Source organism: Wolbachia endosymbiont of Nilaparvata lugens, from assembly GCF_007115045.1.
Taxonomy (GTDB): Bacteria; Pseudomonadota; Alphaproteobacteria; order Rickettsiales; family Anaplasmataceae; genus Wolbachia.
In genome coordinates this window covers 115,344-173,014 of sequence record NZ_MUIY01000002.1, presented here as the reverse complement: position 1 = coordinate 173,014, position 57,671 = coordinate 115,344, and the positions used below count along the sequence as shown (strand labels likewise).

56 protein-coding genes, 6 tRNA genes and 2 pseudogenes (1 of these 64 only partly in view) are annotated in these 57,671 nt (G+C 34.1%); 32 read left to right on the top strand and 32 right to left on the bottom strand.

From position 1 onward, the window contains the following. The first annotated feature begins 72 nt into the window (after positions 1-72). Positions 73-1,521 carry a hypothetical protein gene (locus tag BWZ41_RS06540; protein ID WP_143689841.1) on the top strand — a complete coding sequence of 483 codons (1,449 nt, stop codon included), beginning with the start codon at positions 73-75 and terminating at the stop codon, positions 1,519-1,521. Positions 1,522-1,525: 4 nt separating this feature from the next. Here the strand turns inward: BWZ41_RS06540 and BWZ41_RS08585 are convergent. Together BWZ41_RS08585 and ligA are read right to left on the bottom strand one after the other, a co-directional pair. Next, a pseudogene (locus BWZ41_RS08585) lies at positions 1,526-2,471 on the bottom strand (integrase core domain-containing protein). Between the two features lie 111 nt (positions 2,472-2,582). After that, positions 2,583-4,544 (bottom strand): NAD-dependent DNA ligase LigA, encoded by a 1,962-nt coding sequence (gene ligA / locus BWZ41_RS06530; RefSeq protein ID WP_143689840.1) that lies wholly within the window; start codon positions 4,542-4,544, stop codon positions 2,583-2,585. Between the two features lie 159 nt (positions 4,545-4,703). On the opposite strand from ligA, the gene BWZ41_RS08170 reads away from it, so the two are divergent. Then, a complete protein-coding gene (locus tag BWZ41_RS08170; protein WP_241653958.1) occupies positions 4,704-5,141 on the top strand; it encodes a hypothetical protein in 438 nt (145 codons plus the stop codon). Positions 5,142-5,194: 53 nt separating this feature from the next. After that, positions 5,195-5,569, top strand: a complete 375-nt coding sequence (locus BWZ41_RS08165) for a hypothetical protein (RefSeq protein ID WP_241653957.1) — start codon at positions 5,195-5,197, stop codon at positions 5,567-5,569. Between the two features lie 83 nt (positions 5,570-5,652). Here the strand turns inward: BWZ41_RS08165 and pyrE are convergent, their stop codons facing one another. The 4 genes from pyrE to hemC form a co-directional block, all read right to left on the bottom strand. Further along, on the bottom strand, positions 5,653-6,243 hold the full coding sequence (gene pyrE / locus BWZ41_RS06515; RefSeq protein ID WP_143689839.1) for an orotate phosphoribosyltransferase: 591 nt from the start codon (positions 6,241-6,243) through the stop codon (positions 5,653-5,655). Beyond that, positions 6,240-7,424 (bottom strand): dicarboxylate/amino acid:cation symporter, encoded by a 1,185-nt coding sequence (locus tag BWZ41_RS06510; protein ID WP_143689838.1) that lies wholly within the window; start codon positions 7,422-7,424, stop codon positions 6,240-6,242. The genes pyrE and BWZ41_RS06510 overlap by 4 nt, the downstream gene beginning before the upstream one ends. 68 nt (positions 7,425-7,492) lie before the next feature. Next, entirely contained in the window at positions 7,493-8,377 is an 885-nt protein-coding gene (gene murB / locus BWZ41_RS06505) for a UDP-N-acetylmuramate dehydrogenase (protein WP_143689837.1), read from the bottom strand. After that, positions 8,368-9,246: a hydroxymethylbilane synthase gene (gene hemC / locus BWZ41_RS06500; RefSeq protein WP_143689836.1), complete on the bottom strand. Its 879-nt coding sequence runs from the start codon at positions 9,244-9,246 to the stop codon at positions 8,368-8,370. The genes murB and hemC overlap by 10 nt, the downstream gene beginning before the upstream one ends. A gap of 119 nt (positions 9,247-9,365) precedes the next feature. Here hemC and BWZ41_RS06495 point away from each other — a divergent pair, with 119 nt between their 5' ends. The 5 genes from BWZ41_RS06495 to tnpA all read left to right on the top strand — a co-directional run bounded on the left by BWZ41_RS06495 (position 9,366) and on the right by tnpA (position 12,946). After that, a complete protein-coding gene (locus BWZ41_RS06495; protein ID WP_241653956.1) occupies positions 9,366-9,650 on the top strand; it encodes a hypothetical protein in 285 nt (94 codons plus the stop codon). A gap of 145 nt (positions 9,651-9,795) precedes the next feature. Beyond that, positions 9,796-9,981, top strand: coding sequence for a helix-turn-helix domain-containing protein (locus BWZ41_RS08160; RefSeq protein WP_241653858.1), 186 nt, complete (start codon positions 9,796-9,798; stop codon positions 9,979-9,981). A gap of 382 nt (positions 9,982-10,363) precedes the next feature. Further along, the gene (locus BWZ41_RS08155; protein WP_241653859.1) at positions 10,364-10,663 is read left to right on the top strand and encodes an integrase core domain-containing protein; all 300 of its coding nucleotides are present in this window, start codon (positions 10,364-10,366) and stop codon (positions 10,661-10,663) included. A gap of 275 nt (positions 10,664-10,938) precedes the next feature. Continuing rightward, a complete protein-coding gene (gene secD / locus BWZ41_RS06485; RefSeq protein ID WP_143689835.1) occupies positions 10,939-12,453 on the top strand; it encodes a protein translocase subunit SecD in 1,515 nt (504 codons plus the stop codon). A gap of 58 nt (positions 12,454-12,511) precedes the next feature. Continuing rightward, complete coding sequence (gene tnpA / locus BWZ41_RS06480; RefSeq protein WP_143689834.1) at positions 12,512-12,946, top strand: IS200/IS605 family transposase; 435 nt, start codon at positions 12,512-12,514, stop codon at positions 12,944-12,946. Between the two features lie 622 nt (positions 12,947-13,568). On the opposite strand, the gene BWZ41_RS08580 is transcribed toward tnpA, so the two are convergent. The 4 genes from BWZ41_RS08580 to BWZ41_RS08305 are packed head-to-tail and all read right to left on the bottom strand — an operon-like array spanning position 13,569 to position 14,403. Next, positions 13,569-13,787: a transposase gene (locus BWZ41_RS08580; RefSeq protein WP_143689833.1), complete on the bottom strand. Its 219-nt coding sequence runs from the start codon at positions 13,785-13,787 to the stop codon at positions 13,569-13,571. Next, entirely contained in the window at positions 13,780-14,007 is a 228-nt protein-coding gene (locus BWZ41_RS06470; protein WP_206663884.1) for a hypothetical protein, read from the bottom strand. Before BWZ41_RS06470 ends, BWZ41_RS08580 begins: the two co-directional genes overlap by 8 nt. Before the next feature lie 56 nt (positions 14,008-14,063). Beyond that, positions 14,064-14,309 carry an IS630 transposase-related protein gene (locus BWZ41_RS08575; protein WP_143689951.1) on the bottom strand — a complete coding sequence of 82 codons (246 nt, stop codon included), beginning with the start codon at positions 14,307-14,309 and terminating at the stop codon, positions 14,064-14,066. Then, positions 14,275-14,403, bottom strand: a complete 129-nt coding sequence (locus BWZ41_RS08305) for a hypothetical protein (RefSeq protein ID WP_277750560.1) — start codon at positions 14,401-14,403, stop codon at positions 14,275-14,277. Before BWZ41_RS08305 ends, BWZ41_RS08575 begins: the two co-directional genes overlap by 35 nt. 396 nt (positions 14,404-14,799) lie before the next feature. Between BWZ41_RS08305 and BWZ41_RS06460 the strand changes: the two genes are divergently transcribed. Then, a complete protein-coding gene (locus BWZ41_RS06460) occupies positions 14,800-15,084 on the top strand; it encodes a hypothetical protein (RefSeq protein ID WP_143689831.1) in 285 nt (94 codons plus the stop codon). 333 nt (positions 15,085-15,417) lie between these two features. Here BWZ41_RS06460 and BWZ41_RS06455 read toward each other — a convergent pair. The 4 genes from BWZ41_RS06455 to BWZ41_RS06435 all read right to left on the bottom strand — a co-directional run bounded on the left by BWZ41_RS06455 (position 15,418) and on the right by BWZ41_RS06435 (position 19,102). Then, positions 15,418-15,504 (bottom strand) — tRNA-Ser (locus BWZ41_RS06455). Positions 15,505-15,535: 31 nt separating this feature from the next. Further along, positions 15,536-16,324, bottom strand: a complete 789-nt coding sequence (locus tag BWZ41_RS06450; protein WP_143689830.1) for a DUF2163 domain-containing protein — start codon at positions 16,322-16,324, stop codon at positions 15,536-15,538. 376 nt (positions 16,325-16,700) lie between these two features. Next, entirely contained in the window at positions 16,701-16,919 is a 219-nt protein-coding gene (locus tag BWZ41_RS06440) for a TA system antitoxin ParD family protein (RefSeq protein WP_143689829.1), read from the bottom strand. A gap of 119 nt (positions 16,920-17,038) precedes the next feature. Continuing rightward, the gene (locus BWZ41_RS06435; protein ID WP_143689828.1) at positions 17,039-19,102 is read right to left on the bottom strand and encodes a WD0745 family porin; all 2,064 of its coding nucleotides are present in this window, start codon (positions 19,100-19,102) and stop codon (positions 17,039-17,041) included. A gap of 331 nt (positions 19,103-19,433) precedes the next feature. Here BWZ41_RS06435 and BWZ41_RS06430 point away from each other — a divergent pair, with 331 nt between their 5' ends. Continuing rightward, positions 19,434-20,747 carry a lipase family protein gene (locus tag BWZ41_RS06430; protein WP_143689827.1) on the top strand — a complete coding sequence of 438 codons (1,314 nt, stop codon included), beginning with the start codon at positions 19,434-19,436 and terminating at the stop codon, positions 20,745-20,747. A gap of 42 nt (positions 20,748-20,789) precedes the next feature. Here the strand turns inward: BWZ41_RS06430 and BWZ41_RS06425 are convergent, their stop codons facing one another. The 4 genes from BWZ41_RS06425 to BWZ41_RS06410 all read right to left on the bottom strand — a co-directional run bounded on the left by BWZ41_RS06425 (position 20,790) and on the right by BWZ41_RS06410 (position 23,189). Further along, entirely contained in the window at positions 20,790-21,617 is an 828-nt protein-coding gene (locus BWZ41_RS06425; RefSeq protein WP_063630733.1) for a 3'-5' exonuclease, read from the bottom strand. Beyond that, positions 21,610-22,494 (bottom strand): GTPase Era, encoded by an 885-nt coding sequence (gene era / locus BWZ41_RS06420; RefSeq protein WP_143689826.1) that lies wholly within the window; start codon positions 22,492-22,494, stop codon positions 21,610-21,612. Before era ends, BWZ41_RS06425 begins: the two co-directional genes overlap by 8 nt. Positions 22,495-22,538: 44 nt before the next feature. Then, positions 22,539-23,015, bottom strand: coding sequence for a hypothetical protein (locus BWZ41_RS06415; protein ID WP_143689825.1), 477 nt, complete (start codon positions 23,013-23,015; stop codon positions 22,539-22,541). Positions 23,016-23,116: 101 nt separating this feature from the next. Then, positions 23,117-23,189, bottom strand: a tRNA-Gly gene (locus tag BWZ41_RS06410). A 152-nt stretch (positions 23,190-23,341) separates the two neighbouring features. On the opposite strand from BWZ41_RS06410, the gene BWZ41_RS06405 reads away from it, so the two are divergent. From BWZ41_RS06405 to BWZ41_RS06355, 9 genes are all read left to right on the top strand, one after another. After that, positions 23,342-23,977: a ribonuclease D gene (locus tag BWZ41_RS06405; protein WP_143689824.1), complete on the top strand. Its 636-nt coding sequence runs from the start codon at positions 23,342-23,344 to the stop codon at positions 23,975-23,977. Positions 23,978-24,044: 67 nt separating this feature from the next. Continuing rightward, positions 24,045-24,371 carry a thioredoxin gene (gene trxA / locus BWZ41_RS06400; RefSeq protein WP_017532188.1) on the top strand — a complete coding sequence of 109 codons (327 nt, stop codon included), beginning with the start codon at positions 24,045-24,047 and terminating at the stop codon, positions 24,369-24,371. A gap of 39 nt (positions 24,372-24,410) precedes the next feature. Continuing rightward, positions 24,411-24,487, top strand: a tRNA-Ile gene (locus tag BWZ41_RS06395). 819 nt (positions 24,488-25,306) lie between these two features. After that, entirely contained in the window at positions 25,307-26,005 is a 699-nt protein-coding gene (locus tag BWZ41_RS06380) for a hypothetical protein (protein WP_143689823.1), read from the top strand. Positions 26,006-26,252: 247 nt separating this feature from the next. Then, positions 26,253-26,723 (top strand): hypothetical protein, encoded by a 471-nt coding sequence (locus BWZ41_RS06375; RefSeq protein ID WP_143689822.1) that lies wholly within the window; start codon positions 26,253-26,255, stop codon positions 26,721-26,723. Between the two features lie 215 nt (positions 26,724-26,938). Further along, the gene (locus BWZ41_RS06370) at positions 26,939-27,598 is read left to right on the top strand and encodes a CADD family putative folate metabolism protein (protein ID WP_143689821.1); all 660 of its coding nucleotides are present in this window, start codon (positions 26,939-26,941) and stop codon (positions 27,596-27,598) included. Between the two features lie 22 nt (positions 27,599-27,620). Further along, the gene (locus BWZ41_RS06365) at positions 27,621-28,007 is read left to right on the top strand and encodes a dihydroneopterin aldolase (RefSeq protein WP_143689820.1); all 387 of its coding nucleotides are present in this window, start codon (positions 27,621-27,623) and stop codon (positions 28,005-28,007) included. Beyond that, positions 28,004-29,257, top strand: coding sequence for a dihydropteroate synthase (gene folP / locus BWZ41_RS06360; protein ID WP_143689819.1), 1,254 nt, complete (start codon positions 28,004-28,006; stop codon positions 29,255-29,257). The genes BWZ41_RS06365 and folP overlap by 4 nt, the downstream gene beginning before the upstream one ends. Further along, positions 29,254-29,733: a dihydrofolate reductase gene (locus BWZ41_RS06355; RefSeq protein ID WP_143689818.1), complete on the top strand. Its 480-nt coding sequence runs from the start codon at positions 29,254-29,256 to the stop codon at positions 29,731-29,733. The genes folP and BWZ41_RS06355 overlap by 4 nt, the downstream gene beginning before the upstream one ends. A 278-nt stretch (positions 29,734-30,011) precedes the next feature. Here the strand turns inward: BWZ41_RS06355 and BWZ41_RS08735 are convergent. Both BWZ41_RS08735 and BWZ41_RS06345 read right to left on the bottom strand, forming a co-directional pair. Beyond that, positions 30,012-30,901 (bottom strand): annotated as a pseudogene (locus BWZ41_RS08735) (PGAP1-like alpha/beta domain-containing protein). Positions 30,902-31,000: 99 nt separating this feature from the next. After that, positions 31,001-31,798, bottom strand: coding sequence for an ankyrin repeat domain-containing protein (locus BWZ41_RS06345; protein ID WP_143689817.1), 798 nt, complete (start codon positions 31,796-31,798; stop codon positions 31,001-31,003). Positions 31,799-32,016: 218 nt separating this feature from the next. Here BWZ41_RS06345 and cutA point away from each other — a divergent pair, with 218 nt between their 5' ends. The 3 genes from cutA to BWZ41_RS06330 all read left to right on the top strand — a co-directional run bounded on the left by cutA (position 32,017) and on the right by BWZ41_RS06330 (position 32,981). After that, positions 32,017-32,352: a divalent-cation tolerance protein CutA gene (gene cutA, locus BWZ41_RS06340; protein WP_063630722.1), complete on the top strand. Its 336-nt coding sequence runs from the start codon at positions 32,017-32,019 to the stop codon at positions 32,350-32,352. Beyond that, a tRNA-Gln gene (locus BWZ41_RS06335) sits at positions 32,343-32,414 on the top strand. The genes cutA and BWZ41_RS06335 overlap by 10 nt, the downstream gene beginning before the upstream one ends. 204 nt (positions 32,415-32,618) lie before the next feature. After that, positions 32,619-32,981, top strand: a complete 363-nt coding sequence (locus BWZ41_RS06330; RefSeq protein WP_241653951.1) for a hypothetical protein — start codon at positions 32,619-32,621, stop codon at positions 32,979-32,981. Here the strand turns inward: BWZ41_RS06330 and BWZ41_RS06325 are convergent. Next, positions 32,978-33,268, bottom strand: a complete 291-nt coding sequence (locus BWZ41_RS06325) for a hypothetical protein (RefSeq protein ID WP_007301973.1) — start codon at positions 33,266-33,268, stop codon at positions 32,978-32,980. The genes BWZ41_RS06330 and BWZ41_RS06325 overlap by 4 nt on opposite strands. A gap of 438 nt (positions 33,269-33,706) precedes the next feature. After that, positions 33,707-34,903, bottom strand: a complete 1,197-nt coding sequence (gene dapE, locus BWZ41_RS06320; protein WP_143689816.1) for a succinyl-diaminopimelate desuccinylase — start codon at positions 34,901-34,903, stop codon at positions 33,707-33,709. 42 nt (positions 34,904-34,945) lie between these two features. Between dapE and BWZ41_RS06315 the strand changes: the two genes are divergently transcribed. Then, positions 34,946-36,211, top strand: a complete 1,266-nt coding sequence (locus tag BWZ41_RS06315; protein ID WP_143689815.1) for an iron-containing alcohol dehydrogenase — start codon at positions 34,946-34,948, stop codon at positions 36,209-36,211. 555 nt (positions 36,212-36,766) lie between these two features. Here the strand turns inward: BWZ41_RS06315 and BWZ41_RS06305 are convergent. From BWZ41_RS06305 to dnaE, 6 genes are all read right to left on the bottom strand, one after another. Then, positions 36,767-36,838: transfer RNA gene (locus BWZ41_RS06305), tRNA-Met, on the bottom strand. Then, a complete protein-coding gene (gene purB, locus BWZ41_RS06300; protein WP_143689814.1) occupies positions 36,838-38,130 on the bottom strand; it encodes an adenylosuccinate lyase in 1,293 nt (430 codons plus the stop codon). Before purB ends, BWZ41_RS06305 begins: the two co-directional genes overlap by 1 nt. A gap of 112 nt (positions 38,131-38,242) precedes the next feature. Continuing rightward, positions 38,243-38,767: a 50S ribosomal protein L9 gene (rplI, locus tag BWZ41_RS06295; RefSeq protein WP_063630713.1), complete on the bottom strand. Its 525-nt coding sequence runs from the start codon at positions 38,765-38,767 to the stop codon at positions 38,243-38,245. 3 nt (positions 38,768-38,770) lie between these two features. Further along, positions 38,771-39,049 (bottom strand): 30S ribosomal protein S18, encoded by a 279-nt coding sequence (gene rpsR / locus BWZ41_RS06290; RefSeq protein ID WP_143689813.1) that lies wholly within the window; start codon positions 39,047-39,049, stop codon positions 38,771-38,773. Further along, positions 39,049-39,822, bottom strand: coding sequence for a 30S ribosomal protein S6 (gene rpsF / locus BWZ41_RS06285; protein WP_143689812.1), 774 nt, complete (start codon positions 39,820-39,822; stop codon positions 39,049-39,051). The genes rpsR and rpsF overlap by 1 nt, the downstream gene beginning before the upstream one ends. Before the next feature lie 48 nt (positions 39,823-39,870). Continuing rightward, positions 39,871-43,182 (bottom strand): DNA polymerase III subunit alpha, encoded by a 3,312-nt coding sequence (dnaE, locus tag BWZ41_RS06280; RefSeq protein WP_143689811.1) that lies wholly within the window; start codon positions 43,180-43,182, stop codon positions 39,871-39,873. A 767-nt stretch (positions 43,183-43,949) separates the two neighbouring features. Here dnaE and BWZ41_RS06270 point away from each other — a divergent pair. Next, positions 43,950-45,086 carry an ankyrin repeat domain-containing protein gene (locus BWZ41_RS06270; RefSeq protein WP_143689810.1) on the top strand — a complete coding sequence of 379 codons (1,137 nt, stop codon included), beginning with the start codon at positions 43,950-43,952 and terminating at the stop codon, positions 45,084-45,086. A gap of 414 nt (positions 45,087-45,500) precedes the next feature. On the opposite strand, the gene BWZ41_RS06265 is transcribed toward BWZ41_RS06270, so the two are convergent. Together BWZ41_RS06265 and lipB are read right to left on the bottom strand one after the other, a co-directional pair. Beyond that, positions 45,501-46,460: an LD-carboxypeptidase gene (locus tag BWZ41_RS06265; protein WP_143689809.1), complete on the bottom strand. Its 960-nt coding sequence runs from the start codon at positions 46,458-46,460 to the stop codon at positions 45,501-45,503. Next, positions 46,460-47,077: a lipoyl(octanoyl) transferase LipB gene (gene lipB / locus BWZ41_RS06260; protein WP_143689808.1), complete on the bottom strand. Its 618-nt coding sequence runs from the start codon at positions 47,075-47,077 to the stop codon at positions 46,460-46,462. Before lipB ends, BWZ41_RS06265 begins: the two co-directional genes overlap by 1 nt. Before the next feature lie 252 nt (positions 47,078-47,329). On the opposite strand from lipB, the gene BWZ41_RS06255 reads away from it, so the two are divergent. The 5 genes from BWZ41_RS06255 (at position 47,330) to BWZ41_RS06235 (ending at position 52,121) form a co-directional block, all read left to right on the top strand. Further along, on the top strand, positions 47,330-47,533 hold the full coding sequence (locus BWZ41_RS06255; protein ID WP_143689807.1) for a hypothetical protein: 204 nt from the start codon (positions 47,330-47,332) through the stop codon (positions 47,531-47,533). A 93-nt stretch (positions 47,534-47,626) separates the two neighbouring features. Further along, a complete protein-coding gene (locus tag BWZ41_RS08135) occupies positions 47,627-48,928 on the top strand; it encodes a hypothetical protein (RefSeq protein ID WP_241653950.1) in 1,302 nt (433 codons plus the stop codon). A 500-nt stretch (positions 48,929-49,428) separates the two neighbouring features. Beyond that, positions 49,429-50,604, top strand: coding sequence for a phage portal protein (locus BWZ41_RS06245; protein ID WP_143689806.1), 1,176 nt, complete (start codon positions 49,429-49,431; stop codon positions 50,602-50,604). Positions 50,605-50,656: 52 nt separating this feature from the next. Next, the gene (locus BWZ41_RS06240; RefSeq protein ID WP_143689805.1) at positions 50,657-51,544 is read left to right on the top strand and encodes an ankyrin repeat domain-containing protein; all 888 of its coding nucleotides are present in this window, start codon (positions 50,657-50,659) and stop codon (positions 51,542-51,544) included. 127 nt (positions 51,545-51,671) lie between these two features. Then, positions 51,672-52,121, top strand: coding sequence for an ankyrin repeat domain-containing protein (locus BWZ41_RS06235; RefSeq protein ID WP_143689804.1), 450 nt, complete (start codon positions 51,672-51,674; stop codon positions 52,119-52,121). 69 nt (positions 52,122-52,190) lie between these two features. On the opposite strand, the gene BWZ41_RS06230 is transcribed toward BWZ41_RS06235, so the two are convergent. Together BWZ41_RS06230 and murJ are read right to left on the bottom strand one after the other, a co-directional pair. After that, positions 52,191-54,671, bottom strand: coding sequence for an AsmA family protein (locus BWZ41_RS06230; RefSeq protein ID WP_143689803.1), 2,481 nt, complete (start codon positions 54,669-54,671; stop codon positions 52,191-52,193). Between the two features lie 375 nt (positions 54,672-55,046). Beyond that, positions 55,047-56,543: a murein biosynthesis integral membrane protein MurJ gene (murJ, locus tag BWZ41_RS06220; protein WP_143689801.1), complete on the bottom strand. Its 1,497-nt coding sequence runs from the start codon at positions 56,541-56,543 to the stop codon at positions 55,047-55,049. Between the two features lie 130 nt (positions 56,544-56,673). On the opposite strand from murJ, the gene BWZ41_RS06215 reads away from it, so the two are divergent. The 3 genes from BWZ41_RS06215 to mnmG form a co-directional block, all read left to right on the top strand. After that, positions 56,674-56,749: transfer RNA gene (locus tag BWZ41_RS06215), tRNA-His, on the top strand. Positions 56,750-56,893: 144 nt separating this feature from the next. Further along, positions 56,894-57,424, top strand: a complete 531-nt coding sequence (locus BWZ41_RS06210) for a hypothetical protein (protein WP_143689800.1) — start codon at positions 56,894-56,896, stop codon at positions 57,422-57,424. Between the two features lie 89 nt (positions 57,425-57,513). Then, positions 57,514-57,671, top strand: partial view of a tRNA uridine-5-carboxymethylaminomethyl(34) synthesis enzyme MnmG gene (gene mnmG, locus BWZ41_RS06205; protein WP_143689799.1) — the 5' end (the start) only. It continues 1,891 nt past the right edge of the window; only the first 158 of its 2,049 coding nucleotides appear in the window; it begins with the start codon at positions 57,514-57,516; its stop codon lies off the right edge, out of view.

Below are 57,671 nucleotides of genomic sequence, written 5' to 3'. Positions count from 1 at the left end.
GTTTCTGATACAAAAATAAGTCCATCATCTAGGGAGTTACACTGTTGTGAAAATGTTTTAATAAAGAATGTAATGTTTACAGGTAAATTTCAGGGCTCTTTTTCTCAAGAGCCAAATAATGAAGATTCATGGAGCTCTTCATATCTTCCAGATGGAAATGGTGATGTAGGTGATTGGGGTTTAATGGATCTGATATCTTCAGATGATAATTCCCTTATCAAAAAGGGTGATTTTTCTGAATATCTTCCAGATGGAAATGATGATGTAGGTGATTGGGGTTTAATGGATCTGACATGTTCGGATGATGACTCTCTTATCGAAAATGATGATTTTTCTGACGATGAAGAAGATGATGATTTCTTTGATGATGAAAAAACTGTACATGATCCAATTTCAGCAAATGGCGATGAAAGAACTGCGCATAATTCAATTTTAGCAAATTTAGACATGTTGTTAATTGAAAGTAATGATGATAGAAAGCTGATGGATGAGTTTTATGAGAAAGTAAAAAACGTTAAAGAGAAATATAGGCAAACAGAGAGTGCTTTAAACCGCATTCAATATATAACAGATAAATACTTAGAAAAAGGGATAAGGCTAAACTTATGTTATAGTAACTGTGGCAAGACTGTGACAAATCTTATATTTGAAGAAATAACAGGTATTCTTGATAATATTGTGCGTGTAAGATCCAGTACCACAACATCTAAGGGGGGGTATAGCTATAGCGATGCAGATGGATTATCAATTAACAATTTAGATACAATACAAAAAATTGTTGAGAGTTTGTTATTAAAAGGTGGAAAGGTAAGACGAGATCTCTTTTATCATGATGAAATGCAGTATGCAACTGAAGCATTTATGAATAATGAAAATTTCCAATTTGATGATCATATTTATATACAATGTCAAGAAGTTAAAGATGAGCTAAAAATTTTAGCATATGGAAGTGTTATAAACAAAAGCAACCAGATCAAATCTGTATTAAGAATATGCAGAGATAATAAATATTTTTTTATAGAGTATTCACACGATAGTGCTGTTGAACCTGCAAAAATTACAAGTAATCCAGAATTAAAATTTTATGTGTTACAGATTGGAAAAAGTATAGTAACAGTCAAGAGTGTAGAGGGAAAAAGGAACTATACAGACATCTTAGAAAGCAGTATCAAGATGACTTTTACCACTGAAGTAGGAGAAGTCAATATTCAATTAAGTCCTAGCGACAAAAATAGCAACAAAATAAGAGTGGAGATAAGTGACGAGGACAGAAAGAACTTTGATCAATTAAAGAATAAGAAAGAAATAGGAGAAGATTGTTTACTTGGTGGATACTCAGTTTATGACGCTATTAAGCAGGGGTATTTTGAAAAGCATAAGAAGCTATGTCAATTTTCTGAAAATGCTGAAAAAATTGTGAAGGAAGATTCTCAAAATAGCGGTAATTATTGGGTGAATAAAATACAGCTCTCAAGAGAAAATAGCATGAAGTGTGTAATTCATAGAGGTTATTGCAACTAATTTGTCAGATTGAGTCTGAACTAGTTGGCTTGTTAAGAGATTTGGATTTTTGAAGTGATTGTAGTTTCTGATTGTGTTTATAATTTTGCATGACAAACGACTCTTTTGATAAGATATAGTTTTTCACTTAAGCAAGGAATCGTATTTTCCAGTTCCTTATATTTTTCCCAAGGAGTTTTTCCTTGAAGAGCGCTATGAGGGCGGTGTTTATTATAATACTCTTCCCAATCCCTAAGTTTAATTTGCAATTCAGAGCTCTTGATGGTAACACTGCTGTAAAACTCATCTAAGTCTGTACGCTGTGCTCTTTCCACTTTACCATTTAAGTGTGGGGAAAACGGCTTAATAGGACGAAATTTAATTTTCCATTCCTTCAAACATTCTTGCACCTCATAAGCAAAAAATTCTTGCCCTCTATCAGTTTGAATCCTTTGGCAATGGAAAGGTATTCTTTCTCTTAGTTGTTTTAGGAAATCTAAAGTGTTTTTTGAAGTACGTCTTGAATATAATGCAACAATTTTATAACGTATCTATAGCAGTATATTGATAAAGCCCTGACGATATTTTGCACACATCCATCTGCACACGCTCTCCAGGTACTTTACAGTTATAACGCTTGACCTGTTTGCGATAATGACGTTTAACATGCAGAAGACTTACACTATGTTTTTTGAAAATTTTGTGTATAGTAGCCAATGACAATGATAAATCATATAGACGTCTTAACTCGGTTTCTTGCCCCTAGCTTTCTAGTTTGTCTTAGATGAAGAATAAGCTTGATTCATTGATCTTTTGCAAAGGTGAAGTTTTAGGCTTACTACTGAGATCTACTAATCCTTTTTCACCTAACTCTTCATAACGTTTGTACCATTTACGTAAGGTAAAACGTGAAATACCATAATGCTCTTTCCTGCATGACCCAACTTTTTGTATAGTTTTATCCAACTCAGACGTAGTTTAACCCTAGATTAACTAATTTATCCTTTGCAATTGTAATAAGGTCTATACACTACTGCAAATCCAAATTTCTATTTGACCTTACATTCTTATTGTAATAACCTCTATGAATCACACAATTTGTTCCACTGTTCTTCATCTAAAATTTCCACACCCAATTCCATTGCTTTTTTATATTTTGAACCTGGATCTTCTCCTGCAATTAAATAGTCAGTTTTAGTAGAAAGGCTTGAACTGATCTTTGCCCCTAAAACTTTAGCTCTTACTTTTGCCTCCCCTCTACTCATAGCACGTAGCTTACCAGTAAACACTATAATTTTGTTATTCAAAAAAGAATCGCTAGAGTTGGAGCTCACGGGAAGAATTTGCAGATATGCAGTAAGATCATTTAACATTTTAATGTTACGTTCCTGAGAAAAAAACGATTTTAAAGATTCAGCTACTTTTTCTCCTATACCATCTATACCTACCAACTCAACATCATTTGATAACGTCGAATTATACCAGTTATCATAAGATACATAATAATTTGCGAGCAATTCTGCTGCAACTTGGCCGATAAATCTGATACCCAAAGAAAATATGAACCTATCTAGAGTGATTACTCTTCTGTTTTGTATAGCACTTAATAGATTAGCTATTGACTTCTCGCCCCAACCATGATGCTCTTTTAAGGAAAACTCTTTTAATCTTTCCTCTAAAATAAAAATGTCTGGAATTTGTCTTATTAGGCTAAGATCATAAAAAAACTTTATTTGTTTTTCACCAAGGCCAACAATGTCAAATGCATCTTTTGACACAAAATGTTTTAGTTTTTCTACTATTTGAGCCTTGCAATTAAATTCTTCAGAACATCTTACTGCCACTCCTTCAATCTGCACTTTACTACCACATTCAGGACATATGTCAGGAAAAACAAATTCAGGCATATTTGTATGACGAGAACCTTCATCTACTTTGACAATTTGAGGAATTACATCCCCAGCCCTTTTAATTGTTACAACATCTCCCTCTCTTATATCTTTACGTTTTATCTCATCTTGGTTATGTAGACTTGCTCTGCTAACTAATACTCCACCAATATTGACTGGTACTAAATCTGCAACTGGAGTTAAAACCCCCGTTCTACCCACCTGTATAAATATTTTATTTAACTTTGTCTTTGCATAAACCGCAGAAAATTTATATGCAAGCGCTGAGCGTGGCGCTTTGTGTGTACTTCCCAGACGACTTTGTAGCACCAAATCATTCACTTTATAGACTATCCCATCGGTATCATAATCCAAGTTATAACGACAATCATAGATCTCGTTATAGAATTTCAGCATTCCATTCAAACTACTTGTTAAGGAACGATACTCATTTACACAAAAGCCAAGTATTTCAAGCTTTTCTAGTACTTCACTTTGACTTTTCTCTATTCCACCAATTAAAGAATAAGCAAAATATCTAAGAGGCCTTTTTGCTGTAATGTTCGCATTCAATTGCTTTAAAGAACCAGCAGCTGCATTTCGAGGATTAGCGAATTCATTATTTTCATTTAACTTTAGAAAGTCACTGTTACTGATATATATTTCACCTCTTACTTCTAGTCTTCCTTGCACATCTTGTAAAAACTTAGGAAAGCCTTTTATTGTTGCAACATTGTGAGTTACATCCTCTCCTACAAAACCGTCACCTCGAGTTGCAGCTTTAACAAATCTTCCATCCTCATAAATTGCAGAAAATGACAATCCATCAATTTTTGGCTCACATAGTATCTCTATTTCGTCTTCAATTAAAAACCTCTTTATTTTAGACAAAAATTTTTCTACACCTTGTTCATCATAAGCATTCTCAAGAGAAAGCATAGGTTCTTGATGTTCCACCTTAGAAAATCTCTCATCAGGCGGAGCACCAACACTATCTTGTGTTGCATAAGCTTCTGGCTCTATTGCAGCTAACTTTTTTTTCAGTTCATCATATTCAGCATCACTTATCTCTGGCTTACTTTTTTGATAATATAAGATATTATGATAATTAATTTGATTTTGCAGTTTTTCTCTCATCTTTTCCAAGTCAGTCATGATACCAATATAACGCTCTTTGTCGTCAAGTCATGAATTTTTTCAAAAGGTACTATAAATTTATACTACTACCCTGAAAAATTATTATACTAATATTAATATAATTTTTGTACTTGTATATTAATATTAGTATAGTTTTTAAATTAAGGAGTATATTATATGGCAAAATATAGTAATAATTCGAACGATCAACCAAGCTATTATAATCTAAGATCACATTTTGACCTGTTCAATTCACTACCAAAAAATTCGGAAAGTCAATCGAGTTACGACACACAGAATACAGTATGGAAAGTACACAGGAACCAGCCACAAAATTCAGAAAGTCAATTGAGTTCTGAAACTTTAGCATATGGTGTAAGTGATACATTAGGAGGCTGGTTTGGCATAGATAAAGCAGCAAAAAAAGCAGCAGAACAAGTAATATCTAAAATGGGTAACGATTTAAAACTAGAAGCTAGAAAAGCAGCTCAAGATGAAGTAAAAAAAATTGAAGGAAAAATGCTGACGTTAGCTGAAGAGAAAGCTAACAAAATAGCTAACCAAAAAGCTAATGAAATAGAAAAAAAATATCGAATTCGATTGATAAGACAGTAAAGTCAGTAGAAGCAAATGCTGAAAAAGCAGCAAAAAATGCAGCTGAAAAAGCAGTGAAAAAAGTAGGACCAGAAGTTGCAGATTTGCTAAAGCCAGAAATCAAAACTCAGGTAGAAGAAGAAGTAAAAAAATATACTGAAGAAAAGATTGAAAGCCTTATCAAACCTGAGATCACAAGCAAAATAGGTGATTTTCTCACTGAACAAAGTGAAGAATCAAGCAAATTTCTAGAATATGAAATGAATAAGTTAATCGAAAATGCACATAGGGATTTGGATACAAGAATAGACAAGATTGAATGTGAACTCATAGAAGCAAAATCTGAGGTTTTAAAAACTGCTGCAAATAGTTTCAATGAGAGTGCAGAATTATTGTCTATTATGGCAAAAAATGAAACATGTGAAAACCAAGATTTAGTGTATTTTTAATCATGAAAGGGGTTTTATGGGCAAAATTTAAAAAATCCATAAAACCCTTAGCTAAATCAAGGGAAAATATATACTATATAGAATTACTTTGTTAAATATTCTCTACTCCCAGGTTTCATTATGGGTAATTGTTTTAAGTCACTTGGCAGTTCTTTCTCGCTATAGTTTTCGATATTAAGTTCAATTAAAGATATGATAGGAAAAGGTAGTTTTGTTTCACTATTTCTCTTGATCAAAGAAGCTTCAGCAACAACTTTACCTCCTTTCTCTTCTGCACATTTTACTGCTTCAAGTGAAGATTTACCTGTGGTAATCACATCTTCAATTAGTAATATCTTCTCACCTTGTTTAATCTCAAATCCACGGCGTAATTCAAATTTACCATTAATACGTTCGCAAAATATTGTTCGGATTCCAAGCTGTCTACCAATCTCATAACCCACGATTATTCCACCAATTGCAGGAGATATTATTAAATCTATGGGTTCAATAAGATCTTTTCTTATTTTATTCGCCAATAGCTCACAAACGTTCATTGCTCTGCTTGGATTTTCAAAAATTTTAGCGCATTGTATGTAAGTGTTGCTGTGCAGCCCTGACGAGAGTACAAAATGTCCGTGCAAAATCGCACCAGCCTCTTCAAATTCTTTTATTATTGTATTATCTAATATCATTCTTGAGTTTTAAATTCTTTATTAATTATCTGTGTTATACAGATATCAGACCACACATTTATTGCAGTTTCAAACATATCAATGATTGTATAAATAGGCAAAATCAATCCCATAATGTACAAAGGAACATTCATTGATACCAAATAACTAGTTGCCATAAAATAGCACCCCATCGGCACTCCAGCGTTACCAATTGCAGCTCCTGTAGCTAAAAAAATCCATATGAACATCTCACTTAAGGAAAATGTGTGCCCATTCATCTCTGCAACAAACATCACTGTGATTAAAATAAATGCAGCACACGCATTCATATTGATTGTTGTACATATTGGCAGAATAAAAGACGATAATTTCTTTGGTACCTTTAGCTGATTTTGCACACATTCTATAGTTGTAGGTAGCGTTGCACTAGATGATTTAGAAAAAAATGCAAGTGTAAGTGCTGGCATAACACCTTTCATCGTTTGAATTGGTGATATGCCTTTATACCATATTAGTAGTGGCAAAATCACAAATGCTTGCACGAAATTTGCGGACATTATGCAAGCAAAATACCAAAAAAGACTATGGAATTCGCTGCCACCTTTTAACTCGTATAAAAAACATGTGATAAAAGACCATACAGCAAGAGGAATAAACTTTAATAACCCTTGAGCAATTCTAAGAAGTGTATCAAATAGTGCAGAAAATATTTGGTGTAATATATCTTGTTTTTCTTTTGAGAGCGAAATAATAGCTCCACCCATCAAAAAAGCAATCAATATGCTGCCAATAACGTTATTTTCAAGAAAAACTTGCACAAAATTTGATGGAATGAGTGATTTTAAGTATGAAAAGTAATTGTGGTTGCTGTCACTCACACTTTCTATTGTGTTACTTATGAAATTTTTTCTTACTGGATCTATGAATAAATAGAAAGATAGCGCAACAAATGCAGCTATAATGGTTGTAAGCAGCGTATAAAATAGTGTTTTCTTAAGTAAGACTTTAATTTCAATTGAGTCTTTAAGCCCTGAAATTGTGGACACGATAGATAGAAAAACCAAAGGTAAACTGATTAATTTCAACAAACTGATGAATATATCACTAAATAGCTTTGCTACTTCAAATATCACTTCATTGTTTAAATAGTAAGCGACAACTGCAAATAGTATAGAAAAGAATATTGCAAGTTTGCGCATTGAAAATAAAACCTCAAAATGATATTATACAACAATTTTTGGAATTAGTTTAAGATAATCAGCAGCAGCTATCTACCTAACACTCTTATCTCCCACTCAAGTTCAATGTTAAATTTATCTTTTACTGCATCTTTTACTCTGTTGCCAAGGTTTTCTAAGTCAAGTGCAGTTGCATTATTGTAATTGAGTAGAAAATTACAATGTTTCTTAGAAATTTTAGCTACACCATTATCTAATCCTCGGCAGCCAGATTCATCAATCAGTTTCCATGCCTTGCAGCCTATTGGATTTTTGAATATACAACCAGCAGTTTTTCCTCTTACTGGTTGGCTTTTATTTTTTTTATCAATAACTTCTTTCAATCTTTGCAATATAAGCTCATACTCTGAACTTACTCCTTTAAATTCAGCTTCAATAAAAATCCACCTGCCTTTTAGACTGTGTCCACGATAAAAATATCCCATTTCTTCGCTGGAAAATTCATATAAATTTCCATCTTCTAGATTTACTGCTCTTATCGACTGTACAACACTTGCAATATCACTACCATATGCACCTGCATTCATTTCTATTCCACCACCAACTGTTCCTGGAATTCCAGCAAGAAACTCAAGTCCACTAATTTGCTGCTCCCCTGCAAAGTATGCAAGGTTACTGAGCAGCGCGGCACCACCCGCAATTATGGAGTTATTATCTTTACATTTAATATACGCAAATTCCTTACCTAATTTCACCGTTATTCCTCGAATGCCACTATCTTGCACTATTATGTTAGATGTTGCACCGATAACGCTAATTGGTAACTCAGTATCTTTTATCAAGCACATTAGATCTTCAACGTCACGTGGTTTAAATAGTACATCAGCTTGGCCACCAACATTTAACCAAGTCATTTTAGACATTGAAACATTATAACGGTAGATTCCACATACTTTAGGTAAGCTTATAAGCATTTTGATTTTAACTCTAATCCTGCATCCATACCTATTTTTTCTGCATCTTCTATAAATGAAGTACGCTCAGTGAAGTATATACCTCTCTCGCCCGCTAACATACAACGAAGACGTAGCATGTTTTCAATCACATATTCCGCCAAAGCTGCAAGCGGCGTAAAGCATGAACCATTTACCGTCTTCATGAAACTGCGCTCTGATTTTGCCCTTATAAAAGACATATTATTATTAATTTTCTCTAAAAGATCGATAACTTTTATATCATTCTTTCGGCATTGAATGCAAATTGCCCCCTGCCCTACTGCGTTTAACATGACTTTTGGTGATAATACTTCTGTAATTAAATGGTGTTTTTTTAATCTTATCAGTCCTGCTTTGGCTAAAATCATTCCATCAAAATTCTGATTTTGCAGTCTAGTTGTCACATTTCCACGCAGTGGCACTATATTCAGATCTGGCCTAAAATTTAGTAATTGAACTTTTCTTCTTATTGAAGAAGTTGCAATTGTAGCCTGCTGTGGCAAAGTTTTTAGACTTTTATATTTATGAGAAACAAATACATCACATGGACTTAGTCTCTCTAAAACACAAGGAATTGTTAAATCCTTCGAGAAAAACGCAGGTACATCTTTTAGCGAATGAACTGCCATATCTATATTATTCTCGAGCAATTCAGCCTCAATTTCTCTTAGGAACAGTCCTTTACCTCCTATTTCAGCAAGGGTTACATTAGCATATTTATCACCAGAAGTTTTGATTTTAATGATTTCAACGGATAGATTAGGAAAAGACTCTAATAATCTTTGTTTTGCTTCCAAAGCTTGGATGATCGCAAGGTCGCTTCCTCTCGTACCTATTTTAACTAGCATATATCCTTCATATTATATGTCTATATTCTATGTCCATTTTTTATTATCTCCAGTTTAGTTATTGAATACTTTATAATTAGTGCATAGTATCACGAACATTTAGTAATCGAGGAGTATGTATGTTTGATATTTTAAAAGATTCTAATGGCAGATTTAATAAAAAGAATATTTTACCTCTTGTAGGTGCCACTGTCGCTATTATTCTAACAGCATTAAGTGCAGTAGTAGCAATTTCCAGATTTTTCTCTCACCCCTCTCTATCTAGTCCTCTCGTTTGGAAAGATTTAAGTTATAGTAAATTTCTTGCTAATCACATACCACTTAGCATAGTTATTTTCTTAACACTTGGTTTATGCACTTACCTTGCAATTGACAAAATTAGACAAAACAAACAGAGAATCTGAGAGCCAACTCTGACATGTGTGATTCATAGAGGTTATTACAATAAGAATGTAAGGTCAAATAGAAATTTGGATTTGCAGTAGTGTATAGACCTTATTACAATTGCAAAGGATAAATTAGTTAATCTAGGGTTAAACTACGTCTGAGTTGGATAAAACTATACAAAAAGTTGGGTCATGCAGGAAAGAGCATTATGGTATTTCACGTTTTACCTTACGTAAATGGTACAAACGTTATGAAGAGTTAGGTGAAAAAGGATTAGTAGATCTCAGTAGTAAGCCTAAAACTTCACCTTTGCAAAAGATCAATGAATCAAGCTTATTCTTCATCTAAGACAAACTAGAAAGCTAGGGGCAAGAAACCGAGTTAAGACGTCTATATGATTTATCATTGTCATTGGCTACTATACACAAAATTTTCAAAAAACATAGTGTAAGTCTTCTGCATGTTAAACGTCATTATCGCAAACAGGTCAAGCGTTATAACTGTAAAGTACCTGGAGAGCGTGTGCAGATGGATGTGTGCAAAATATCGTCAGGGCTTTATCAATATACTGCTATAGATACGTTATAAAATTGTTGCATTATATTCAAGACGTACTTCAAAAAACACTTTAGATTTCCTAAAACAACTAAGAGAAAGAATACCTTTCCATTGCCAAAGGATTCAAACTGATAGAGGGCAAGAATTTTTTGCTTATGAGGTGCAAGAATGTTTGAAGGAATGGAAAATTAAATTTCGTCCTATTAAGCCGTTTTCCCCACACTTAAATGGTAAAGTGGAAAGAGCACAGCGTACAGACTTAGATGAGTTTTACAGCAGTGTTACCATCAAGAGCTCTGAATTGCAAATTAAACTTAGGGATTGGGAAGAGTATTATAATAAACACCGCCCTCATAGCGCTCTTCAAGGAAAAACTCCTTGGGAAAAATATAAGGAACTGGAAAATACGATTCCTTGCTTAAGTGAAAAACTATATCTTATCAAAAGAGTCGTTTGTCATGCAAAATTATAAACACAATCAGAAACTACAATCACTTCAAAAATCCAAATCTCTTAACAAGCCAACTAGTTCAGACTCAATCTGACAAGTCAATTGTAATAACCTCTATGAATTACACATAATACATGTGTTTATACTGCTTCAATAAATGATGTTCTAAAAGAACAAAATCAATTATAGAGATATTGGTTCTAGGCTTGTTTTTTATCTTTCACGGACCTTTTCATTTAGGTGCTTGTGATTAGCAACCATTCAGTTTACACTGTACCTAAGTATAGTTTAAATTTATGCTAAACAAGCTCACAGTTAAATCTCTTTCAGTATTGCTAATTTTTTTGCTATCTTTATATATAATACTGCCAAACTTCTTTGATAATAAGTTTCTCACCTCAAAAAAGAGGATAAATCTAGGGCTCGACCTGAAAGGTGGATCATCTATACTTCTAAACGTAGACTTAGACTTTTACTTTAAAGAGAAACTGGGCATGCTAGCCGATGAGGTAAAAGAAGGTCTGTTAACACAAAAGATTGAATTTAGCGCAAAAAACGATAAACAAGTGGCTGTAACTTTAAATAATATTGATGATTACAAAAAAGTTTCAACGTTAATACATAAAATAAACCCAAATTTAGAATTGAGTAGAAAAAATACTGCAATTTTCATTTCATATAAACCGCATTATAAGAATTCATTAATCAATGAAGTAGTTTCAGAGTCAATAGTTAATGTTCAAAGACGCTTAGATAAGCTTGGTACTAAGGAGGTAAGTGTGCAAAAACAAGGACAAAATAAGATATTAGTCCAAGTTCCTGGAGTAGAAGACACTCAGCAGATAAAATCTCTGCTTGGCAAAACAGCCAAGCTGGCCTTCCATTTGGCAAACACCAATGTAGCTAAAATGCAAGATATCGATCATGACACTACGATTATGCTCAAGGATTCTTTGGGTAATTCCTACCCGATATTCCGCAAAACTGAAATAGGCGGTGATTCATTAGTTAACGCATCAGTTAGATTTGGCAATTTAGGTAAACCAACAGTACATTTCAAATTCGACAGCATAGCAAGCAAAAAATTTGCAAAAATTACTAAAGAAAATGTAGGAAAGCCTTTTGCAATTGTTTTAGATAACACAGTCTTAACTGTACCAACAATACGTGAACCTATTCTAAATGGAGAGGGAGAAATTAGCGGTAATTTCACTGAAAAACAAGCGAGTGAACTTGCAATACTTTTAAAATCAGGTGCACTACCTGCACCACTTAAAATAATTGAAGAAAAAAACATTGGTCCAAGCCTTGGAGAAGAGTCAATAAAAGCAGGAGAAATTGCAGCAATAATCTCTATCATAGCCGTTGGTTTATCTATAATCATTACTTACGGCAAATTAGGCTTGTTAGCGTCTGTTGCACTCGTTTTTAATGTAATCTCTATACTACTCATTCTTACCTTACTTGAAGCAACTCTTACTCTCCCTGGAATTGCTGGCATTGCTCTAACTGTTGGCATGTCGGTAGATGCAAATGTTTTAATATTTGAACGCATTCGCGAAGAAATAAGAGCAGGAAAAAGAACGGTTCGTGCAATTGAAGAAGGATTTAAAAACGCAATAAAAACAATCCTTGATTCAAACCTCACTACACTAATTGCTTCAGGAATAATGTTCATTATTGGTAGCGGAGCAATTAGAGGATTTTCTATCACTTTATCGATAGGAGTTTTATGCTCGATGTTTTCTGCAATCACAGTCACAAAACTCCTGATAGGACTGTGTGTGAACCCAAAGAAACTAGTACTTTAGTGTCCCCCTTCGGGGATTGTCTCGCCTTGAGGCGAAGGACAAGTTATAATAGTCGCGTATGCGAAGTTATGGGTATAATGCACACTCTAAGTACGATATGAAAGTACACTTGGTATGGATTCCCAAATATCGCAAAAGGGTTCCAATAGGCCAAATTGCTGTTAGACTTAGGGAACTGCTAAGGCAGGTTGCCATGGAAAATGAAATCCAAATTATCTCAGGTAAAGTTGCAGTAGATCATATTCATATGTTCATATCATATAAACCACAGCAAAGTGTTAGTAAAATTGTACAACTTTTGAAAGGAACAAGTTCAAGGTTGCTGATGCAAGATTTTGCAAGTCTAAGGAAGCAATTTTGGGGCAGGCACCTTTGGGCACGTGGATATTTAGCCGTAAGTTCTGGTACAATTACAGATGAGGTGATACAGGAGTACATATCTATCCAGGAAGGCGAGCCACTTCATGACAATGATCAATTTCACATTGATTAAAATTTAACCCTTCACCTTGTAGGTGATGGTTGTTGAGTATCTGTTCAGCATAGTGACAAAATAAGATAGACGAGAAAAGACAAATAAATGGTTGTCATGAAAGTAGCTATCCAGTCTTTTCGTCGTCAAAAACGTTGTAACATGCTTACCAACTTAGTTGGATTCCAGTGTGTCACCCCAGCGCCCAAACACTGAAATGGCTTTGTTGCATCACTAACTATGAAAGGCCAACTATACAAGCAACGTATTGAAAATCTTATTTTTTGCAATCAATCTGATCAAATTTAAGAATAGTAATTTATTGTTTGTATTAGTAAATTTAATTTTACTTAAAATAGCTAAAGCATTGAAATTCGTGAATTTTATCTGGGTTCTGTGAACAAAATATGCTGTGAGAAAATAAAGTAAAGAAAAAGTAGGAGAAATAAGGAAAAAGAGACCGTGAATAATATAGAGAAACTACCAATGGAATATTACATAGAAAAAAGAAAATGGGAACAAACTTTTGAGTTCTTAAAGGGAGTCAAAAAAGGACAGAGAAAATTTTGAAATGAACGTTAAAACTGCCACGATTTAAGAAAAATGTCAAGACGATGGGCATTTTCCAATAGTATAGTATTTTCTAAAATGGATGATAAAGTTCCATTATGGCATTACCAAACAAAAGTTGTAAGTCTGTATATTTATACATTAGAGGTCTGAGGCGGCTTTTGATGTTATGCCAACAGTGTTCTATGGGATTCAAATCTGGTGAATATGTTGGAAGATAGAGCAAATGACAGCCAAAAGATTCTATTAATGACCTTGTTGTAGGAGTCTTATGAAATGTAGCATTATCCATAACTATGGTTGTACCAGGTTGTAACTGTGGAATGCTCTAACCATGCATTAAATACTTCTTTGTTACACCCTCCAGTAAAAGTTATTGGTGCAACAAATCTCTTTCCAATCCACCCGGCTACTATACTGATTCTCTCTCGCTGGAATATCTTCATAAATTTTCTTTCCTCTTGGAGCGTGCCCATACTCTCGGTATAATCTATTGTCAACTCCTGCTTCATCTATATATAAGGTGCTAGAATGGTCTATTTTTGAGATTTTATCGGTAAATTGCTGTCTATCTTCTTGATTGCGCTCTTGATATAGTGTGACTTTTTTTTAAAGTAATTCTTAGCTGTTTTAGTCTATACCAAATTGAATGTATTCCAAATCCAAGATTTCGTTTCATCTCTGCCAGAGTATGATCTGGATTCTTTGTAACATATTCTTTGAGTATTTTTGGGTCTATTTTTCGAATAAAGCTGCCGTTTTTAGATGGCTTTAGGCTTTCACCAGCAGCTTTCTTTTTTAACCAGCGGTACAGAGTCTATCTCCATAAGCTCTGCTACCTCAATCTTCGTCTTCCCTTTTTCTATCATCAATACTGCCTTTTCCCTTAAATCCACACTATATGCCATTATAACTTAAATACCTTATTATATCTTTATCATTTACTTTAGGAAATACTTCTCTTGATGAAGAGAGGGGGTAAATTACAGGAAATTTTATAAAAAAACCTCTGATCAAGAAATAGATAAATATAAGTGTAGAGTAGTGGTAAATCATCTGATTAGGAATAATGTAAAATCGTCTGATATAGAGGTAACAAGTGTGAGTAATGGAATAGTGATTAGAAGCAAGAGCAAAACAGGTGTTTAAAAAATATATTTAGTGTTTCTGTAGGTGGAGAGGAAGGAGGGCTGTATAATTTGTTTTGACTTTCGTAAAAAATGTATTAAAAAGTAGTTATGCCATTATTAGAATTAATATTAATGTTTTAATATTATGTTAGTTTTTTAATTAGGGAGAATATTATGTCAAAAAATACACAAAACTACCATACTTATCCTTTTACGAGTAAAAGTAAGGTGCAAGAATCTACACAAAAATTATTTTCTTGGATAGACGAGCAAAAAGCACGTGACCATAATCTTTGCCACAGAAAATGTAAAGAGATACATGATTGGTATAATCCTGCCGGGCGATCTATATGCAAGGCAAGATGTAATAATATATATGATCTAAGTTCTGAACCATTTGATCCACAAAAGACAATAATGGAATCATCTTTGGATGAATACGATTACATGTCTATTTAATAAAAAAGTGTGAGGCTTTTTTGTCTTCCGAAATTTTCAATAAAGAATTATATCGACAGATTATGGTAGGTTGAGTATATACGAGTTTGCTGATGCTCGGAAGAAATGACACAGACTAAGTATAGTATTGCAAGACATTATTAGTAATAGGGATCAGCAGCTGGCTACTGGATTGTATTTCTATTACTCTTCGTCATCAAAAATCAAGAAGGCTCTGCAACTTGATAACTCTATTCTTTTATTGACGTAGATGACTCTGAAAAATTGCGAAGCTGAAGTGCTAATGCTATATCCCTTAAAGAACAAAACCTATGTTATACTAGAAATAATGTGCGGAAAAGGGGGGATTCGAACCCCCGACATATTTTCATATGTGCACGCTTTCCAAGCGTGTGCTTTAGACCGCTCAGCCACCTTTCCATACTTATTCATAATATTAAAAATTATGCTGCTAAACAACTGGTATATATGGTTCGCCACGGAAATTCACAGTATTGTTAAACTTGTTTTTGCACGTTAAAAACGCTTTATCACAACCTGCAAGTATCGAGTATTTATCTCCGGTAGAAATTTGATATGGAGGAGAAGCAAATAATGTAACTACTTTATTTTTGTATTCTTTAACTACAACTTCAAATGTTGCTGAACTAAACACTCCGTGCTTATAATATCCATCGCTTTCGATTAAATTAGTGTCTTCAAATCTTCTTTCATCTATCACTTTAGTAATTGTGCTCATTCTACTAAACTTTTTAGCATCAGCTTTACATCTATCATCGCAAAATTGTGCCCTGCATACAGGAGAATATAGCTCTGTTATGCTTCTCTCAAGCTTTGTCGCAAGACCTCTAATTTCAGCGATAAACCTCCCACTATTTAATGTTACTTTACCAAAAGTTCCTGCATGCAAATTCATAATTCCCTGACTCAAATCTTTATAATTCACAAGAAATATTTCAATATTTGCAAAGTCATACCTTCCTGATAAAACATCTTTTTCTTTAATATCAGCACTATTTAATATTCCTTCAATTTCTAGATTATCAGTTCTCAAATCGCTATTTAATATTATGCTACTAGCTGTAAACCCACTTGAAGATTTATAGAGTATATTATTGACATTTAAATCTTCGTCATAGTCGGTAAATCCCATTACTTTCCCACCTACAAGTGTTAATTTCCAGCAAGTAGCGATGGTAAGTAATTCTCCAGCTAAATGGTTTTTTAATTTGGTTTGCATAGTTGTCTCCCGCTTAATTGATTGAATTTGAAAACGTTCGATAGGTAAGGGATTACGATAATTTATCCATTATCTGAGTAACCATAGGGTGTCATTCCAGTGCTTGACATACAGCTTTACAAACATTTGTTTGTAAAGCTATATGTTAAGTGTTATAGCCGGTTTTGCCTCAAAGACAAAGGTGTCATCCCAGTGTCCAGACACTGGGATCAAGAAAAATTGATTGTGCATTATACAACATTTTCGATCAAAAGCTGGATTCCAGTGTCAAGCACTGGAATGACAAGAAAGGGGTGCTGGGATAACAAGGAGAGAAATACTGATATGACAAAAATTGGCACTGAGACGATAGAAAAGGAGCACTTATGGAATATGGCTACAAAGGCTTATACTCTTCAATATTGCCTAATTTAGCATCCTCAATACCTGAAAGGATTTCTTTGATGATATTATAGCTTAGCTCAGGGTTATCTTCAGCAATCTGACCAATCTTAGCCCAATGTTCGATTTGTTGCGGTACAGAACTATTTTGCAATATGGAATGAGACTGCACTATTTTCTCGAACTCCCCATCAAGATTTACTGTTATACTCATTAGATTATTACTTCCTAGTTTTAGCTATTATATCATATATTGGAAATTTTTTCAACATTTTGAAAGTGCATAGTGAAAACACACACCACATTCAAGCTGTGGTGTGTATTGTTAAATAACTAGAAAGAAAACTTCACACCAGTGAGGAGAAGAACTCCTTTGTTAGAAGGTACCTCAGCACCTTTTTGATCTTTCAGCGCACCTTTTTCATCAGTCATAAAATAATGTAAGGCTGCATAAGGAACAAATTTGCTCTTATTGCAAGAAGATAGATCATACTGAACACCAAGTGCAATATCATGAAGCATATCTTTATCATTCATTCTGCTACCAAAGTATGTCAAGCTTGTGTAGATATTATCATATTGATAACCAGCACCTGCAGTCCAATACATAGTGTCTTTACCGCTCCCATCAAACTGAGCTTTCAGCCCTATTACTCTTTTATCAGTATCAGGAAGAGATTTATATTCATCAGGGTTATTACCAGTACCTTTTATCAGCGTTTTAATACTCTTAGGTTGCCCCGACTTGCCCAAGTATGCAAAAGAGGCAGCAAATTTTACACTTTGATCTTCATCAATCTTATAATCAGCGCTTGCACCTAAATTAACACCCATCAAGTTATTGTACTCTATGAATTCCTTATAAAGATGCTTATCTTTACTTGGCTCTTTTGCCAAGCCAAACTCACCAACTACGGAAGTTTTAACTTTTATATTATGTTTACTAAAGTCATATTCATATGATGCACCAGCACTTATTATATGCTGGTAATCTGGTCCAACATGTCTTAACGTTTCCTCATTCTTTACCTCATCTTGCTTTTGAGCATTTTTAGAAAGAACTGAATCTATTTCTTTTACAACGGATAAACCACTATCATAGCGAGGTGAGTAGCTAAGACCAAATCTTGCACCCATATAATTTGGTGAGTAGTAAGCAGCTCTAAACGGCAATGTGGTCATAACGTCTTTGTTGTATTTTCCTGCCATACGGAAGGAGAGTTTTTCGCTCTCGCTCGAGAAGCTTTCAGTGTAAAGACGTGGTGTTACGTAAAATGGGAAGTTTGCAGCACTTCCTTCTAAGTTTACTTTTCTGAACCAGTCACTATCTGCAGCTCCATCAACAGTTGCAATTCTTGTTGCATCAAGTCTCATCAAAGACTCAGGACCAAACTGATAGCCAAGTTTCAGATCACCATATTTTGAGTTCAAAAACACATGTGCACTTCTACCTCTTGCAGCATTCACGCCTTGTGAAGCTCCTTTACCTTCAGTAACTGGAACATGGAATTGTACATCGGCACCATAACGAAGACCAATATCCTCATTTTTATTTTCAGCTCTTAAGTGCAATATTGCATCTGAAACCATGCCCATGTTTTCACTGTAATCACCAATATTCCCTATCCCTTTAGGAAATATTGGATTTGCTCCTTTTATACTATCTGGAGTATTGTTAAAATAATCTGTAGATTTACCTGGCATAACATTATAATGGTTATAGCCACTTAGCCCATGGTTACCATAACCTTGAGAATCAACAACGCCACCGAAAGTTATTCTTAAACCATCCCCTTGATTGGTATTGATAATATCAACCCCACCAACTGAAACAACAGGACTTGCCTTACCTTTTTCCTCTGTATTGCTGTTAACAACTTTTACATCCTTTTTTATATCTTTAGCTTCAATTTTAGCATTCTTAGTTTTAGAATCCTTAATTTTTGACTTTTCTACATTAGAATTTTTAGTGCTTAGAGCTTTCGCCTTTGAATCCTCTATAAGCTTTGCTTTTTTCTCTTTTGCTAGCCTAATTTCATCTTTTTTCTTTTGTTTTGCTACTAATTTTAACTCTTCTTTTTTCTTCTTTTGTTCAGCGGCTAATTTTAACTCCTCTTTTTTCTTCTGCTCAGCTGCTAATCTTAGTTCTTCTTTTTTCTTAAGCTCCTCAGCTTTTTTTCTTGGATCAGCATTACATATCCTGTCCATTTTTTCTTTTAGTTTCTTATTTGACGTCTTCATCACTTCCATCTTTCCAGAAGTTTTGGTTGACTCGTTACTCTCTTGCTTTTTTATTTCCTTCATACTCTCGTCAGAAAAGTCAGCAGCAAAGCCACTGAAAGAACATAAAGTCAATAGAGAAGCTAGAGCAGTTCTAGTATAAATAGATTTTTTCATGAAGTGCCCCCAAAAAATTTTAAAATCATAACACAAATAGTATAAAGGTGTTGAAAATCCAACTTAAAGCAACCTTATAGCGAAAATAAAAGTAAAATGCAATACTTTAAAAGCAACTTTCTTAATACGCTCAACGTGTATATTAACCAAAATTTAGTACAGAGGTTTGCTTGTTAGTGTATTATAACTCTATACTTATTCTATGGAAGTAAAATTTACTCAAAGTAAAAGCATAAAAAGATTAAATTATTAATATAAATTATTGATAATAATATTAATTTGTATTACAGTTGGTAGATTATTGTTTTATTTTTGACAGATTGGGGTACTTATGGATTTTAGTTTTTTACGCAATTGGTTTAGCACTACAGGTGCTGCTACAGGCTCAGAGCCAGGTAATACTGAACAGCCAGACTCTATCTCAGTAGATGATGGCAAATACGAGATGAAAGAATATGACGATGAATTTGAGATCATTGAAGATTATGAATTTATAAATCGTGCTGATCCAAATGAGCCATGTTCTTTACCTTCTGACTATAAAATAGATGAAAGTATTGTAAAAATTGCAGGATTTGATAGAGAGAAATTATTAGAAATGGGTAATTTCTGCAAGATAAGCTATGGCGATGATGATGGTAAATTAAGTAAAAAAAGATGTAACAACCTAGCTCAAAGAGCGTACAAAACTGAATTTGAAATTGTAGAAGATTTTGAAATTGTTCCATCTACTGAAAAAATGTATAAAACTAGAGCTGAACTCATCAGCGAAGGTTATGAAATTATTCCATTTGGTAATAGCTTTGAAAAAGATGCTGGTCACGTTTTTATAAAAGGTAAAGAAATAACAATAGCTTACCATGGCACTCGTCTGAGCCAGAGTTTTAATGATGGAATTACTGATATAAATGTACTTTTTGCTACTTCGGAATTTTTACCTGAAGGTGGAAGAATTCATTGTGGTTTCTATAATTCATTTATGGATTCATGGCCTAATCTGTATGGCATTTTGAAATCTCATGCTGAAAAACAGGGATCAGAAATCAAGGATTTTAAAATTAATCTCACAGGTCACAGTATGGGAGGAGCTATTGCTAAGATAGCTGCTTTATGCCTCAATAAAACAGAAGGAGCTGAAGATGTTCATGTTGCAACTTTTGGTGATCCACGAGTTTTTGATCTTACTGCTAGTGAATTTTATAATGATGTTCTTCAAGAAAAAACCATTAGAGTAACTCAACATAGACAAGACCCAGTACCAGCGGTATCACCTGGTATTTGTGGTTATGCTCATGTAGGTGCACAATTGAGAATATCAGTACCTGAAGGATATTTTGTTCATCAAATAGATGGTTATCATGAAGCCATTAAAATAATGGATGAAAAGGATTTCCGATCGAACAATAACGTTTCTCTCTTTTATTACCCTTCGAGAATATTAAGCCGAATTAACTGTGCAGTTTTAGGTAATGCTCAATATTATGCTGCTAATTTAGGTGATTATATTCTTGGTGGGCAAAATTTTTTCGAGAAAGTAAAAAAGGAATACCAAGATAAAAACTTAGAAAATTTTTCTAAGCTTGAACAAGCAGAAGTTAAGCAAAGGGCACATCAAAATGTCTTTTCTACTACAAGGAGTTTATAACTACTATACAGAGCAATCATTAGATTGCTCTGTAGCATCTATTCATTTAAATTCAATATAAAAATTTTCACCAGAAGTTATTTTCCATTCTTCTTTAAATTTCTTTAGGTGTTCTTTTTTTTCGCATTCTAAAAGCAGTTCTTCTATGCTCTTATTATAGCTTTCTGTAGTAATTCTTCCTTGATGATGCATAAACCTCAAATAAATCAAATAAGTGTTAATCACATCTGTTTCACAATAATCGCGAATCTCTTGTATTTTGCCACTATCATATAAGTCCATAACTTGTGACCCATCGACTCCAATCTTACCAGGAAGATTAAATGCTGCGCAAACTTCGTTCATCTTCATTCTTGCAGAAGCTCCAAAATCAGAGAGAGATTCAAGCAAATCACAATGCCAATCACTACTGTACCTCTGATTGTAACTATTCCACTTATCGCCAGCTTTGTGAAAATATTCTGCTTGAATGCCATGAACCATAGCACGGTACTTCAGTACCGGTATATCAAAAGTGCGTCCATTGAACGAAACTAGTCTTGGCTTTTTCTCTGATATGTAGTTAAAAAATCCCTTTACTAGCTCTTTTTCATTGGAGTTTAATGTGCCTCCAGATCTTATTTCTTGTAGTGTGAACATTTCATAACCGCTCTGGCGTGTTATATTACAAAGTAAAAAACTAATAACTACAACAAGGTGGAGGGGCTGACGCAGAAAAGAGTTTTGCCCGTTTGTTATTTCAAGATGATATTTTGTTAATGCATCCCTCTTTTCTTCTACACTGCTATCATCACTAATATTGAGTAAATTCTTACAGGAATTTACATCTGGTATAGTTTCAATATCAAATACCAACAAAGAATTAAGCATTACTTATATATTCCTCAGGGCGATCAGTCCAAGGTCGCACTTTTACGAACAAAAAGAGATGAACTTTACACTCAAATAACTTTTCCAATTCTGTACGCGCCTCGATATTAATTTTTTTTATGCTACTGCCGTCTTTTCCTAGCACTATTTTCTTATGATTATCTTTCAATACAAATATGATCTGTTTTATGACTAAACTCTTATCTTTTTTTTCCTCAAATTGTTCAGTTATAACAGCTGTAGAGTATGGCAATTCTTCACGTAGGTTCAAGAATAACTTCTCTCTTGTAATTTCTGCTGATAAAAAATCAGATGAGGAATCGGTTACTTGATCTTTTTCATAGAACCAAGGGCTTATCGGTGCAATTTCAGATAAGTAATTCATCAAATTAGAAAGTCCATCATTCTTCAGTGCCGATATCGTAAAAATTTTTTCAAACTTATAAAGCAAATTTAGGTGCTCATGTGCCATCTTGAGCTCTGATTTCTTTACTAAATCAGTTTTATTGATAACCAAAATGCATCTGCCTTTTGTGCGCTCCAGTCGTGCAAATATCGTTTTTATTCTTTCTATATTTTTTAGGTAATTGTTTACATCAACAAGCAACAAAGTAATGTCACTATCCTTAACTGCTCCCCATGCAGATTTAACTAAAGCTTTTTCAAGATTTGTTTCTGCTGAAAACACTCCTGGAGAGTCAGTAAAAACAATTTGCGCATTGTTGCATATAGCAACACCCCTTACCTGCGTCCTTGTTGTCTGCACTTTAGGGGTGACAATTGCAATTTTCTTACCTACAATGCTGTTAATTAATGTAGACTTTCCAGCATTTGGCAAACCAGCTATCGTTACAAATAAGCATTTTTCTTCTTTCACGAAGGAAATTATAAAGAAAACTAAATGCTAACGTCAATTGATTATTATCTAACTAGTCCATCTTCCTCTTTTGAAGAAAAACATTTTCCAACCTTTTCAATTATAGGTGATATAATATACTCACTCACTTTTTCAGCTATTGTTTGTATAATATGCTGTATTGCAAATGCCCCCGCGAAGAATGCTATGGGCGCGATTATTGCACCTGCTAAAGCTGAAGATCCCATTCCAAGCATTATACTTGAAGAAATAGCAGTTGCAGCTGCGGCAAGACCAACTCCAACTGCAGTACTTGCAGCATACCAACAAGCATAAAGGAAAAGGCCTTGTTTAGAAAGTGACCCCTCTTTTATTTGATCAACTATACTATACGCAAAAAGTAAGGTTACAGGAACAGCAGCAACAATTCCACCCATTACCAATGGTGATAGAGTTGTAAAACTCAGCGCTAAGCCTGTAAGTGCTCCTATTGATGTAGCTATACCTGAGAGAAATAACACTGCTTTAGTATCGTCGTCCATATAACCCTCCTAAATAATAATTTTCTAAAAAGCTTTTAGCTACTTTAACCATAGCTGAACTAGTTGAATAAGTGAAGCAATTTTTTTTATGTTAAAAGAAGAGCGGGAGAAGGGGTTCGAACCCTCGACCTCAACCTTGGCAAGGTTGCGCTCTACCAACTGAGCTACTCCCGCAATCAAAATCTATTTATCCTTAATTATAGGTGCATATCATAATTTGTAAACCCTACATACATGAAAATCATGAGAGCACGTTTTCTATGATCTTTTCGTATACTTAAAACTCATTTTTGATTATTATATGTGTCATAAAACATATTAAATTTATGAGAATATTTGTACATAAAGACGACCTGCCAGCCAGCACAATACCGAATGATATAAGATCTATAGCTGTTGATACAGAGGCAATGGGGCTACTTCATGGTAGAGACAGATTATGCCTTGTGCAGCTCTCTTTTGATAATGGCAACGCTCATTTGATTCAATTTAAAAACGATTATACAGCTCCAAATTTGAGAAAAATATTAGGGGATAAAAATATAACCAAAATATTTCACTTTGCGCGGTTTGATGTAAGTATAATACATTATTATTTAAAAACCTGGGCACTGCCTTGCTATTGCACGAAAATAGCCTCACGTTTAGTTCGCACTTATACAGATAGTCATAGCTTAAAAGAGTTGTGCTTAGAACTACTTGATATAAAACTAAACAAGCAACAGCAATCTTCTGATTGGGGAAATGAAAATTTAACAGACAAGCAAAAAAGTTATGCTGCATCTGATGTTTTATATCTCCATAGAATAAAGGAAAAGCTAGATTTAATGCTGGAACGTGAAAATAGAAAAGAATTAGCCGAAAAGTGCTTTGAATTTCTTTCCACTCGTATTGAGCTAGACTTAATGGGTTGGGGAAATGTAGATATTTTTAACCATCAGGTTTTATGCAAAACACTTTGAGTTTGCAAGAATTTAGTTGATTAGCTACTAATTGGTACGCTATATTTTATAAAAATTTAGGTATTTTATGAGTGATGATATTAAAGCGGTAAATGATCAAAATTTCGAATCTGAAGTTGCTAACCACAAAGGATTTGTGCTGGTAGATTTTTGGGCAGAATGGTGTGGACCATGCAAAACTCTGATGCCACGTATCGAGCAGTTAGCCAAGGATAGAAAAGGCAAGATCAAGATCTGCAAATTTGACATAGATGAACAAACTGAAGTGCCAAGTAAGTATGGAGTTCAATCTATACCTACTTTAATCATATTTCAAGATGGTAAGGAAATTGCACGCAAAATTGGCGCAATAAGTGATTTGCAAAGTTGGGTTGATAGTGAAATAAGCGAGTAGACAAATTTCCTTTTGTGTGTATTATAAGTGTTAATAAAAGGGATTGTAGCTCAGTCGGTTAGAGCAGTTCGCTCATAACGAATTGGTCGTAGGTTCGAGTCCTACCAATCCCACCACTGTTGATACGATTGCAAAACCTACCTTCTTACATAAGTTTTTTGTGTTGTTAAAGTACGCAGTATTGCAGTTGTTAGTGTTTGAAAATTCCATTATATAAAAATTACTTTCGCGTATTTTCAATCTAATTATAATTAAAGTTAGAGATATTTTAAGAGCTCAAATTTGTCTGCAGACTTTCAATTAACTTTTCAATAAAAAACGTAGCGTATCTTTTTCAGCGTATACACACATCTGTCATATGTGCGCTGCATTTTTTTCTAATCTTTTTATACAGGAGGATTTTATGTCCAGATATTTGACCTTTACTTTAGCTAATAATGGGTGCCTTTGGTTTTTATAAAGAAAGTGTAGAAAAAAATAAGTTCTAGTAGCAAATTATCTTAGTAGAGATGTTAGCTTTTGAGGTATACTCTGACTTATTGAATAATTCTTTAAATTGATAAAATACTGTTCCTTTTCCTCTATTTCTTTTTCACTATTCTTTCCACATATCACTTCTGTTTTTATCTCTTGATTGAGCGAGCCCTTCTTTTCGATCTGTGAAACATAGTCAACTTCTATTGCTTAATAATATGATTAAACATCTATGTTCTCTTTGAGACACCTTTCCTTGATCAGCTATAGCTGATTACGTTTTTCCTCTAACGTATATCTTAACAAATACAAATTTTTTCATAGAAAACCTGTTTTAGGTACTATTCTTAATCTTTTAATTTATTTATCTACTATATTAGTTGAAATCTTTAATATTTTATGCTACTATTAATATAGATTCATATATTAATCACTAACTTTAATTATTAGGAGAAAACACAATGAGAAATGTATTTAACAAAACAGACATATTATTTTGCACAGCCGGCATTACTGCTATTGTAATTCTAGCAACATCTAGTGTAGCTTCTCTCACAGCTGGTGCTATTATTACTTTGGTTCTATTGGCATCACGCTACGTTACAGTCTATACTTTTGTTGCTTTAGCACTATTATTACTGCCTTATTTGATAGTTTGTTTCCCCGCTGCAGTACCTGCAGCTATTGGTTTATTTATTGGAGTTGCAGCTCTGAAAGTATGTTCTTTGCTACTAAAACACTATGACATATTTTCTGCTCCAGCCATAGTTCTTAAAAAAGTACATATGTACGGAGAGGAGGTATATACAGCATTAAAAGTGGCATTTATATCTGTAAAGAGTGCATTCAGTGATGGTCGTGCGCTTGATCTTTTTAAACGTGACATTCTATTACCACTAGAGAATGTACTGAGTGATAATCGTGCGCTTAATCTTGTTAAACATAACGTTTTATTACCATCAGAAGATATATACACAGCATTGAAAGTGGCATTTATATCTGTAAAGAATGCATTCGGTGATGGTCGTGCGCTCGATCTTTTTAAACGTGACATTTTATTACCATTACAAAAGGTACCTACAGCACTTGCAAATACTGCGTGGAGTCTAGTAGAAAATCTGAGGCAGCAAGTAAAAGTATCTGCAAAAATCCTTATGTAATCTAGGGTCAAACATGGCAAAGCATCAGATTGTACTTTGGTATATTATTTTATCGAGTAAGAAACATATTATATGTCTTTTTTTTTGCTATATTTCTTAAAAATGTAAATAGTTGTTGACTAATGTAAATTTTAGCATTATACTTAATATTTTAAGTAATATCTTTGCGATGTTAACTAATGCTAACTATAAACAAAAAAACCTCAATATTATTATATTAATGAACATCACACTGTCAGTTATCTGTATGGATCTCATATCAGGAAAAAGTTTAACTATGAAAAATATTGAAATAATGTTCCATGGAAGTGTTTCTATATTGTTATCAATCTTAAAATTGCTTACCATTTTCGATAAACAAATTAGCAATAATCTGAAACAAACTTCTAATATTTTTAAAATATGGAGTTTTGTTGAAGATTATATTGCAAAAGATATAAGAAAAAGTTTTTCATTGGAATATTACTTATCAGAAAATGTATCAATAGATGATAAACTTACTAAGTCGCTTGATAACATATTATGTCAGTACTACAAACTTCTTGCAAATGAAAGCATAAAACAAATCTTTCCATGCCATTCAGAAAGTGGAACTAACATTTATAGTAGTGATTTTGTAGAAGATTCAAAACCTTCCTACTATACTTATGATGCTAAATTTACAAATCATTTTTCAGTTACAGATACATCACATTGTCAGAACTTCTATACTAGATAGAACTTAATTTTATAGATAAGACTGAACTGACAAATGGCTATGCACTAAATCTTGTTAAACTTAACATTTTATCACCATTAGAGAATATATATAGAATAAAAAATTAATTTATAGCATATCTATCTTTATATTTATTGGAATTAAAGTAGTAGTGAGAAATGCTTCTTGACATTTGATAAACCTAAGCGTAGCCTAAAACAATTTAGTGTTTATTTATGACATTTGTTCAATCACTTAATAATCAATTAGATAGTTTACACTTATTAAAACACCCATTTTACGAGTCATGGAATGAAGGTAGCTTAAGCCTGCAGGCTCTGCAAACCTACGCTAAAGAATATTATCATCATGTTGCTGCTTTTCCTCGTTATATCAGTGGTATACATTCCTTGTGTCCGAATTTGAAAATGCGGCAAGTTTTACTTGGTAATTTAGTAGAGGAAGAACAAGGCGATGAGAATCATCCAGAATTGTGGAAGCGTTTTGCTGAAGGACTTGGTATTACGCGATCTCAACTTCTTGAGGATGCACAGGTTAAGGAGACACGAGAATTAGTTGACGGTTACTTTGATATTGTAAGATCGGGTTTTGCAGAAGGTCTTGGAGCTCTGTATGCTTACGAACGTCAAACTCCAGAGGTTTCTAAATCTAAAATTGAAGGTCTAAAAAAACACTATTCAATAAATGATGAGCGTTCTCTCAAGTTTTTTACCGTTCATATGGAAGCCGATGAGTGGCATTCTGAAGAATGTGCAAACCTTATTGCAGATTTAAGCGAAGAAGAGCAAGAGAAAGTCATGCAAGGCGCTAAAAAAGGAGCAAAACTCTTATGGGGTTTTCTTGATGGCATGATGAATGTTGATGTTTGTCATTAATTATAAGTAGATACTAAATTCAGTGGTAGCATGTAATCTTCTTATATCTGATTTACGGCTTTGGGTTCATTTGGGATGTAGTGCAGAAGAGAAGTTTTCTCCCCAATTGGTGAGTATTGATGTTGATTTCACTTTTAAATCTCCTCCTTCAGGGCTTACAACTGATCAACTTAAAGATACTATCTGCTATTTGGAAGTAGTGCAAAATATTCAATCTCTTGTTCAGGGCAAGCAATTTAATTTAATCGAGCATTTAACTCATGAGATATACAGAGCCATTAATAACCTTTTGCTGCGAAAGAAGCATATTATTTCTTCTGTCAGGGTGACTACTCACAAAATTGCACCACCAGTTCCTGGTGTGCATGGGGGCGTTTTTTTTACTTACTGTAATGAATTGCAAGAATGATCTATATTTCTATTGGATCAAATATAGGGAATCGCCTTTCCCATTTACAAAGAGCTACTGAGTTACTAAAGAAGCGCTATTTAAAAGACTTAAAGTCTTCGATCATTCTAGAAACTAAGGCTATTTTACCAAATGGTGCTCCACCTGATTGGAACAAGCCATTTCTCAACATGATTGTCTATGGAAGTTGTTCTTCTTCTCCTGAGGAGCTACTAAAAGGCTTAAAACAAATCGAATGTGATATTGGTCGTCCACAGACTCATGAAAAATGGGCACCTCGTGTTATTGATTTAGATATTTTGTTATGGGATGATCTAGCGCTTGATATACCTGACCTTAAAATTCCTCATCCAGAATTGGTAAACAGACCATTTTTGCTCCACTTGATGGCAATGATTAACAAAACATCTGCTTTCAATGTTCAAGATTGTTTTTCAAAGAGTTTTACACTTTCACCAAAGCTTATGGGTATCGTCAACATCACCCCTGATTCATTTTCAGATGGTGGTCTTTATTATGATGCGAATCGAGCAACCAAGCAGTCATTGCAGCTGGTATCAGATGGTGCAAGCATAGTTGATCTTGGAGCTCAATCAACAAGGCCTGGAGCTTCAATAAAGACGCCAGAGGAAGAGTATGAACGTCTAAAACCAGTACTTGATAATCTTAGCGACTATATGAAAAATGGTGATATTGAAGTCAGCATTGATAGTTTTTGGCCAGACGTTATTTTAAACGTTTTGAAGCACTACAATATTGCCTGGGTAAATGATCAGAAGGGAGATCTGAGTAGTAATACCTTAAAAGAAGTTGCTAGCAGTGGGTGTAGTGTCGTTATTATGCATTCACTTTCGATACCACCACATAAGGACAATATTATTCCACATGACACTGACCCAATTGATATCATAAATAATTGGGCAGAGAAGAGCATTAACAAACTACTAGGCCTGGGTTTTGATGAAAATTCAATAATTATTGACCCTGGTATTGGTTTTGGCAAATCTATGTATCAGAATATTCAGATTTTACGCAGTATAGAAACTTTACAAAATTTTGGCTGCAAGGTTTTAGTTGGCCATTCCAGAAAGTCATTTATTTCCTCTTTTTCCATAGAATCTCCCTCTAATAGAGATTTAGAAACAATTGCTACATCTGCTATACTGCAAAATAAGGTTGATTTCCTTAGAGTGCATAATGTACGCGACCACATGAGATTTTTTGTAGCCCAAGCTGTCTTAAAGGGATGAAGATTATTGGAATTATGGCTGTTGACCCTAATGGGGTAATTGGAATAAATAATGATTTGCCCTGGCGTTATCCAAGTGAGTTTAAACATTTTTGTCAAGTGACCGACAAACAAATTATTGTGATGGGAAGAAAGACATTTGAAACCGTGCCTCAAAGCATACTAAAGAATCGTACACCTATTGTTTTCTCTCGTAACAAGTGTTTTAATAGAGACCCAAAATGTACTGTTGTCTCTTCTATGCAAGAATTTCTATCTATTCAAAGTAGTTCTCAAGTTTTTGTGATTGGTGGGGCGCAAATAGCACACCTTTTTTTAGAGCATAACCTAATCTCAGAATTTATTATAACTGAAATTCACAAGCCCCATAAGGGTGATACATACCTCAATTTAGCATTTTTTGATGGATGGAATAAAACTATTCTCGTCAGAACAGAAGACTATACTATATTCAATTGTATCCGTTCAGCAGAGTAGTAAAATAAGGTAAGCGAGAAAAGACAACTATCAGTGCATGACACTGGCTCCTTTATGATGGTCAGTGCCCAGAAACTGGCATCCAGTTAAATTTATGGATCTCAGTGTTAGCTACTTAAATAACAGGGGAGAGCTACTAAATGACATCTTCAATTTCTGTACAGCTACATCGCAAGAAAGGAAGCACTGGCTTTCACATTAGCAAATTCCCTGAATAGATGTATACAATTTAATGCATAATGAAGTGTGACCTTAGCCAAAAAAAAGCAGCAAAAAAGTTAACGCGTTCTAGACGTAACTTTACTAAGTACCATTTCTCTTAATTCTTCAGTCAGTGTGCCACTATCCAAAACACTGTTATGAGGATCATCTCCATATATACACAGATCATCACGAATCTTGATCGGATTACCATTTAATAATCGATCATCTCTCATTGCATTTGCCAACTGTGCAGGAAGTGGTATTAATTTGTCTCTTGCGTGATTAATAATTACTATTAGCGTTTTTTCATTTTGTGACTTTTGTAAATTATCTACTATATCAAAGTCTAAATCGAAGGCTTTTAGTATTCTTTTTAGTAGGAATGAGGGCAGTATACTCAAAATTTTCGTTGAGGCATTGGAAAATGCTCTATTGCTGTATGAAAAGAACTAAAAGTGCTAGTGAAGACAATTCCTCCAAGTTTAACATCTCTATTCGCAAAATGCCTTGATACTTCTGATGCAACTGCTCCTCCAAAAGAATGACCGAAAAGTATAATATTTTCGGGTTTTACACCTTGATTTATTAGTTGATTAATTTTCTCTATTGAAGACTTGAATAAGTTTTGATTCTTATTTAGAAACGGAATCATGAGTAGCAATATAGATAAAAAAACACAAGCTGAAGCTGATAAGACTGCCAATCCAGCTGTTCTAGCTGTTATTGGATTAGTGAGCAGTATGACAGTAGGTGGCAATATTGATGCTAGTAAGCATACGAAGCTGGTTAAGGCATAAGTTATATAATTTTGAAATGCAGCCGGGTATTTGTGTGCATGAGTGTGAAAATTAGGTATATCATGGTGGTGCATGAGCTCAGATTGCATATCTTTACAGAATGTAGTTGCATTTTTATAATTATCCCCTAGTCCATGAAAGAATATAAGATGTATTTCGTTAGGCATTATTCTCACTATAAAATACTTTCAATTATATACTATTCTTATAATTTTGCTAAGCTTTTTTATGTTAAACAGCAAAACGGAAATCTTAAAATGCTTTACTTACATCAAGTTGCATGAAGTTTTCTTCGTACATTCTCTCTGTTTTTCTTGTTTGGGATCTTTTAAACTCGGAGAAGGCAACTTACTCGAAAACTTATTGTCTTTATGTGCTCCCCATTCTCTAAGAGTTTGAGCCATTTCACAATATTTAAATCTCTCAGCTACCTCCAATGGCGTTCTTCCAGAGTAGCCTTTATAATTCAGATCTGCTCCACTTTCTTTGCAAAACTCAGCAATTTTGATATCACGTTTAGCAACAGAGCACAGGAGAAATTCTCCGTATGTTTCCTTAATATAGTACCCTTTGTTTTGCACAAAATCCTCTACTGTTTTTGCTAAATTTTCTTTGCTTAAACCTTTCTCAAAGCACCTAGAGAGTGTACCGTAATAAAAATCTTCTATTTCGTCACGATAATCTAGCGTTATTAAATTAGAAAGAGATTTACCACAATACTGATCAGTGTCTCCACGTGCACCCCATTTTTCAAGAGTTTCAACCATTTGATTTTTTCCATTTTCTCTAGCAAGCCAGAGTGATGTTCTTCCATCATCACTTACATAATCAAGGTTCGCTCCGCGATTTTTACAAAATTCAGCAACTTGAATATCACCTTGAGTGACAGCAATAATCAATAAGCAGTTATATACTTCTTTAGATTTCCATTTATTGCTACTTATAAGATTATCTATTATTCTCTCTGCGCTTTCTCTATCACCCTGTTTAATGTATGAAAATATATTCTGCCAATATAATCTCATTCCTGAATCTATAGCTTTTTTTTCCTGACCATTATTCATAATACCTCCTAAGCTAGTTGCAACTCTTTCCAGCGCAAAGAGCTGCTTTATTAGCTACTTTGTATACTCACCAAATTCCATTGTCAAATAAATATCTGTGCGCAAATTGCTACAATGTTCGTACATCTGTGTGTCAAGCGCTGTAGAAGTCTCTCCTATTTTCTCTTGATGAATAAATCTAAGTAGAGTATAGTAAAAATGCATTTATGTAGCGATTAATGAGCAACTTAGTTTTAGTCTATATAACTTTTTCAAACCTGAAAGAGGCTAAGACTATTTCTGAAGAATTGTTAAACGAGAAGTTAATTGTATGTGTAAATATATTTCCCGAAGTAAATTCTCTGTATTTATGGGAAGGTAAAATTAATAGTAATTGTGAAATAGTGGCAATTATGAAGAGCAGGAATGATCAGACTGATAAGATTGTAGAAAAAATCGAGGCAATGCATTCTTATGATCAACCAGCCGTTGTGATAATACCTATAGGAAAAGCGAATAAATCTTTTACTAATTGGGTTAATAATGTTATTGATATAAACAATATTGGGGTGTAGCCAAGTGGTAAGGCAGCGGTTTTTGATACCGCCACGCGAAGGTTCGAATCCTTCCACCCCAGCTTTATTAAAGTGTGCGTGAAATGATATCACTTTTTTATAAATTAAGGTTATTTAATTATATACTGGGCAGCTTGAAAGATATAGTTGTCAAGCTATTTCTTTTCACTCTGTATCTTTATACATCGAGCATTATGCTCATGTTTCTCACCAGTGGCTTTTGGTATGCTGTAGAGTTTAGCTCTTTCAAAAATGCATTTTACCATTTGTATCAATATTTAAAATGGTATTATGAAAATAGAGATGATTTGGGTTATGGAGTTTCTATTAGAATATTAGTAGCGTTTCTTACTCCGCATTTTTTCTACAAATTATTTTCTGGCACAGGCTGGAAGTCTTTTTTCAAGGAGAAGATAGTTCAGATACTCAGCACAAGAAGAAAAATGAGTAATAAACCAAATGGCAGTAGTTATGGTTATAGTAATAAGAACAGTTACGGTAACAATAATCTTCAAGAGGCAGAACGGAAAGTGAATATGATAAAGCAGCTATTAATCCAAGATATAGATGAAGCTATAGAAAAAAGATTAAATGATATTTTTCTTGGTGAGAGGGGTAAACCTCATTAAAAGGGCTTTATCTTTTTTAGAATTGGCTGTATTTTGTTTTTTACGTATAATGGATCGCAATCAGCCAGTATACATGTTTCAACAAAATCTTGACTGAAGTCTGATAGCCAGGAAATTGCTTTACGTTTCTCTACCAAGCTTTCTGTTTTTTTACAGTTACTTGCTGCATCAATCATTGCCTGTGATATCACTGATTGCCACAGTATGCAGTACCTTTGTATATCATCTAAAGTGCTATTTGCTTCGTGATGGTGAAAAAATTCTTTGAAATTGAAGTTATTTGACATTACGTACCTCTTTAAGTTGAAAATTAGAATTTGAAGTAGTGCGAAAGTTGTCTGCTGCAATGAATAGCCTTTATGACAGTCAGACCGGGTTTTATGTGAGCTATAAATGTTTAAGAAATTATATCTGTTCAGATCTATGTGAAACCAGTGCTTCTTTTCTTGTTATCCGAGCTGGGATCCAGGTTGACAAAAGCGCTTTACAACGTTTTGTGTACAAAAGCCAGTGTTGCATGACACTATTTGTTCTTACACCCTTTTTGTCTATCTTATTTTGTCACTCTGCTGAACAGATAATTTTCGCCAATAAGCTTTCTACTGAATTTTTGTTATTAAGCTCGCACAGATCAAAGACAAGTTTTGAGTCAAAAATACCCTTAATATTATAATAAGGGGTTGGTAAAATGTGTCTAGTAAGTTTCTTCTCTATGCAACTGCACCTCAAGCTAATAATGGACCATCAGGCGTATTACCAATTACATTGATTTGGTTTAATATTTTATTAGTGGGGTAAAAATAATTTTTTATAAACTCCTTATATATAGCTGTTAATTTATGTATATCGTCTATTGATACGCATTCATTTACCTGATGTGCGGTTTTGTTGATCATACCAAATTCAATTACTGGACAAATATCCTTAATAAACGCAGCATCAGATGTGCCACCATTTGTACTCAGCACAGCATCAATACCGGTAATTTTATTTATCGCATCAAGCATAATATCAGTATTTCTATCAGGAGTAGAGAGAAAAACGTCCCTGCTGCTCTGCATAGACAGTTTATAATCGTTAGTCACATTGGTGCATATTGTATCAATCATCTTATATAAAACGTCCGGTGTTTGTGTATTGTTATATCGAACATTAAAACCTGCTGCTATTGAACTAGGTATTAGATTATTAGTATTATTTCCAACGTCGATAGTAGTAATTTCGCAATGTGAAGGCTGAAAGTATTTATTACCAGTATCAAAAGTGGTATCTTTTATCTTACTTAGTATCGATACCATTTTATATATTGGATTATCTGCTAGATCTGGGTAGGCAACGTGCCCTTGTTTACCATGGCAAATCAATTTAAATGTTGCAGAACCTCTTCTACCTATTTTTATGGTATCACCTAATTTCTCACTACTCGTTGGTTCTCCAACTATACAAAAATCTATCTTTTTTTGCTTACTTTTCATCCATTCCAAAACGGCCTTTGTTCCATGTTCTTCCGTGCTTTCTTCAGCACCGGTAATCAATGCACTGATTGAACCACTGAATCGAAACTTACCTGCAACTGAATCTACGATAGCAGCAATAAATGCAGCTACTCCGCCTTTCATATCAGATGCTCCTCTTCCGTATAGCATTCCATCTCTAACTTCTGGCTTAAATGGATCAGATATCCAATCTTTTAACTCACCTGGTGGTACAACATCAACATGTCCAGCAAAACACAAGTTTGGTACTCCATTTATATATTTCGCATAAAGATTTTTAACTTTATCACCAAACTCTAAAATCTCACATTCAAAACCACTTTTCTTAAGAATGGCTGCTATATGCTCTATTGCTCCATCGTCTTTTGGTGTTATACTTTTAAAAGAAATTAATTTCTTAGTTAGTTCTACAGGGTCAATCTTCATATCAATCTTGAAATACTAACATTACCGTATTGTAAACATTCTATGCGATATTTAAAACAAATATTACAGCACACAGAACAAGTTCTTATTAGGGGAGTAAGAGTACTTGCTGATAATATCTATGAAATATGTAGACAATACGGAAATGACATTTTTCTGATTGCAGATGAAAATACAGCAAAACTTTTAAACAAAAACATACTTAATAAAGTTTCTCATTTAATTATTCCAGCCACAACTGTCATTCCAGCGCGTGACTATGATGGATCGCAGTGTCACGCTACTTGGATGACACCAAATAGACTGAACAGCGCTGCTTCCCTCCAAACTGTAAACCTAGTTAGAAATAAAGCAAAAGATAGTGACTTAATGGTTGCATTTGGTAGTGGCACTGTTAATGATATCTGCAAATATGCAAGCTACCTCGAGAAAAAAGATTATATATCGTTCCCAACAGCCGCTTCCATGAATGGGTATAGCTCTGCAAACGCTTCAATATTAGTTGATGGATATAAAAAATCGTTCGGAGCACATCTTCCAAAGGCAATATACATTGATAACGATATAATTGCCAACGCACCACCACGCCTCACATTAAGTGGATTTGCAGATTTCATCTGCCGTTCAACAGTACAAGCCGATTGGCTATTATCTCATCTATTACTTGGCACAGAATATAATGAACTCCCCTTTAAACTTGTTCGCAATCTGGAGGAAATTTTGCTCAGAGAACACTTGGCACTTGCTAAAAAAGATAAAAGAGTAGTTTTATTACTTATGGAAGCCTTATTGATTTCAGGACTTGGAATGGTGATGTCAAAAGGCAGCTACTCTGCAAGCCAAGGAGAACATATGATAGCTCATGCAATGGAGACTGTAACAAAAGATTATTCCTCCTCGTTACATGGCGAAAAAATTGCTGTTACAACGATTACTATGGCTAACTTGCAAGAGGAGATATTGTCAATACGAAACCCGATTACCAAACCGATCACTTTAGATGTAAAACATATAACTCAGTGCTTTGGTAATACCGAATTTATAAAAATTCTAAAGCAGAAGCAAATGATGCAGCAAAAAATTCAAGAGATTATTTGCAAAGAATGGAGTAATATTTCTAGTTTAATTAAGCAAAATTTACTATCTGCAAAACACCTGCAGATAGTATTTGAAGATCTATCAATTCCATACTTACCGGAGCATCTTAATTGGAACAAAGAGCAATATTGCAAGGTAGTCAATCTTACATTTGCAACAAGAGATAGATTCACCTTTCTTGACCTAGCTGGTTGTATAGAAAAAAGTTAGATTTTGTATATTCGTTCAGTAGGGTAGCAAAATAAGATAGACAAAAACACAGTAACAAATGGTGTCATTCAAGTAGCTATCCAGCCTTTCTTAACAACAAAAACTTAGCATGACTTTTGTGCTCAAAAAACTTCTGAATTCCAGCATCAAGTGCTGGAATGACATGGTGAAATATTATTCAAGTAGCCTCTGTTCCAGTGCCTATTCAGTGTCATTCAAGTCAACTCTTTTCTTGTCATCCGAGTGCCTAGACACTGGGATCCAGAAAACTTCACTTTAAATGAGTGCATTAGATTGTTTTTATATAGATGCCAGTGTTAGCTACTTGGATGAAATTCATTTAGTTGTCTTTTCTCATCTACCTTACCACTTTCTTGAACGGATACCATTAGCCATTCCCTTGAATAGATACAACAAATGTTGTATCTTTATCACTTCACATACATTATTCCATATACTATATGAACAACTGAAAAAAAACTTCAGTTAATTGGACAATGAATCACGTTATTTTGTCAAATGCGCTGCTCTTGCCAAACCATAGTTTAGCTTGAGTGGCTGAGGAGGGATTTGAACCCCCGACCAAGAGATTATGATCCTCCTGCTCTACCACTGAGCTACTCAGCCTAATTAAAAACCTTGCTATATATGTAATCTATATGTTTCATATAATACTTCAAATCAAACAAAGACTCAAGCTTTTCAGAGTCAATAATTCCATGCAAGGATTTATCTTGTTTCAATTCGAACAGAAAATCACTGTTATCTTGCTTTACTTTCATTGCATTATTCTGAACAATTTTATATGCCTCTTCCCTAGTTAAACCACTACTTACCAACTCAAGCAATACACGTTGTGAAAAAACCAAGCCTTTTGAAGAATTTAAGTTCTTTTCAATATTTTCCTTATTGATCACCAATTTATCTATCAAATCTGTTAATCGTACTAAAGCAAAATCCATTGCTATACAAGCATCAGGAGCAATGCACCTTTCCACAGACGAGTGCGATATATCTCGTTCGTGCCATAGTGCAACATTTTCTAATGCAGGAAAAACATAGCTGCGTATTAAGCGTGAGAGCCCAGTCAAATTCTCACTTAAAATAGGATTACACTTATGCGGCATAGCAGAACTTCCCTTCTGCCCAGTGGAAAAATATTCAGAGATTTCGCCGACTTCAGTTCTTTGCAAATGACGAACCTCAATTGCAATATTTTCTATTGAGCTTGCAATTACTCCCAAAATTGAAAAGAACATGGCATGTCTATCACGAGGGATGACTTGAGACGATATGGTTTCAGGTATGAGTCCCATTTCTTTCGCTACATACTCTTCAACAAATGGATTAATATTTGCAAAATTACCTACTGCACCTGATATTTTACAAATTGAGATCTCTGTTTTCGCGCTAATTAATCTCTGATAATTGCGTTTAAATTCAGCATAAAATCTAGCAAATTTTAATCCAAGAGTTGTTGATTCTGCATGCATTCCATGACTGCGCCCAACACAAACAATATTTTTATAGTCCTCAGCCTTTTTTTTCAATGCTGCAAGTATATTTTTTAAATTTTCGAGCAAAATATCACATGATTCCTTTAACTGAACCGCAAGGCATGTATCTAAAACATCAGAACTTGTCATTCCGTAATGGAGATAACGAACATCAACTCCTGCTTTTTCAGCAATATATGTCAAAAAAGCTATAACATCATGTTTTACAATGGATTCAATTTCGTTAATACGCTCAATATCAAATTCAATAGCACCAGAGAGCTTTTCAGCAACATCATTTGGAATAACTTTTAATTTTGCTTGAGCTTCACATGCTACTTTTTCTATTTTGAGCCATATGTTGAACTTATTTTTTTCTTCCCAAATGGAAGAGATTTCTTTGCGGCTATAGCGTGGGATCATTAGATGATCCCTGTCTTATCTTTGAACATGCTAGATCCCAGTGTGTAACACTGGGACGACAGAAAAAAAGTGCACTGGAATGACAGGAGTAGTTGAAATATTTTATTCACTGCTATTCGTTATTTGTATCTTCTTGTTGCTCAGATTTCTGATTTTGCAACTTTACTTGCCTCAATTCATGTGCATCTTTCTCAGATCTGACAACGTATATAGTAATTGGCACTATCACTTTACTATGTAATTCTATATTCACTTGATACTCGCCCAAATTTTTGATACTTATTCCACCAAAAGATAAACTATGATGACTTATCTCATATCCTTCTTGTAATAAAGTTTTTGCAACTTCACGTATTGTTACAGAACCAAAAATCTTTCCATCCTCTGAAGCCTGCTTTATTAATATAACAAACTTATCATGCAATGATGATGCAAGCACTTTTGCTGAATTTAATTTCTTGATATTTTCTTCTTCCAATAACAAACGCTGTTCCTCTAGCTTTATTAAATTTTCCTTAGTAGCTTTCATCGCCTTTTTTTGTGGAAAAAGAAAATTACGTGCATAACCTGGTTTAACTTTGACAACTTCACCAATCTTACCTAAAGTTGTTATATTTTCCTTTAAGATTATTAACATAAATTACCTAATTTTTTTAGTACAGTAAGGAGCAAGAGCTAAAAAGCGTGCTCTTATAATTGCTAAGCGCAACTTTCTTTGTTTTCTTGAGCACACACCTGTTAACCTTCTAGGTAATATTCTACCATAGTCAGAGGTGAATTTGGACAATAAATCTATATTCTTATAGTCTATGTCCTCATCTTTAGATGCAGCAAGAGGACAGACCTTAGGACGCCTAAAGCCAGTTCTGTTATTTACAGACACGTAAGAATTATTAAAACTATTTCGTCTTTTCATCATTATGCACTTTTCTCCTCAATTTGTTTATCCATCATGTAAGATTTACCTTTAAAAAACTCATTAACCCGTACAGACAAGTGGCGAATAATATTCTCATTCAGTTTTACTCTACGCTCAAATTCATCCATAATGCTTGAAGTAAAACTTATACACATCATACAGTAATGACCACTTTTCATCTTATTTATTGGGTATGCAAAATCCAATAGACCCCAATATTCATATTTTATCAATCCTGAAGCTTCAATATTTTTCAAAAGCACTTCCAGCGTTTTACTCAATTGATTTGAGTCTACTATTTTAAAACTTTTTAAAACCTCTTGAAGGGATTTTATTAGATGTTGTGAAATATTTTCCTTAAAAGCATTTACTACATTATAGATAAATGCACTTTTAGTGTTAGCTCCTGGAAGGTCCATAAAATTTTGTTTTATTCCCGTATCACTTAGTTCATTTTTCAATTCTTTATCGATTCTTGACTTTATTTCTTTTAAATTTGAAAAATCTTCTTCCAATTCAACCCATAAAATTTTTGTCAGAGTTTCCAAAAAATCAGAGTAAACAATCAGACTTTTTTTAATGCTTTCAGTACTTGCCTCTAGCTCTTGTTTTGTAACTGTGCTATGTTCTCTTTCTATGAGACCTTTAACCTCCTGAGAAATAACATCTGCTTTAATATTTTTCAACAAAATAGCCAATTCTTGGACCATTTCTTCTACTTCTTGCTGCAATAAGTTCGGTTGTGCTATAAAAGTAAATTCATAGAGATTCACTATATCTTCCTTTAATATCAATTAAACACTTTATTATATAAAACTTTTTTATATAAGCAAGTTATTTGTATTAATTTCTACGCCTTCAATCCAACTTAAGTGAGATATTTCATAAATGGCTTGGGGGGTGATTGAATATGCACCTGGCAACAAGATGCTGACTTTATGTTTTTCGAGAAGAAACTTTAGCATTATTTTGGTTTTGCCTCCATTTTTCAACACTGAATTCAACTCCTCAGCAACTTTTTGCGAGTCTGCACATACAGCAGTTAAAACTAATCCTTTCATTAGAGAAGTAACCTTTTCTGTAAATTCAGATATGTCCTTTCCTGATAGTCTCGTTGTGTTTTCTGAAATTTCAAGATCAATTATGACAAATGCTCCAGGTGAAAATAGATTCCTTTTTTCTTCTATTATTTCATTATTGTAGAATGCTATTTCAGAAACATTGTGGGGATCAGAAAGTGTTAGGATAACAAATCTTCCACGTTCTGAGGTTCTCATACGCACATTTAATATTACACCAGCAGTTTTTATCGTCTTACTCTCTCCGATAAACCCAATATTTAATTTTTTTAAAAGAGTTTTAAATTTTTTAAGCGGATGATTAGTCAAATAAAACCCTAGTGAAAACAACTCATGCTCTAATTTTTCCTCTTCATTAAAATCTTCCACATCCTCGAGTTTTGGCTTGAGGACATCAAGATTGCCAAATAAAACAGCTTGATTTGACTGCCTATTTTTATTTGCAAAGTAAATCAATGTGTCTATTGACTCGTATAACTGCTTTCTATTTTGGTGCACACTATCGAATGTTCCAGATTTAATTAAACTTTCTAATGCCCTTTTATTTATTATATGACCAGAATTTTGAATAAATTCCCATATGTCCTTATAAGGTGCATTTACTATTCCTTCTGCTATAGCAAAACCAACATTACGCAAAGCAGCAATTCCGTAGCGTATGTGCTCACCCTCTATTGAAAATTCAGCCTTAGATTTGCTGATATCAGGCGAAAGAACAGCAACTCCACTGAATTTTGCAGCATGATAAAACAAATTCAGTTTGTCTCTATCATCAATATTGAGATTCATCAAGGCCGTAAAAAATTCTAGCGGGTAGTTAGCCTTAAGGTAAGCTGTTTGGTAAGATATAATCGCATATGCTGCAGCGTGGGATTTATTAAATCCATAACCAGCAAATTTTGCAACAAGATCAAAAATATAACTTGCTCTGTCGTAATCAACACCGTTTTTTGTTGCTCCTTGAACAAAAAGTTCACGTTGTTTATCCATCTCTTCCTTAATTTTCTTACCCATGGCACGTCTGAGTAAATCCGCCTCTGCTAAGCTATATCCAGAGAGAATACGCGCTATTTCCATCACCTGCTCCTGGTAGATTATTACCCCAAATGTTTCTTTTAACACTCCTTCAAGTAACGGATGAATATAATCTGGCTTTTCAAGGCCATGCTTTCTTGCAATATAAGTTGGAATGTTATCCATAGGTCCTGGACGATAAAGGGAAATTAAAGCGATAATATCTTCAATGCAATCTGGCTTTAATTTAATTAAAGCTTCTCTCATTCCCGAACTTTCAACCTGGAACACTCCAATTGAATCACCGCTAGAGAGCATCTCATAGGTTTTTTGATCATTCAAAAGAACTGAAGAAATATCGACCTTTTTTTCATCACGATTAATTAAACGACATACATGATCTATTAGTGTTAGCGTACCAAGTCCAAGAAAATCAAATTTTATTAACCCAGCTTTCTCTACATATTTCATGCTGTATTGAGTGATTGGCAGAGCCGAATTTGGATCATAATAGACGGGAACAAAATTTTCTAATTTTTGATCGCATATTACAATTCCAGCAGCATGAGTTGAAACGTGACGATATATTCCTTCGAGCTTTAGTGATATATCAAGAAGCTTTGCAATTACCTCATCACTATCTCGTTCTTTCTGCAGGTTTTGATCAAGCTCTATCGCTTGCGATAAAGTTACAGGATTTACTGGATTAAATGGAACCATTTTAGATATTTTATCCACTTGAGAGTAAGGCATTTGCAATACTCTACCAACATCACGCAATACTGCCCTTGCTTGCAATTTTCCAAAAGTGATTATTTGAGCAACATAACCGTACTTTTTCTGAACATAATCAATAACCAGGTCCCTTTTCTCTTGGCAGAAATCGATATCAAAGTCAGGCATTGATATACGATCAGGGTTTAAAAATCTTTCAAAGATTAGACCAAATTTTATTGGATCAAGATCTGTAATCTGCAAGCTCCAAGCAACAATTGATCCAGCACCAGAACCTCTTCCCGGTCCAACTGGAATGCCATTTGCTTTGCTCCAACGAATAAAATCAGAAACTATCAAAAAGTAGCCAGCGTAGTTCATCGAAGTTATTACGCTTAGTTCGTAATTCAGCCGATCGTAGTATTGTTTAAGGTTTATGTCTGTTTCATTTGCAATGCGGAATTCTAATCCTGCAACTGCCTGCTCCCTCAGTTCTTCATTCTCAGTTTTATTTTCTCGACAAGGAAATTTAGGCAAGATAGGCTGCCTGCTTCTTGGCATGTAAGAGCACCGCTTAGCTATCACTAAAGTGTTATAAATTGCTTCGGGAATGTCGCTGAACAGTTCCTCCATTTCTTCCACAGATTTGAAGTAATGCTCGGTAGTTAACTTCTTTCTGTTATTTTCCAGGGCATAACTGCCCTCCGATATGCACGTTAATATATCATAAGCTTCATAATCAGATCTATTTGAAAAAAACACATCATTCGTTGCCACTAGTGGTATATTGCGCTGATAAGCAAAATCTATTAAAGCTTCTTCAAGCTCTAGCTCTTTATTCAGCCCATGACGCTGCAATTCAACATATAAATGACCATCGAATGCTGAAAGCAGTTTTTCAACCGTTTCTTTGTCTTGCTCCAATAACAGTTGAGCCAAACATCCACCAGTTAAGGCGATTAGACCTGTATTAAAACTTAATAGCTCATCAAAATCAACGTAGGGAATATCGCTGCTATTTTTGCGCTTTTTAAAAGACTCACTCACCAAGGTGACTAAATTAGTGTACCCTTGTTCATTTTTTGCAAGTAGCAGTATTGATAAATTTTGTTCTAAGTGTCGAACGATAATATTGCATCCTATTATTAGCTGTATTCCCCTATTAGCTGCATATTCTGCAAATTCAAGTGAGCCAAATAAGTTGCCTGAATCAGTAACTGCAACTGCCGGCATTTTGTTCTGCAAACAAAGACCAATCAGCTCCTCAATTTTAACCGAACTCTCAAGCAGAGAATAAACGCTATGAACACGTAAGTGTATGAACATAAAAAATTTTAGATTAGCAATAGTTAAGGATAACATTAATTTACTTATAAGGATATGCAATAGAGTCAACTTGACAAACCTCATCAGTCTTCTTATCATGACAATAAGAGTGTTTATCCTTGTTTTTAATCTCTGCAGATTTAACAACAAAAATTCAGTAAAAAACTCAGGTATATATTGGCAGATTACATAAAATTATAGCGGCTGCATGTCTTTTTTATTTTTTCTACATTCAGCCAAAACGCGCTTTAAATAAGCGTTAGCACATTATTACAATGCCGATTTACATTATTATAGGGTTAAAACTCACTACTGGGGGATTCTTTTGCCTTTTTTTTGCTTGGTAAATTTATTAATATTTTTGATTGGTTAGGAGTTCTATAGAGATGTCATTTCAGTGCTTCTTATTACCTGTTCTGGATCCCAGTGTCAGCTACTTGGATGACACTGAAGGGGTTACTCGAATGACAAGAATAAGGAGTACTGGGATGACAAGAAAGCACTGGTTTCATATGCATCTGATAAAAAAGATGATGTCATGCAAGTAGCTGACACTGGAATCCAGTTTTTTTGTGCAATTCCGTCAAAAAAGCGCTTTCGTGTTTACCAACTTAGTTAGATTCCAGTGTCAAGCACTGAAATAACACCAAAGAGGCTACTTGAATCTAATTTACTATTCACAATCCCGGTTATTAGCTTGTTTGAATTGACTTTTTATCATAATTATGTAATAATTAAACATATTGTTTAATATTGAAGGTAGAATTATGACAGGAGAATATGAATTACTGAAAAAAGTACTAAGTACGATTGAGGTTAAGGAAGGCTTAAATAAAGATAATATAATTGAGGAAATACAAGAAGAACTAAAGGAACAGGGTCAAGGTCTATATCAAGAATGGGAGAAAGGTAAATTTGATGTAAATCATGGATTTAGCTTAAATATTTCAGGGATAGAGTACTCAAAGCTTCCATTATTAATAATAGCTGCTCAGAATGGTTACACAAAGACAGTAAAGGCTTTAATTCAAGCAGGAGCAAATGTTAACGCAGTGGATCAATGTAAAAGGACTCCTTTACATCATGCTGCTTTGAATGGTCGCGTAGACACAGTAGAGGTTTTACTCAAAGAAGGAGCAAAAGTTAATTCAGTAGATCAATATGAAATGACTGCTTTGCATAATGCTGCTGAGAATAATCACAAAAAGATAGTAGAGGTTTTAATCGCAAATAAAGCTAATATTGATGCGAAAAATTTCTGTGATAATACTGCTTTGTATTGTGCTGTTTTAAATAAGAACGCAAATATAGTAAATGCTTTAATCAAAGCAGGAGCAAATGTTAAAGCAGTAAATAAAGGTGGAGAGATTCCGGTAGATTGTGCTCGTAAGAATCTCCGCGTAGACGTAAACATAGTAAATGCTTTAATTGCAACAGGAGCAAATGTTAATGCAGTAGATAAAAATGGAAAGACTCCGTTGGATTGTGCTCATGAGAATGTCCGCGTAGATGAAGATATAGTAAATGCTTTAATCGCAGCAGAAGCAAATGTTAATGCAGTAGATAGAGATGAAAGGACTTCTTTAGATTATGCTGAGAGTAAAAACGTAAAAAAAGCTATGTTAGAGAAAGGAGAAGGTTCTTTTTTGAAAGCATCTCGTAAAGGAAAGATTGCCGGTGGAGTAACTATATTATTAGGCACTGCCATAGCAGTGGCACTTTTTACAACTGGAATAATTGCAGCTCAGTTGATACCTATAGTTATATCAGTGGTTGCAATTGCAGCAGCACTGGTAGTTGGTTATGCTACATATGCGTGGTCAAAGCCTAGTACTAAAGTGGGTGAAGTAGAAAAACCGCCTGTCGTCTTAACAACAAATGAACAGCGAGGAGCTGCTATATAGTAGAGCGCGTGACGCTGTTTCACTTTATGACGATGTCATGCCAGTGTCTGGGCACTGGCATCCAGTCTATTTCATCACAAATATTGTTTTTGACATATACTCCTACAATCTTTACATGATTTGTTATATATGGATCCCAGTGTTAAGCTACTCGGATGACACCAAAGAGGGCTACTTAGATGACAGAAAAAGGAGTACTTGAATGACACTCATATTCCAGCGCGTGACGCAGGTTCCTGGATCCCAGTGTCTGGGCACTGGGATGACAACGAAGGGGCTGCTTGAATAACAACGAAGGGTTATTTGGATAATAGCCGTACTTGATCTGGATTCCAGTGTCTAGGCACTGGGATGACAAGAGGGGATACTAGGATGACAACGAAGGTGCTGGAATGAAAGGAGTGTAAGATAAAGCTACTTGTATAACTGTTGCACATCCATAAACTCCTTCTCATCTTGAACGATAATGGTAGCGTGAGTGTTGAAAGGTAAAGGGTCATTTATATGTCCATGGCCTACTCCTTTTATTGTAAATACTGGAAAGTTAACACTTTTTGCAAACCTTTCTTTTACAATTTCAACAAGATTATCATTATAACAGTTAACAAAGTCACCGAATATTACTGCATCTACTCCATCAAAAATATGAGCTTGTTTTAGGTGATCTAGACTGCGCTCAATTGAATATGGATAAACTTTTATGTCTTCTAAAAATAGAATTTTGTTTTTTGCGTTTATTTGCCAAGCAGTTCCTATGCTATTTTCAACCAAAGTCATATTACCACCGATGATTTTAGACTCTAATTTGCCATTTTTTAGTCTAATGCCATTGTCGATCATTTTTAGGTTATCAAATCTGATAGAGTTGCGTTGCTTAAGAATTAACTCTTTTAATTTTTCAACAGAGGTTTCAGCAACAGAGTTATTTACTATCATTTCCAACATGGTACCGTGAAGAGTTTGCCAGTCATATTTAACTTGCAGATAAATATGTAAAGCAGTGATATCACTATAGCCTATAAGAATTTTTTTGTTTTGAGCAATTCTTTCTTTTTTATCATTGGGTAACTTTTCTAGATAGGGAATTAGCCGAGAAGCCCCTTCTCCTCCTCTGATACACCAAATTATTTTGCTATCATCAGTGAGCGCATTAACCAAATCATTCGCTCTAAACTCATCAGAGTTAGAATAAAATGGGTTGTCATTACTGTATATTTTCTCCGAAATGTGAGGATTAAAATCCAAAGTTTTTACGTATTCTCTTATAGTAGGCAGATCTGATTCTTTTCCCTTGGAAGAAGGAGCAATAATATCAATTTGATTTGCAGGACTAGTGAGTAAAAGGCATAGAAAATAAAGAATAAAGGAATACATTAAAATATCTTATGAAACTCTCGCTTTAATATATCATCTAATTCGCAAAGAGAAACTTTTACTCCTAGTTTTTCCATTGATGTAACGCCGTAATCTTTTAGTCCACAAGGAATAATACCCTCATAGTGGGAAAGGTTTGGAGAGACATTAAGCGCTATGCCGTGATAAGTTACCCATTTTCTCAAGCGAATGCCAAAAGCTGCTGTTTTTTCTTCTACTCCGTTGTTGTTCACCCAAATGCCTATTCTATCTTCCTTAAATTCCCCAAGTATATTAAAGTATTTTAAAACATTTATGATCCAATTACTTAGGTCTCTGATATATAGTTTTATGTCACATTTGTTTCGTTTTTTGAGGTTTAGCATTAAGTATATAATGCGCTGCCCTGGTCCGTGATATGTATATTTACCACCCCTACCTGTTTTATATATAGGAAATAATTTTTCAATAATGTCATCATCTGTTGCACCGATTCCTGCAGTATAAAGTGGAGGGTGCTGGAGCAGCCATACTAACTCATCAGATAAATTATTGTGAATTTGTTGAATTTTTGCTTCCATGAATTTTATAGCATGGTTATAATCAACAAGTTGGTTAGATATTAGCCATTCCGTCATGTTCAATTTCTTTTATTAAGCTTTATATTACTCAATAAGCACCTTAGCTTTCAAGCAAGTTTAGGTTATTGGTGAGCTTTCCACGCAAAAGTAACAGTCGTGTAAACTTTATAACGAGAAAAGGGAAGCATTTGCCACTGTCCGGTGATAATGAAAGACTTGACATATATTACTGAATTCAGCAATATATTAATAAACAATTAATATCTGTATTAAATTAAAATATTTTAGTTAGTTTTATATGAGAATTTTATGTTAGGTACAACACAAGAAAATCAAAATGAATTGAGTCAGTTTAATCAAGAACAATGGGATCAATTCGTAAAAGACTTGATTAAAAAGGAAAAGAAGGAAGATTTAGAAGTAGTAAAAGAACAATCTAAGAAAAATAAAAAGGAAAATATAGAAACTCTGGAAAAACATTTCCATGATAGAACAATTCAGCCTATAAGCTAGTTCAAGAAAGTAGGAGAGAAAGAAGCAGGCTGCAGCTCAGGATTTCAAGCAGAGCATGAGTATAGTAACAATGAAGGTGATAAAGCACATTTCATGATTAAGTCTGTTCTAAATCATACGCTTACAAAAGAGGAAGAACAGTCTAAGTTAGCACAATTCAAAGAATCTTTTTACAAAGGATCAAGAAAAGCTACAAAATTGCAAAATCCTTATTTGTCAGATTCTATAATAAACAATCGTATTGATCCATTATGGCAGCAGGTAGAAAGCAATATATGTTATGATGACCTTAATATTGCTGATTTTATCAGGGAATATGTTGCTGGTGATTTATATAAGCTGTTTTTATATGACAGAGCTCCAATTGTTGAATTGGTAACAAATAACGATTTGCCAAAGGAAAGATTTGCTAATGGTAATGATCAATTTAAAGAGCGCATTGAGCAAGAGAAAAATCAAGGGCAACTTCATTTGAGATCAAAGTTTTTGGACAAATTTACAACATTAATGGATCTTAAAGAAAAAGGCAAAAACTACCAAGATGCAAAAGGTTTTGAGAAAATACTGGCTGCTCAAATATTGCTTGGAGAAGCTGATATTGCACAACCAGAAAATTTTGGTGTAATAGAAAAGGAATATGAAAATGCAGGAGGTAAAAAAGTAAAAGAAAAGCTCTGGGCAAAAATTGATCATGGTAGGTCATTTTATTTGAGCTTTAGTGGCACCAAAAGTTGTTTACAAAACTTTTATATCTTTCTGATCATATTGAGAAGCTATGGCATAAAAATAGATCTAGAAAAGCTATCAAAAGAGTTGGAAGATTTCATTGACTACTATGATAAGAACAAAGAAAAGTTCGAAGCTTTAATAGATAGGAAGGCAAGCACTTTAAATCATGTATTGAATCCTAACATGCAATTTAACCTTAGGTATACTAATGGATCCATATTGAATGTTAGGAATTTTAAGTGCATAAACGGGGAATTTAAAGCCCAGAAGATGTTTTCTCTTTCAATTCTTGATAACGATTCTCCAAGTACTAGTTTTAGTGATTACTTTAAGCAAAACTTAGAAACCCAGGTTAAAATGGCAAGAAATCTTACTGGTCCATTGAAAGATCTTGCTGGAACATTGAAAAATTTCGATAGAATTGAAAAGATTTATAGTTACGTAATCAAACCTTCATTCTGTCTATTTGTTCCAACGTTAATAGCAGCTATATTTACAAGTGGAACCTTAGGCACAGCTTTTACTGTAGCTGCAATGATTACAGGAATGTGTATGCTTGTTGGAATAGTGACAAACATTTGTCTTAATGTTTATGCAATGAGTAGCTGCAATAGCAAAATTAACAACCCAAAAGTTGAGGGATTTCAAGGAGAGCTTCAGCTTTGATAACAGCTTTTCTGGTTTCTTTACGATGGTGTAGTTGAAGTAGTCCATGTTTGTCATCCGAGTAGCTGACACTGGGATCCATTCTTCTTTTTTTTTGTCACGTGCTGGCTTTGTGTTCGAGGAAAAATTAGTTTAAAATACTGTTTTTGAAATAAGTAGCTTTGCGTGTGATTCTATTTTCCTGGATTCCAGTGTCAAGCACTGGAATGACAAACATGGAGCTATTTGAATGGCACTATCGTAACCTGGAGCCCTTCTCTTGTTATCCCAGTGCTTGACACTGGGATCCAGCTTTTCATACAATCTAGTCACAGATGTTCATTCTAGTATAAAACAGCTATGCTCACCAGTTAAGTGCGCTATCTACAATTAAATTCTTGGATCCCAGTGTCAAGCACTGGGATGACATCATCATAAAGGAACCAGTTTCAGCTATTCTAACAGCTCATATTAATTCAACTATAATTTCAAATTTTTAACAAAATTTTCAGGAGGCACATATGAATTTTAACATTTTTCAAAGAAAGAAAAGCAGTGAATACTCTGCTTTGCAACTAATGATGGAACCAAGTTGGAGTAGGCGCGATTATGCAAGTTTTGCTGAGGAAGTCTACATAAAAAATGTCATTGCCTTTCGAGCAATTAATATGATCACAAGTGCTGCATCTTCGGTACCTTTTATTCTCTGCCAGCTTACTGACCAGGGAAAGTCACAACTAAAAACACATCCTTTACTAAAATTACTTTATTCTCCTAATCCAATGACATCAAAATCGGAATTTATTGAGGGGATTGTGACTTATCGATTAGTTAATGGCAATTCTTATGTATTGATGATTGAGGCGCAGAACAAACCAACAGAGCTTTATCTTCTGCGCCCCGATAGAGTTGAAATTATTCCAGGAAGAAATAACGTTCCTTATGTCTATCGTTATACCGTAAATAACAACAGTTATGACTTTAAAGTTGATAAATTGACTGGGCGTTCAACAGTACTGCATCTTAAAACCTTTAACCCTTTGAATGATTGGTATGGACTTTCACCAATTGAGGCAGCTGCATATAGTATAGATCAGCATAATCAGGCTGGTGCTTGGAATCAGGCAATGCTGCAAAATGGAGCAAGACCAAGTGGTGCAATAGTTGTGAAATCAGAAAAGGATGGAAGCGTTGGAAACTTAAGTCAAGAGCAGTACCAACGCTTAAAAGCGCAGATAAATGATCATTATTCAGGTCATGTCAACGCTGGGAGACCTATATTGCTTGAAGGAGGCTTAGAGTGGAAGGAGATGAGCTTATCACCAAGGGATATGGATTTTATTGAATCCAAGCATAGCTCAGCTCGCGATATTGCGCTAGCTTTTGGTGTTCCACCGCAGTTGCTTGGCATACCAGGTGATAACACTTACAGTAATTTAGTTGAAGCACGTCTTTCCCTTTGGGAACAGACAGTCTTACCAACGCTAGAAAATATTATTTGTTACCTGAATTCTTGGCTAGTGCCAAAATTTGGTAAAGATTTATGTTTGTCATACGACAAAGATGCAATAGAAATTCTAATGGAAAAAAGGCAAAAGATGTGGAAATACGTAGAAAACGCAAGCTTCATGACGCTCAATGAAAAAAGAGAAGCTTTTGGCTTGCAACCGTTACCCGGTGGTGATAAATTGGGTTGATATTATTCTTTTTACATATTAAATTAATTATAATGAAATTGCGGGGAAAATTATGAATGAAAGAGAACAAGTGGAATTAAATAAGCTATTAATAAATTCTTCTCAAGGAGTGAATATACAGCAAATTACGGAGTTGATAGAAGCTGGAGCAGATGTTAATGCAGTAACATCTGCGGAAGAGGAGACTCCTTTACATGTTGCAGTTAGGTGTGATAATGGGAAATTAGTAGAATTGCTGCTTAAGAAAGGGGCAATTGTTAATGCAATAGATAATTTGGGTATGACTCCTTTACATTTTGCACTTAAGTATGATAATGAGAAGTTAGTAGAATTGCTGCTTGAGAAAGGGGCAAATATTAGTTCAGTAGATATGCGCGGGCAAACTTCTTTACATATTGCAGTTCATTACGGTCGTGAGGAATTAGTAAAATTGCTGCTTAAGAAAGGGGCAAATGTTAATGCAGTAGACAATAAAGGAATGACTCCTTTATCTATTGTAGCTAGTGATACGTATTGCGATAAGCCGACGCTAATAAGAACTATAATTGCATATGCTGTGTTACATAGTGGTATCACAACGAAACCAGAGTGTATTGTTAACAATAGTGAATTGTCCGAATTTTGGGATTCTTATAAGAAGAGGATGGAGGACGTTAAACTTAGTAACAGCACTATATCATTATATCAGTTTCTGCGAGAGACTGATGAGAATAAATTAGCAGGTTATTTGTCTGATAGAGAATATGATGAAATAAGATGTTCTGACGCATTGGAATATATATCAGAATTTCCTGAACACGCTGATACAATAGTAAGCCAATTTGATAAGGCATCGGACAGAAGGGATTTATTAGATAAAAGTAAAGCAGCTATTCCAAGTCAGAATTTGGATAATCCAAGTGCTGAACAACTTCAAGCAGCTGCTCAAGCTCATAATTAGAGTAATGTACACAGGCCTATGCTCATTATAAAAGGAGAAAGTTTTACCATTACCCTGGTGATAAGTTGAATTGATATTTATATAGTGTAGATATTTATACTAAGCTGTAATAAACTGGAGGTATTTTATGTATCAAGAACAAGGAAATTCAGTAAGTAATTCTCTATTTACTCTTCCTCATATAGAATTGTCATCGAGACGCAAAGCAAATATTAATGCAGCAGATCGTAATGGTGAAACTCCTTTACATTACGCTGCTAAAAGAAATCGCTTAGAGCAAGTGAAATTATTGCTTAAAAAAGGAGCAGTTATTGATGTAAGAAATCGTTTCGGTTATACTCCTTTATACCATGCTGTTCATTCAGGCCACACAAGTATGGTAAAATTATTGCTTGAAAAAGGAGCAAATATTAATATATCAAGTAATTCTTGTGTTACTGTTTTACATTTATCTGTTCTCAAAGACTATAGGGAGATAACACGTTTATTGCTTGGAGAGACAGAGAGTCCAAGTACAAGCTGCAGCGATGCAAGCATTGAGCAGGTACAAACAATCAATCAGTTTTATCATTGGTGAGATTAGAACATCTTTTACTAAGGTCTAACTTAAAGACAGATGGTCCCTTAAATCCTACATCTAAATGAGTTAACTATTTTGCTTGCTAACTAAGGTGTTGTAAATTTGGTCTACATCAAAACTCATCTTAGGGCACCAAATAGGGCCATCTAAGTGTGCCTCGATATAAAGAGGACTATTATGATTTGGTAGTATGAAAAAGAGTCTGAATATAGAAGTTAAGGAGAAATTAGATAAGATTAAATTAGAAGAAATAGAACCTGATGCTTGATCGATACTAAACTGTGAACTAGTTGAACATACACCACTGTTAATACTTACTTTTCCATTAATATTTTCAAAAAGCGTACTGCCATTATATATATCAACGTAAGCAAGCTTGGAAATTTCAGGTTTATTCTTACTGCTTAACAACTTAGTGATGAATGAATTAAAATCCACATTTGTAAACTCTATTTTCTGTGCTTGAAAGTTTACATTTCCTGATAAGTTACTAGCCCAATCATCAAAGCTTGTCCCTTGAGTTTTGATTTCACCACTTAAGCTTATCTTGCCATTTATGTTATTAACTCCTATAACTTCCTTGGTGTCCAAATTTGCAATAGAAAATTTTGTGTGAATTGAGCCTGCTTTTAGATAACCCTGAAAAAACATTTGTCCATGTTTTAGTATGTAACTTATCTGTTTGATAGTGATAGTGTTGTTTCTTATCACTGTATCCAAGTTAAAATCTTTTAAGACGTTTTGCCCAATTTTAAATTCTGTAGTTTTGATTTGCACGTTTGCATCAAAATCTCCTTTCTCATCTAAAAAATTAAGCTGCTTTGTTGACCATTGAATTTGATTTATTTCATTTCTTGAGTTTCTTTTTACCTCTAATAGTTTTGGTAATTTAAAGATATTTCCATTAAATTTATTACCTGTAAGGTTTACGTCTAATAAAGGCTTAGTGTATTTTTGATCCACTAATATTTTTACACTACCGGTAATGTCGAAATCTTCTCCGAATAACTTTATTTTATCTGCAACTAGCTTGTTCTCTTGTATTTTTAATGCAAAATCCAAATCTTCAATTTTTGTACCATTGAATATAGAATCTTTAACACTAGTTCTTATATTTACATCATACTTAAGATTTTTCAGCCATTGCACTTTGCTGAATAATGAATAATCATATTTATCTATATTAATGTTATGTATGCTAAATTTGCTATCGATCATATTGTGTTTTTTTGTGTGATTTACCTTAATTGATCCTTGCCAAGATTCTTTGTTATTTAGCAATCTGATATCTGAAAGAGATAATATTCTAGGTGCTAAATATAGTTTAGAACTTGCTGTAAATTGACTTTTCTCTCTTTCTTGCATCTTGATAGAAGGTAAAATATGTGAAATGAACGACTCACCCTTTATCAATATATCACCATTAAATTCAGACAAGTTGCCATTGTTTGAAACTTTTCCTGATAAGCGAGATATATTATTGGTTCCAGGAAACTGAAGAAGAGTATCAACGTTTATTTCGCCATTAGCAAATTTTAGCGTAGCATGAAATTTGTCCAATATCCTGTTTTGATATTGAATATTTGAAGCTTCCATATTAAAATCCAAGCTCAGGTTCTTTGGCACAACCTCTCTAAAAGATTCTAAAAGACCCTTCATATCTGTTGTTTTGTGTGAGCCGTTTTTTAGGTCGACTTTACTAAAACTAATATTGATATTAGTATGATCACTTTTTCTATCATTTTGTATTATACCAGTGCCTTGCATGCTTTTGGACTCAATTTTTAAATCAGTTGCCGTAAACTCGCTTTCATTGAGATTGATATTGGATGATATCTCAATATTTTCGCTGGGAATCACATAAGAAAGGAAGCTAAGATTAATGATTTTTGCTAAATTGCTCACAGAACCGGAACTGTTATTGATTGTCAGTATTAAATTACCCTGTTGATTTCTATTACCTTTAAATAGCAAATTTGCAAAATTTGAATCAACACTAATGTGTACATTATTTTTTGTGATATTAACCTTTCCAGAAAAATCGTAATTGTTGTCACCAATCTGTACTTCACCAAAAAACTGCTTATTTTTTTTTATAGCAACTTCCTTGATGTTAATAGTATCGGCGTTAAAACTTATTTGGCTGTCCTTTATTAATATATCAACTATATTATCATTGGCTTTCGTATTTATAATATTAAGTAAATTTTCTTTGTTGCTTTTCATGCCCAAAAATGAAATTGACTTTGGTTGCAATGAAAATGAAAACAACGATGGCCTTATTTCAATTTTTTTTGCACTAATTAAATCTGATAATTTTTGTTCCTTGTTTTTGTTATATTGTACATATACATTGTGAATAGTAAGTTTTGGAGTAATGAGCGAAACTTCAATTTTTCCTCCAACATGTACTTTAGCATCATACGTCTTCTCTAACTCTTTTACGATATATTCTCTGTAGCCACTCCAATCCTTAAAAGTTGCAGCAACGTGCATGAGAATTAATAGAAACAAGATTGATGATATGGCGTATAAAGAAAGTTTCATAATAGACCTCTCATTCCAGTATCCCTTCTCTTCTTGTCATCCCAGTCTGGGATCCAGGAAATTTGATTAGACATTAAGTTAATTAGCAAAAAAGTAGCTATTCTTATGTTAAAACACAGCATTTTTACATGAGAAGCTGGTCTGATGAGCACTGAGTTCCCAGTGGAAATTGCTCTCAAACCACAACACTCATACAGTTGTGTGTGTGACACTGTGATCCAGTGTGACTTAAATAAGGTTTTCCAGATTATATAATCAACAAAATTTCTGGATCCCAGTGTCAAGCACTGGGATGACAGGAATAGGTGCTGGGATGAAAGGAGTGGATATTGGAATAGTAGCTGAAATGACATATAGCAATACAAAGGGTGTAATTTATACATATTTCAAATTATTCAAATTTCCTCTAAAAATTAGGTAAAGAGTGCTAGAATAAATAATAACACTCAAAGCTATTAAAGTTACTAAATAAACAATACGAGCCAGCCCTCTATCGAAAAACAACCCTGCTGATAAGTAATTAGAGAGATAAAGAACTATTGACATAACCAATGTTGCAGTGAGAATTTTTACAATATTTAGTAATAATGCTTGGCTAATCTTATACATCTTATTTATTGTTAAATAATTAATCAATAAAATAGAATTTATCCAAGTGGAAATGGAAGTAGCAATAGCAATTCCTATATGTTGGTATTTGTTCATTAATAGGAGATTTAGTATTACATTAATTACAAGGCACGTTAATGAGAACATAGTTGGTATTTTTAGCTTTCCCCTAGCAAAGAATGTGGGTAGCAATACTTTATTTATAATAAATGCGGGTAAAGAAAGAGAAAATGCTACTAATGTAGGAACAGTTTGCTGCACTGCATAATAATCAAATCGGCCGTAAGAAAAAAGCGTAAGTAAAATTATGTCAGGAATAATGATAAAAGCAGCAGTTATTGGCATAATTAATATTAACCCTATATTAAGGGCCTTGTTCTGTATTTTAACTATATTCTCAGTATCATTTATTCGTTTTGAAATCAGAGGAAGAAGTACTGTACCAATTGCAGTGCCAATTACTCCTTGCGGTAGTTGATTTAGTCTATCGGCATAATATATATAAGAAACTGCATTTGGTATAAAACTCGCCATGATTGTGTCAATCCATACACTTATTTGTATTACACAATTGTTGATAATTGCAGGTATTACACGCTTGAAAAACAACTTCACTTCGTTACTTAATTCTAAACTAAAAGAAAAGAAAGCCTTTAATTTGTATGCACTAAATATTATTAAAAGTAGCTGCAAAATCCCTCCAATCAAGACGGCTATAGAAAGGTTATGAGCCGGTGTTTCAATGTAAGGTAAAAACAAACTGATGATTAAACAGAGGTTCAAAATGATTGGTGAAATAGCTGTTGAAGCAAAATGCTGTTTTACTTGCAACATTCCACCAATAAGTGATGCGATTGACACGAAGATTATGTAGGGCATCATAATTTTCGACAAAGTTACAGTAAAGGTAAATTTATTTTGGTCAAATCCAGGAGTGAAGATTTTGATCATGTAAGGGAAGAAGGTTTGTGTGATAAGGCAAAAAATTACTAGAATAATAAACGTAATGGATATTACACTACTTGCGAAATTAAATGCCTTTTTATTATCATATGACTCTGCAGAGTATAATGGTATGAATGAGGTAGTAAATGCTCCCTCTGCAAAAAACGCTCTAAATAGATTAGCAAAGCGAAACGAGGAAAAGAATATATCTGCAAGAGAGGTTGCACCAATAATCGCAGCAATCAATACATCCCTTATTAACCCTAAAATTCTTGAAATAGCTGTAAAAAAACTAAATGTGAAAATACTTTTAAACATATCACGGTGTCAATACGATTGAGTATAATGATAAAAGCATGAATGAAAATATTTAAACCCTCTGCAAAAGGAGGTAGCTTAAATAATCAATTGACTATTTGTGCTCGTATGTTAAAAATTTTATACCTTGGCGGGCGTAGCTCAGTTGGTAGAGCGTCAGTTTGTGGTACTGAATGTCGCCAGTTCAATCCTGGTCGCTCGCCCCACTAAAAATTTCCACTTTACATAAATATAAACATTAGATATTTTTGCACGGCCGTTAGCATTCCTTGTTGCTCTAGTATTTAGATGGCGGAGGGGAAGTTTGCGATTTAGAGTAAAAATGCCTATTAATTAGTGAGAGGGATTGTATGTATATTTGTTTGTTAGCTTATAGTATAGTGTCAGCACTAGGAGTATTAGCTTGGTGGTTGAGTTTTAACGCTTCGTCACCTTTAGCCATAGGTGCAATTGCTGGTTCTATGGCTCCAGCATTGATTGCAGCTTTACATGTAGGATGTTTGCTATATAAGTTTTGCAAAAGAGATTCTATTGAGGAAGATCATGGAAAAATAGCAATTTTTTTGGGTATGGCTATACCTATAAGTACTATGATTGGGGCAGTGCTTAATGCAAGTGTGATTGCTGTTCTTCCTAATCCAGTAGTAACAGTGATTATCTTAGTAAGTGCAACAACAGGGCTAATATCAACAATTATTGGGTTTTATGTAGCTACATCTTTAGTGCATTGTGTAGATGAAACAGCAATGAAATCTGCAGTAAGTGCAATTTCGATTGCAGATTCTACATATGTCAAAATATCTCAGGAAGAAGAAGTTAATAAAAGTATCATCTTTCCCAAAGTTGAAAAAGTTTTTTCTGCGAGAGAGACGGCAGTTTGAGCTAAGTTAGTGTGCAATGTTGTAATCTGTAAAGTTTGACATCAATCACTGATAGTTGGAATATTATAGAGTAGAAATTACTCAAGAAGATGCATAAGTACGACGTAGTGGTAGTAGGTGGAGGTCATGCCGGGTGTGAAGCAGCCGCAGCTTCAGCTCGCCTTGGTGCAAACACACTACTTATAACTCACAAAATTTCAACTATAGGAGAGATGTCTTGTAATCCAGCAATTGGAGGAGTTGCAAA

Excerpts from the sequence above, each read along its gene's own strand:
- BWZ41_RS06270 (WP_143689810.1), top strand. The coding sequence starts at position 43,950 with ATGACAGGAGAATATGAATTACTGAAAAAAGTACTAAGTACGATTGAG.
- pyrE (WP_143689839.1), bottom strand. The coding sequence starts at position 6,243 with ATGATATTAGATAATACAATAATAAAAGAATTTGAAGAGGCTGGTGCG.
- BWZ41_RS06450 (WP_143689830.1), bottom strand. The coding sequence starts at position 16,324 with ATGCAAACCAAATTAAAAAACCATTTAGCTGGAGAATTACTTACCATC.
- BWZ41_RS06235 (WP_143689804.1), top strand. The coding sequence starts at position 51,672 with ATGTATCAAGAACAAGGAAATTCAGTAAGTAATTCTCTATTTACTCTT.
- murJ (WP_143689801.1), bottom strand. The coding sequence starts at position 56,543 with ATGTTTAAAAGTATTTTCACATTTAGTTTTTTTACAGCTATTTCAAGA.
- BWZ41_RS06425 (WP_063630733.1), bottom strand. The coding sequence starts at position 21,617 with ATGCTTAATTCTTTGTTGGTATTTGATATTGAAACTATACCAGATGTA.
- BWZ41_RS06375 (WP_143689822.1), top strand. The coding sequence starts at position 26,253 with ATGGATCTCATATCAGGAAAAAGTTTAACTATGAAAAATATTGAAATA.
- BWZ41_RS06210 (WP_143689800.1), top strand. The coding sequence starts at position 56,894 with ATGTATATTTGTTTGTTAGCTTATAGTATAGTGTCAGCACTAGGAGTA.
- dnaE (WP_143689811.1), bottom strand. The coding sequence starts at position 43,182 with ATGTTCATACACTTACGTGTTCATAGCGTTTATTCTCTGCTTGAGAGT.
- folP (WP_143689819.1), top strand. The coding sequence starts at position 28,004 with ATGATCTATATTTCTATTGGATCAAATATAGGGAATCGCCTTTCCCAT.
- BWZ41_RS06435 (WP_143689828.1), bottom strand. The coding sequence starts at position 19,102 with ATGAAAAAATCTATTTATACTAGAACTGCTCTAGCTTCTCTATTGACT.
- BWZ41_RS06510 (WP_143689838.1), bottom strand. The coding sequence starts at position 7,424 with ATGCGCAAACTTGCAATATTCTTTTCTATACTATTTGCAGTTGTCGCT.
- BWZ41_RS06440 (WP_143689829.1), bottom strand. The coding sequence starts at position 16,919 with ATGAGTATAACAGTAAATCTTGATGGGGAGTTCGAGAAAATAGTGCAG.
- ligA (WP_143689840.1), bottom strand. The coding sequence starts at position 4,544 with ATGACTGACTTGGAAAAGATGAGAGAAAAACTGCAAAATCAAATTAAT.
- cutA (WP_063630722.1), top strand. The coding sequence starts at position 32,017 with ATGAGCAACTTAGTTTTAGTCTATATAACTTTTTCAAACCTGAAAGAG.
- BWZ41_RS06495 (WP_241653956.1), top strand. The coding sequence starts at position 9,366 with ATGTTTGATATTTTAAAAGATTCTAATGGCAGATTTAATAAAAAGAAT.
- BWZ41_RS06460 (WP_143689831.1), top strand. The coding sequence starts at position 14,800 with ATGTCAAAAAATACACAAAACTACCATACTTATCCTTTTACGAGTAAA.
- BWZ41_RS06370 (WP_143689821.1), top strand. The coding sequence starts at position 26,939 with ATGACATTTGTTCAATCACTTAATAATCAATTAGATAGTTTACACTTA.
- BWZ41_RS06245 (WP_143689806.1), top strand. The coding sequence starts at position 49,429 with ATGAATTTTAACATTTTTCAAAGAAAGAAAAGCAGTGAATACTCTGCT.
- murB (WP_143689837.1), bottom strand. The coding sequence starts at position 8,377 with ATGCTTATAAGCTTACCTAAAGTATGTGGAATCTACCGTTATAATGTT.
- BWZ41_RS06255 (WP_143689807.1), top strand. The coding sequence starts at position 47,330 with ATGTTAGGTACAACACAAGAAAATCAAAATGAATTGAGTCAGTTTAAT.
- tnpA (WP_143689834.1), top strand. The coding sequence starts at position 12,512 with ATGCGAAGTTATGGGTATAATGCACACTCTAAGTACGATATGAAAGTA.
- dapE (WP_143689816.1), bottom strand. The coding sequence starts at position 34,903 with ATGAAGATTGACCCTGTAGAACTAACTAAGAAATTAATTTCTTTTAAA.
- BWZ41_RS06240 (WP_143689805.1), top strand. The coding sequence starts at position 50,657 with ATGAATGAAAGAGAACAAGTGGAATTAAATAAGCTATTAATAAATTCT.
- secD (WP_143689835.1), top strand. The coding sequence starts at position 10,939 with ATGCTAAACAAGCTCACAGTTAAATCTCTTTCAGTATTGCTAATTTTT.
- BWZ41_RS06230 (WP_143689803.1), bottom strand. The coding sequence starts at position 54,671 with ATGAAACTTTCTTTATACGCCATATCATCAATCTTGTTTCTATTAATT.
- BWZ41_RS06405 (WP_143689824.1), top strand. The coding sequence starts at position 23,342 with ATGAGAATATTTGTACATAAAGACGACCTGCCAGCCAGCACAATACCG.
- trxA (WP_017532188.1), top strand. The coding sequence starts at position 24,045 with ATGAGTGATGATATTAAAGCGGTAAATGATCAAAATTTCGAATCTGAA.
- BWZ41_RS06430 (WP_143689827.1), top strand. The coding sequence starts at position 19,434 with ATGGATTTTAGTTTTTTACGCAATTGGTTTAGCACTACAGGTGCTGCT.
- BWZ41_RS06265 (WP_143689809.1), bottom strand. The coding sequence starts at position 46,460 with ATGTATTCCTTTATTCTTTATTTTCTATGCCTTTTACTCACTAGTCCT.
- BWZ41_RS06380 (WP_143689823.1), top strand. The coding sequence starts at position 25,307 with ATGAGAAATGTATTTAACAAAACAGACATATTATTTTGCACAGCCGGC.
- BWZ41_RS08135 (WP_241653950.1), top strand. The coding sequence starts at position 47,627 with ATGATTAAGTCTGTTCTAAATCATACGCTTACAAAAGAGGAAGAACAG.
- lipB (WP_143689808.1), bottom strand. The coding sequence starts at position 47,077 with ATGACGGAATGGCTAATATCTAACCAACTTGTTGATTATAACCATGCT.
- BWZ41_RS06355 (WP_143689818.1), top strand. The coding sequence starts at position 29,254 with ATGAAGATTATTGGAATTATGGCTGTTGACCCTAATGGGGTAATTGGA.
- hemC (WP_143689836.1), bottom strand. The coding sequence starts at position 9,246 with ATGCTAGTTAAAATAGGTACGAGAGGAAGCGACCTTGCGATCATCCAA.
- BWZ41_RS08580 (WP_143689833.1), bottom strand. The coding sequence starts at position 13,787 with ATGGATAATGCTACATTTCATAAGACTCCTACAACAAGGTCATTAATA.
- BWZ41_RS06540 (WP_143689841.1), top strand. The coding sequence starts at position 73 with ATGTTTACAGGTAAATTTCAGGGCTCTTTTTCTCAAGAGCCAAATAAT.
- BWZ41_RS06470 (WP_206663884.1), bottom strand. The coding sequence starts at position 14,007 with ATGAAGCAGGAGTTGACAATAGATTATACCGAGAGTATGGGCACGCTC.
- BWZ41_RS06325 (WP_007301973.1), bottom strand. The coding sequence starts at position 33,268 with ATGTCAAATAACTTCAATTTCAAAGAATTTTTTCACCATCACGAAGCA.
- BWZ41_RS06315 (WP_143689815.1), top strand. The coding sequence starts at position 34,946 with ATGCGATATTTAAAACAAATATTACAGCACACAGAACAAGTTCTTATT.
- BWZ41_RS06345 (WP_143689817.1), bottom strand. The coding sequence starts at position 31,798 with ATGAATAATGGTCAGGAAAAAAAAGCTATAGATTCAGGAATGAGATTA.
- BWZ41_RS08170 (WP_241653958.1), top strand. The coding sequence starts at position 4,704 with ATGGCAAAATATAGTAATAATTCGAACGATCAACCAAGCTATTATAAT.
- BWZ41_RS08305 (WP_277750560.1), bottom strand. The coding sequence starts at position 14,403 with ATGGCATATAGTGTGGATTTAAGGGAAAAGGCAGTATTGATGATAGAA.
- BWZ41_RS06415 (WP_143689825.1), bottom strand. The coding sequence starts at position 23,015 with ATGGACGACGATACTAAAGCAGTGTTATTTCTCTCAGGTATAGCTACA.
- rplI (WP_063630713.1), bottom strand. The coding sequence starts at position 38,767 with ATGTTAATAATCTTAAAGGAAAATATAACAACTTTAGGTAAGATTGGT.
- purB (WP_143689814.1), bottom strand. The coding sequence starts at position 38,130 with ATGATCCCACGCTATAGCCGCAAAGAAATCTCTTCCATTTGGGAAGAA.
- rpsR (WP_143689813.1), bottom strand. The coding sequence starts at position 39,049 with ATGATGAAAAGACGAAATAGTTTTAATAATTCTTACGTGTCTGTAAAT.